Raw genomic sequence first — 57671 nt, 5'->3', positions numbered from 1 at the left:
TCCGCTTCGGTGTCGACGTCGGCGAGAAGCAGTCGGTCATCGACACGGTCACCAAGGGCATCAAAGTGTCGACCGGCAGCGGCAACGGCAACGGCCAGACGGTCTGACACCGCCCCGGAGAGAAGTCGGCCGGGCGGGACTCCCTCCGCTCAAGAGGAGTCCCACCCGGCCGGGGGGTGCGCGCCGCCCCCGTCCCCACGGTGCGGCGCGATCAGGTCACCGTCCAGTCATCCCGTGGACGGCGGCCTGAGTCTCAGGTGAGGCCCAGCGCCGGCAGCACGGCGGCCTCCACGAAACGGACCAGGTATGCGGGGTCGGCGTACTCTCCGTCCACGACGGGCCGGGCGCGCACGACGCCGAACATCTGGGCCGGGATGTACTCCAGCGCCGGATGGTCGCCGGCGATCTCGCCGCGTTCCACCCCGCGCCGCAGGATCTCCTTCAGCGCGACGATCTCCGGCTCCACGAGCGCCTCGCGCAGCGCCTTGGCCAGGTCCGCGTCCTGGGTGACGGCGTGTCCGAGCGCCTGCAGCAGCTTGGTGTCGTTCAGTGACCACCGGCCCACGGCCCGCGCGGCCTCGCGCAGGTCGTCCGCGAGCGACCCGGTGTCGATGTCGCCGAAGCGGGCCTTGCGACGGGAGCGCAGGGCGGCCACGACGAACTGGGGCTTCGTCTTCCACTGCCGGTAGAGGGTCGACTTGCTGCAGCGGGTGCTGGAGGCGATCCCCTCCATCGTGACGGCGTCGTACCCGCACTCCCGGATCTGTTCGAGCACGGCGTCGAAGAACTCCCGCTCACGCTCGGGCGTGATCTTGGAGCGGCGCGAGGCGGCGACCGTCTCCGGTCCGTCCGCGGCCTGCGACGTCATCTGGCTCGTCCCTTCACTCGAGTCCCGCTCTATTCCCTGAATCCAGTGTGTCGTACCTCAATCGATACGCCAGTGTACCGGAACGCCAACGTATCGGTACACTGCCGTATCGGAACGCTTTCGTTTCGGGACGGAGGCGTATCGATGAGTTCCGGCCGCGCCAGAGGTCTCGACTCGTACCGCCACAAGCACCACGTCAGCGAAGGGGCCGGGGGATGAATGCCCGCACCGAGCCTGCAGAGGGAGAGACCGACGCGATAGCGCGGCCTCCGCTCGTCCGTGAGTTCCTGCTCGTCGCAGGGCTCTTCCTCGTCTACAAGTTCGGCCGGCAGCTGGCGACCGGGCACACCGGCGAGGCCCTCCACAACGCCCATCGCGTGTGGGACCTGGAGCGGGCGCTCCACCTGCCGGGCGAGGGCTCGGTGCAGTCCCTCCTCCTGCACAGCGACACGCTGGTGCACATCGCGAACACCTACTACGCGACCGTCCACTTCCCCGCCACCGTGGCCTTCCTGGTCTGGCTGTACCTGCGGCGCCCGGCGCACTACGTGTGGGCCCGCCGGGTCCTGGCCACGGTCACCTCGGCAGCCCTGGTGCTGCCCTTCGTCCTCCCGCTGGCGCCCCCGCGGATGCTGGCCGCCACCGGTCTCGTCGACACCGCGCATGTGTACGGCCCCTCGGTGTACGGCCCGCCGTCCTCGGACCATCTCTCGAACCAGTTCGCGGCGATGCCGTCACTGCATTTCGGATGGGCCCTGATGGTGGCTGTCGGCCTGATCGCCGCAACCCGGTCGCGTCTGCGCTGGCTGTGGCTGCTGCATCCGCTGGTGACGCTGCTGGTCATCGTGGGGACGGCGAACCACTACTGGCTCGACGCGATCGTCGCGACCGCCATGCTCGGTCTCGCGCTCGCGCTGATCCACCGACCGCAACGGACCGTCAGCACCGCCGGCCGCGGCGCCGACACGCTCGTACCGGCCCGGGTCGGCCCGGCCCAAGGCCGCCCGGCCGACGGTCCGGCCGAGGAGAACATCCTGGTCGGAGCGGGCCGATGACCGCCACCCTCGTCGCCGTCGCCCTCTCGATGGTCTCCGCCGTCGCCTACGCGGCCGCGGCGGTCGCCCAGGAACGGCTCGCCGCCCGCAGCGGCGACACCGGCATGCTGCGGCTGCTGGCTTCGGGCGCCTGGTGGGCCTCGGTCGGGCTCAACGCCGGGGCGGCCCTGCTGCACGTCGTGGCCCTCAAGTACGGCCCGCTCACCGTCGTACAGCCGCTGGGTGCGCTCACCCTGGTCGCCGCGGTGCCGATGGGGGCGCGGGCGGCCGGGCGACGGGTCAGCGCGACCGAGTGGCGGGGTACGGCCCTGACGCTTGCCGGGCTGGCCGCACTGCTGGTGACCGCGTCCGGGTCGGCGCCAGGGCAGGTGCTGAGCCTGACCGAGGCGGTGGCGGTCGCGGGGACCACGGCCGCGCTGATCGGGATGCTGGGACGGCCCGGGGCCCGGCCCGGGCTCCGGCACGCCACGGCGTCCGGGTTCGCCTCGGGAGTGGCCTCCGCGCTCACGCAGACCGTGACGGTGTCCGCGACGGACCCTTCGGGGTCCGCACCGAGCCCGCAAGTCGTCCTGGTGGCGGTGCTGGTGGCGGCCTTCGCGGTGGGCGGACTGCTGCTGTCCCAGACGGCCTACCGCGGGGGGCTCGGTGCCCCGCTCGCGGTGGTGACCCTCTCCAACCCGGTGGCGGCCTCGGTCATCGGGCTCACGCTGCTCGGGCAGGGACTGCGCGGCGGCGCCACGGGTGTACTCCTGGCCCTCGCGGGCGCGGCACTCGCCTCGTGGGGTGTCGTCCTGCTGACCCGGGTGGCGCCCGCTGCGGCCCCGGCTCCGGCCGACGAGGAGCACCCGGTGGCCGCGGTGCTGGCCCTGAAGCCGGAAACGGCCACGCCCGAACCGGCGTTGGTGCCCAGGCCGTCCGCCGAGCCGGGACATCTCACACCACTGTGACCCGCCGCACCGGCCTGCCCTAGCCGAGGCCGCGCGAGTCCTGCTTGAGCGCCGTGTCGACGGTCAGAGCGGTGGCGACGACGAGACTCAGCAGCGGCTCGGGCAGCTGGTAGTGGATCTGCAGGACGTAGTTGTCCGCGGTCGTGAACATCGTTCTGGCGAGGCCTTCCCAGGTCTTGGTGATCCGGGCGACCTCGTTGTCCGCGTGGTCGACGATCGCGAAGTTCCAGGCCCGCCAGTTCTCCGCCTTGATCGCGCCGACCTTCTGGCCGTTCGCGTTCATCGCGAAGTTGATCTTCCCGATCATGTTCTGCTGGACGATCTCGCCGACCTGCGAACCGTCAGGACGCGACACGACGACCCTCGACTTGACGATCTTCGCGGGCCGGGTCAGCAGCAGCTGCGGCTGACCGTGGGCGTCACGGATCTCCAGCCGGTGGGTCATGAACTGGTCGAGGCTGGAGAGAAGGCGCGCCGCCTTCTTCAGCGCGCTCTGCCCCACCTCGGTGACCGAGCCGATCTGGTTGCCGTTCTGATCCATGACCGTGTACTCGTTGGTCACCTCGATCAGCTTGGCCTTCTGGTTGACCACCAGGACCGGTTCGGTGAACAGGCTGCCGCCGCCGGGGCCGCCGGCGGCGACCCCGGCCTGCTGCTGCACCTGACGCTGCACCCGCGGATCCGGACCCGCGGCCTGCTGCGGCACGTGATGCGGTGCCTGCTGCTGGGCCTGCTGCTGGGCCTGCTGCTGGGCCTGCTGCTGGGCCTGCTGCTGGGCAGCCTGCGCCTGCTGCTGGTCCGTGTTCGTGTGCTGGGTCCACTGAGCGCCGTCCCAGTAACGGAGGGTCTGAGGCGCTCCGTGCGGATCCGGGTACCAGCCTGCAGGAGTGTTCGAATGCGTGGTCACCGGGGCACATTACCCCGGTCCCACCATCACCTCGCCAGCCCCCGCGAGGCACCATTCTTCAGCTTTTACCCGGCAGTTCACCGCGTGATGATCGCCGGATCACTCACGCCGGGCCGACCGTTCTCGACATGTCCGGCGAATCGCCGCAGGAACGCCGTATCCGCCTCGGAGGTGACCGTCAGGTCGTACCAGCGCCTGCTCGCAGCGAGGTCGACCGTGTGCCTGACGGTGGCACCGGGCCGGACCGTGAAGGTCCGCGGGTGGTACCCGTATCCGCCGGCCAGCTTCAGACGCACCGTGCCGGAGCCCTTGTTGGTGAAGGTCAGCTCGACGTGCTCGCCGCTGTGGCGGGCGGTGACCTCGGGCCCGGCCGTCTTGTTCGGGCCCTTGAAGGCGCGCAGGAAGCCGTTCGGGCCGTGCACGGTCAGGTCGTACGAGCCGCTCGAGTACGCCGAGTTCCAGGCGTCCGAGACGGTCTTGCCGGCCTCGGTGGTGTAGCTCCAGGGACCGTCGGTGCGGTTGCCGGAGGTCACCAGGAAGGCGGCGCCCGCCGTCGCGCCCGAGGCGAAGGTCAGCGTGAACTTCCCGGTGGCGTTGTCCACCGAGCCGTCCACGTGCGGGGCGTACTTGAGGGGACGCGCCGGGCGCAGACCGCGCTCCTGCCTGGGCAGCGCACCCTTGGCCGGCGGGGTCGGCACATAGTCCGGGTGACGGTCCTTGTCCGGCGGCCGGTAGCCGTCGGTGTCGGGCAGGGCGACCGGCTTGGTGTCCTGGTGGGAGAAGTCGAAGGCCGCGGTCAGGTCACCGCAGATGGCGCGCCGCCAGGGCGAGATGTGGGGCTCGTGCACGCCGAAGCGGGTCTCCATGAACCGGATGACGGAGGTGTGGTCGAGGGTCTCGGAGCAGACGTATCCGCCCTTGCTCCAGGGCGAGACGACGATCATCGGCACGCGCTGGCCGAGGCCGTAGGGGCCGGCCGGGTGGGAGCCGCTGCCCTTGAACAGGTCGGGGCCGACGTCGACGGTGGACTTGCCCTGCGCGGCGGAGCCCGGCGGGTACGGCGGGATCTGGTGGTCGAAGAAGCCGTCGTTCTCGTCGTAGGTGATGAACAGGGCCGTCTTCGCCCACACCTTCGGGTCGGAGGTGAGAGCGTCGAGGACCTGGGCGATATACCAGGCGCCGTAGTTCGCGGGCCAGTTGGGGTGCTCGGTGAAGGCCTCGGGGGCGACGATCCACGAGATCTGCGGCAGCTTGCCGCCCTTCACATCGGCCTTGAGCTGGTCGAAGAAACCCTCGCCCCTGCGGGCGTCGGTGCCGGTGCGGGCCTTGTCGTAGAGCGGGTCGCCGGGCTTGGCGTCGCGGTACTGGTTGAAGTAGAGAAGCGAGTTGTCGCCGTAGTTGCCGCGGTAGGCGTCCGGGATCCAGCCCCAGCTGCCGTTCGCGTCGAGGCCGTCACCGACGTCCTGGTAGATCTTCCAGGAGACGCCGGCCTTCTCCAGGCGCTCGGGGTAGGTGGTCCAGCCGTAGCCCGCCTCGTCGTTGCCGAGGACCGGGCCGCCGCCCTGTCCGTCGTTGCCCGTGTACCCGGTCCACATGTAGTAGCGGTTCGGGTCGGTGGAGCCGATGAGCGAGCAGTGGTACGCGTCACAGATGGTGAAGGAGTCGGCGAGCGCGTAGTGGAAGGGGATGTCGTCGCGGTTCAGGTACGCCATCGTCGTGGAGCCCTTGGAGGGGACCCACTTGTCGTACTTGCCCTCGTTGAAGGCGTCATGTCCGTCGTTCCAGCCGTGCGGGAGGTCCTGGATGAAGGCCAGGCCCAGGTCGTCCGCGTCCGGGTGGAAGGGCAGGATCTCCTTGCCGCCGGCGTCCTTCTGGTGCCAGACGGACGTGCCGTTCGGCCAGGTCACCGGGCGAGGGTCGCCGAAGCCGCGGACGCCTCCGAGCGAACCGAAGTAGTGGTCGAAAGAACGGTTCTCCTGCATCAGGACGACGATGTGCTCGACGTCCTTGATCGACCCGGTGCGGTGGTTCGCGGGCAGCGCGGCGGCGCGCTCGATGCTGTTGGACAGGGCCGTGAACGCGGCGGTCGCACCCGCGAGTTGCAGGAATCGGCGCCGATCTACTTCGGACATGGGTGAGTGCCTCTCATCCTGGTGCGGATGGCCGGGACGTGACGGATTGCGCGCGATGCGAGTGTTCCAAGAGCAACAAACGTCAGGGAAGGGTCCGGTGGCGCCCATGTGAAAGTCGTCGGTACGAGAGGTGTGCCACCACGGCCGTGAGGTGTGCCTCCCCGGCCCCGCGGGGAGGGTCGCGATCATGACAGAGACGCAGACGCCCGCCTCGTCGACGAAGCGGTCCGTACGACAGCTCTTCGCCGCCTCGGTGGGCAACGCGGTGGAGTGGTACGACTGGTACGCCTACACGTTCCTGGCCACCTACATCGCCGCCGCGGTCTTCCCCAAGGGAGCGGACAACTCGCTGGTGCCGCTGCTGTCGACGTTCGCGGTGTTCGCGGTGGGCTTCTTCATGCGGCCGGTCGGCGGGCTGCTGATGGGCGCGATCGCGGACCGGCACGGCAGGCGGGCGGCGCTGACGGTCACCATCCTGCTGATGGGCGGCAGCAGTCTGCTGGTCGGCCTGACACCGACGTACGCGGCGGTGGGCGTGCTGGCTCCGGTGGTCCTGGTGCTCGCCCGTCTGCTCCAAGGCCTGTCCGTGGGCGGGGAGTTCGCGGCCTCGACGACCTTTCTGGTCGAGTCGGCGGGACCGGGCCGACGCGGCCTCTTCTCCAGTTTCCAGTACGTCTCCACGACGGCCGGCCAGCTCGTCGCGTCCGGTATCGCGACCCTGCTCGTCGACACCCTGGGCGAGGGCTCCATGAACGGCTGGGGCTGGCGGATTCCGTTCGCCTTCGGGGCCGTACTGAGCCTGGTCGGGTTCTGGATCCGGCAGGGCGCCCAGGAGACCCGCAGCGAGGAGCAGCAACAGGCGCCCCGCCCCGGCCTGCTGGAGGCCCTGCGCCGCCACCCGCGCGAGTCGCTGCTCATCTGCGGGATCACGGCGGGCGGCACGATCGCCTACTACACCTGGACGTCGTATCTGCCGACGTACGCCCAACTCAACGCGGGCGTAGCCGCGTCGGACGCCCTTCTCGCGGGCACGATCTCCCTCGCCTTCTTCGGTCTGCTCCAGCCGCTGGGCGGACTGCTCTCGGACCGCTACGGCCGTCGCCCGCTGCTCCTCTTCTTCGGAGTGGGCTTCGCCCTGTTGAGCGTGCCGCTGCTGCACGCGCTGCGGGACTCGTTCGCGGTGCTGCTGATCGTCCAGTGCGCGGGCATGGTCCTGCTGACCGGCTTCACCTCGATCAGCGCGGCCGTGAACGCGGAGGTGTTCCCGCCGCGGGTGCGCGCGGCCGGCATCGGCTTCCCGTACTCGCTGACGGTCGCGCTGTTCGGCGGTACCGCTCCCTATGTGGGCACGCTGTTCAAGGAGTTGGGGCAGGCGGGCCTGTTCCCCTGGTACGTGGCCGCCCTGTGTGTGCTGTCCTCGCTGGTGTATCTGCGGCTGCCGGAGACCGCCCACACCGAGCTGCGCCGCTGACGGCACGACCCGCCGGCGCGATGCCGGCGGGCCGTGGCCGCACCCTGGTGTCAACCGCAGCCTGGTGTCAGCTGATGAAGGAGCCCGGGGCGCAGGCGCTCGACGTCACCCACGTGTGCGACACGATGTTGTTGTTCATGTTCGCGTTGTTGGTGAACTTGTTGCGGCTGAGGTCGTCCACGTACTTCTCGCCGGGCTTGAGGCAGCCGTACGCGGTGTCGTCGTACTGCGAGTAGTAGTAGAAGGCCACGACGTCCTTGCCGCCGACGAAACCGCTGTTCATGACCGACGAGGCGGTGTTCGCGTCGGAGCCCTGGAAGGGGCCCGCGCTGTCGCTCCAGTTGGGGTCGCTGCCGGGCGTGACGCCGAGGAGCGTCCCGCCGCAGTCGTTGCCGTCCCAGGCGCGGACGTCGCCGTCACGGCCGTGCGAGTTCCAGTTGGCGTTGCAGCCCGGGCCCGCGTGAGCGGCCGCCGGGATGGCGAGGCCGAGGGCCGCGAGGCCCAGGGTGGCGAGGGAGACGGTCAGTTTGCGCATGACGGATTCCTGTTCTGCTTCCGCCTCGTGGGAGGCGTGGGCGTGGTGACGATCCGCGAGCGATGTCGCGGGGAACTGTCCGTGACGCGGGGTCACGGAAATCAGGGGGCGGGCGCCGGCCGGATCAGGCCCGCGCGGGGACGATCCGCTCTGCACGGGCGAGGGCGTGCTGCCGCATCCGCCGGTGGGCGTCGAGGGCGTCGCCGTACTTTCCGGCCAGTTCGCCGACGTAGTGGGCCTCGCGCCGCTCGCCGATCGAGCGGAGGGAGACGGAACGGGCGCAGGTGGCGTCGGCGACCGCGATCCGGGTCTCCTCCGCGAAGGTCCTGGCCTCCTGGGCCCGGGTCTGCTCCGCGCCGTGGTCGCGTGTGGCCTGACGTGCCGCGTCGGGATCGGGGAAGGGGTGGCCGGCCTTGCTCATGCAGCGCGACCAGGCCCCCACCGCGTTCTTGAACTCCTTGTCGCGCAGCAGCTTGCCCACGTACAGCGGCCGCAGGTTGCTGGCGGTCGCGTCGGCCCGGAGCCAGGCCGCCGGGTCGCCGTACAGCGTGTTCTCGGCGGCGCCGGCGCAGCCGCCGGACTGCTTGGTGATGGTGCCGCCGGAAGGTACCCGCGCCTTCAGCACGGCGGCGTCCCGGCCGCCGTCCATCGCGGTGTCGTAGGCGCGCTGCCGCGAGCGGGAGAGGGACTTGCGGTAGGAGATGTTGGGGTTGCGCAGGCGGGCGCGGTCCTCCTTCGCCATGATCCTGCTGCCGTAGCCGTGGGCGCGCGCCCAGTCGACGTCGTCCTGGACGTAGCCGACCGGCCGGCTCTCCTCCAGGCTCAGCGGCCGCTCCGACCAGAAGCGGAAGCCCTGCTTCGTCATGCAGCGCGTGATGAGGCTCTGCTCGGCGTCGGAGATCCGCAGGTCCTGGGCGTAGGTGAGGTCCCGGACGTGTGCGGCTGCCTCCGCCCTCGCGGCCGGCGAGGTGCGCCGGGGCGCGTCGGTGCCCGCCGTGCAAGCGGTCAGGACGAGCGAGGCCAGCGCGGCGATCACGCCCACCGTGGCGGTCGTGCGTCGCATGCTGCGCTGCCTCGGTATCACCGTCCGGCGTGGGTCGTCGGTGCGCTTCATCGGCATGCTCCCGGGGCGTGGTCGAACTGGCGTGGTCGAACTTGCTTGTTCTTTCGAGCCGTTGACGCCTCGGGACGCCCGTCCGTATGCCTCTCGAATCGCAGGTTTTTTTCTCGCGGTCGGGGTCATACGAGGGCGGCGGGCGAACCGTCTTTCCTGTATGCGACCCGGTTTTCCCGGGGGACGGAATCCAGCCAAGTGGCGATGGGGGTGGAGAGCCACCCGAGACCGACCGGTCGGCGGGCAACAGGCATTACCAACACCGATATTGCGGGTGGGCCTCACGAGCACACCGGACCGTCCGGATTCGGACACGACGGCCCGGCTGTCGCCGTGTCGTGGGCATGTTCGCCGATATCTTTCGCCGTGATCCGCGGGGCGGATGGTACGGCGATCGGGGAACGATGTTCGAAGTGCGTCTGCTCGGTCCGGTGGAGGTGTGGGCGAGGGGCAGACGGGCCCCGCTCGGCGGCATCAGACCCCTGGCGGTCCTGTCCGCGCTGGTCGTCCACCTCGGCGAGGTGCTCTCCACCGAGCGGCTCGTGGACTGCGTCTGGGACGAGCAGTCGCCCGCGACCGCCGCCGCGCTGGTCGCCACCCATGTGTCGGCCGTGCGCCGCGCCCTGGCCAGGGTCGGCGAGGCGGAGCTGATCCGGACCCGGCCGCGGGGTTATGTGGCCGACCTCGACCCGTCCCGGGTCGACGCCCGCCGGTTCGAGGAACTGCTCGCGTCGGGCCGGGCCTCGGCCGCGCGGGGCCGCCCCGAGGAGGCCGCCGAGCTGCTGTCCGAGGCGCTGGGGCTGTGGCGTGGCCAGGAGGCCCTGGAGGGGCTCGGGCAGTCGTTCGCCCGCATCGAGGCGGCCCGGCTCGCGGAACTGCGGCTCGTCGGCCAGGAGGAGTCCTTCGCGCTGCAACTGGAACTGGGCCGCGCGGACCGGACGATCGCTCCCCTGCTCGCGCACGTCGCCGCCCATCCCCTCCGGGAGCGGCCGCGCGGCCAGCTGATCACCGCGCTCGCGCGCACCGGCCGGGTCTCCGACGCCCTGCGCACCTACCAGGAGGGCCGCGAGGCGCTGCGCGAGGAGCTGGGCATCGACCCCGGGCCGGAGCTGAGGGCGCTGCACAAGGCGGTGCTGACCAACGACCCGGAGCTGCTGGGCCCCGTCCCCCGGAGCGCGACGGACGGGCCGGCCGGGCATCCCGGGGCGGCGCGGGAGGGCGCGGGCCGGAGCGCCCCGGTCCCGCGTCCACGGCCCGCGCCCTCCCATCTCCCGCCGGACATAGCCGACTTCGTGGGCCGTCGCGAGCAGATCGACTGGGCCGCCTCGCTGCTGGCCGGGGTCGACGACACGGGCCGTACCGCGCCGCCGATCGGGGTGATCTCCGGACGGTCCGGAACGGGCAAGACCGCCCTGGCCGTACACGTCGGCCACCGCACCTGCGAACTCTTCCCGGACGGGCGGCTGTTCGTGGACCTGCGGGCCGCCGACACGACCCCGCTGGAACCCGCCGACGCCCTGGCCCGACTACTGCGCGCCATGGGCGCCGAACCGGAGACGCTGCCGACGTCGGTCGAGGAACTGACGGGGCTGTACCGCACCCACATCGGCCACCGGCGCATCCTGCTGATCCTCGACAACGCTGCCGGCGAGGCCCACGTACGGCCCCTGCTGCCGCCCGGCCCCGGCTCCGCCGTCCTCGTCACCAGCCGCCGCCGGCTGGTCGCGCTGGAGGGCGCAGCCCACCTGGATCTGACCGTGCCGGACCCGGTCGAGGCGCTCGAACTGCTGCGCCGCGTGGCCGGGCGGGACCGCACCGGCGCCGATCCGGAACGGGCCGCCGAGATCGTCTCGCTGTGCGGGCGGCTGCCGCTGGCCGTGCGCATCGCCGGGGCGCGGCTCGCGGCCCGCCCGCACTGGGTGCCCGGCCGGCTCGCCGACCGGCTGCGCGACGAACGGCGCCGGCTCAACGAACTGCGCGCCGGAGACCTGGAGTTGCGCACCAGCCTGGAACTCGGTTACGCCGACCTCGACACACAGGAACGGCGGGCACTGCGCCGGCTGGCCCTGCTCGACCTGCCCGACTTCGCGGCCTGGATCGCCGCCCCGCTGCTCGACATCGGCACGGAGGAGGCCGAGGAGGCCGTGGAGCGGCTGGTGGACTGCCACTTCATCGACGTGATCGGCGTCGACGACACCGGGCGCAGCCGCTATCGCATCCACGATCTGGCCCGCGAGCACGCCCGTGAGCGCTGCCTGTCGGAGGAGAACGCCGAGGAGCGTACGACGGCCGTGCTGCGGCTGGTGGAGTGCTGGCTGGGACTCGCGCAGCAGGCGGCCGCCCGCGGTCCGGGCGGAGCGGCCCGCTACTTCCCGGAACCGGCTGCCGTACGGCCCCTCGACCCTGCCGACCCGCAGGCCGAGGACGAGCTGCTGGAGCGGCCCGCGGCCTGGTTCGCCGCCGAACAGGCCTGTCTGCTGGCCGCGGTGGAGTACTGCGCCGACCACGGGATGGACCGCGCCGCCCGCGACCTGGCCGGGGCGCTGATCGCCAGCTCGGCCGCGCTGTACAACCAGTTCGACGCCTGGTCCCGTTCGCACGCCGCGGCCATGGCGGCGATGCGCCGCAGCGGGGACGGCGAGGGCGAGGCCTGGCTGCTCACGGGCCTCGGCCAACTCCGCTACGAACAGGACCAGTTCGAGGAGTCCTACGCCTACTTCGGTGACGCCCTGCGCCTGTTCGAGGCACGCGGCGACGTGCCGTGGGGCGCGGCGCTGGCGCTCGCCGGGATGGGCACGGCCCGACGCGAACAGGCCCGGTACACCGAGGCGTCCGAGCTGCTGGCCGCGGCGCTGGAGCGGTACGGGGAGTCCGCGGACCGAGGCGCGCGGGCCCGTGTGCTGTACGGCATCGGTTATGTGCACCGCGAACAGGGGCGCGACGCGCAGGCGCTGGACGCCCTGTCGGGGGCGCTGGAGCTGTACCGCGCGGCGGGCGACCGGCACGGCGAGGGACTCACCCTGCGGTCGCTGGCCCTGTGCCACCGGGCCGAGGGCGCCCTGGCGCAGGCGGAGCGACTGCTCCACGAGGCACTGCGGATCTTCACCGGCCTGCACGACACGTTCGGGATCATGTACACCGAACAGTCCCTGGCGAAGACGGAGTTGCGGCAGGGCCGGCCGGACGTGGCGCGGGTACGGCTCGGCCGGTGCCTGGCGGTGGCCCGTGAGCGCCAGGACCGGTTCGGCGAGGCGCTGGTACTGCGCACCCTGGGCGAGTGGCACCTGGCGGCCGGCGATCCCACCGCCGCCCGAGAGCCACTGGAGCAGGCACTGGCCATGTGGGAGGCCCTGCACCTGCCCCTGTGGCACGCCCGCACCCTCCGGGACCTGGCCCATGTCCGGGCAGCCCACGGCGACGAAACCGCCGCGCAGGCAGCCCGCGCCCAAGCGACAGCCGTCTTCCAGGAACTGGACTGCCGCGAAGCACGAGAACCGGGCGCCGCCAACTGACCCGGACCGGCCGCAGAAGTCCCGGAGCAGACACCGACCACGCGAAAGCCCCTGCACCTGCCCCATGGCACACCCACACACTCCCGGACCCGGCCCACGTCCGGGCAGCCCACGGCGACGAAACCGCCGCGCAGGCAGCCCGCGCCCAAGCGACAGCCGTCTTCCAGGAACTGGACTGCCGCGAAGCACGAGAACCGGGCGCCGCCAAGTGACCCGGACCGGCCGCAGAAGTCCCGGAGCAGACACCGACCACGAGAAAGCCCCTGCACCTGCCCCGTGGCACACCCACACACTCCCGGACCCGGCCCACGTCCGGGCAGCCCACAGCGACGAAACCGCCGCGCAGGCAGCCCACGCCGAAGCGACAGCCGTCCTCCAGGAACCGGACTGCCGCGAAGCACGAGAACCGGGCGCCGCCAAGTGACCCGGCCCGGCTGCAGAAGTGCTGGTGGGCCGCTTGCAGGGAACCTGCAGAGCATTTGCAGCGGTCCCCGCCACTCTGATGTGCGTGACGGACATCATCACGCTCTCGGACCCCCGGGTCGCCGCGGTCGCGGCGGCCGAATGCGGTGAACCGCTGGTCGACCTGCGCGACACGGGCCAACTGCGGCTCGACCACCGGCAGGCCGACGACGACGGCAGCTACGCCCGGCTGCGGACCGGCGCGCTGCGCCGGCTCGTCCGGGCGCAGCGCCTGCTGCCGGCCGGCGTCCGGTTCCTGGTGGTGGAGGGGTACCGGCCGCCGGACCTGCAGCGGCGGTACTTCGAGCAGTACGCGCGGACGATGCGCCTGGCCCACCCCGACGCGGCGCCCGAACGGATCCGTGAGCTGGCCAGTGCCTACATCTCCCCGCCGGAGGTGGCGCCGCACGTCAGCGGCGGGGCCGTCGACCTGACGCTGTGCGACCAGGACGGCAAGGAGTTGCCGCTCGGCACCGAGGTCAACGCCACCCCGGAGGAGAGCGACGGTGCCTGCCGCACCGAGGCGCCCGGCATCAGCGCCGAGGCACGTGCGAACCGGGCCGTGATGAGCTGGGCCCTCACCGCGACCGGCTTCGTCAACTACCCGACCGAATGGTGGCACTGGTCCTACGGCGACCGGTACTGGGCCCTGCTGCGCCAGGCCCCGGCCGCCCGCTACGGACCCGCCACCCCACCCGGCACGACGGCCTGACCAGCCGCCGGCCAGGGCACGGCACGACCACACCGTACGACCGAGGGGGAACAGCATTGGAGATCAGCAGCGCAGCCTGCCCGCCACCGCCGCGCACGGACGCCGACCGGATGAGCGCGGGGGACTTCGACGCCTCCTTCACCGCCGACATGCCGCGGCTGCGCCGCCGGCTGCTGGCGCTGACGGGCAACCCGCACGACGCCGACGACCTGCTCCAGGAGACGTATCTACGGCTCTCCCGGCGCGCCCGCGCCCAGAACCTGACGCGGCAGCAGCATCCGTACGCCTACGCCTGCACCGTCGCCCTCAACCTGCTCCGCGACTCCTGGCAGCACCCCTCCCGCCGGGAGCAGACCACCGACCGGCTGCCCGAGGCGGGCTGGGACGGCGGGCTGGCCTCGTACGAGGCGTCCTCGACCACGCTGGCGCTGCTGAGCGTGCTCTCCGAGAAGGAGGCCGCGGCGGTGATCCTCGTGGATCTGGAGGGCCTCAGCCACGACACGGCCGGCGAACGGCTCGGCGCCCACCGCGGCACGGTCCAGCGCAACCGCATGCGCGGCCTGGCCAAGATGCGCGCCGCGCTCGACAACTAGTGCCGCTCCCCCCACGGGGGTGGGGAGCGGCACGCAACGTCTCCCACCGCCGTCGCCGGGCCACCCGGTGACGTCACGTCGACGAAGGAAGACTTCCGTGAAGATCAGCAGTGCGCGCCGCCGGACCAGCGGCGGGCTCCTGGGGGCCTCGGTCCTGGCCCTGACCGCCTTCTTCTCCGCGCCGGCGCACGCCGCCGCCCAGGACACCGCCTGCGGGGTCCTCTCGCCGGGTGCCTCGGCCACCGCGCAGGCCGCCGTGAACGCGGCCTGTTCGCAGATCGGCGTCTGGTACAGCTGGGGCGGCGGCCACGGCGCGACGCCCGGTGCCACCTACGGCTACTACGACGGCTCCGACCCGGACAGCCTGCACGACAACGAACGCAAGGGCTTCGACTGCTCCGGTCTGATGCGCTACGCGTACGGGAAGGCGACCGGCAGGGACCTGCTCAACGGCACGTCCGACGACCAGTTCCACAGCTCGCAGGCCTCCGCCCGTTTCTCCGCCTCGCAGGGCGCGGCCCCACTGCTGCCGGGTGACCTGATGTTCTGGGGCAGCGGCCACATCCACCACGTCGCCATGTACCTGGGCGGCGGACAGATGGTGGAGGCGTACGAGTCGGGCACCCATATCCGGGTCGCGCCCGTGCGCACCGGCGGCGACTACACGGGCGCGATACGGGTCAGCGGGTCCGGCACGCCCACTCCCCCGCCCGCGAACGGCGGTTCGACCTTCGAGACCTGGGGCACGGGGGTGCACACCCACACCACGCCGAGCACGCGCTCCTCCGTCGTGGACACCTTCTCCGGCCCGACCCAGGTGTCGGTCCAGTGCCAGGAGCACGCGGAGACCGTCACCGCCGAGGGCTACACCAACGACATCTGGTCCAAGCTCTCCGACGGCTCGTGGATGACGAACATCTACATCAAGGGCCCGGCCTCACTGCCCGGCATCCCGGACTGCGGCGGCAGCAGCACCCCGCCCCCGAGCGGCGGCAGCAAGGCGTTCCAGACCTGGGGCACCGGGGTGCGCACGCACAGCGAGCCGAACGTCAACGCGGGCGTGGTCGACTACTTCGCGCAGCCGACCACGGTCAACGTGGTGTGCCAGGCCCACGCCCAGCAGGTGACGGCCGAGGGCTACACCAACGACGCCTGGGCGAAGCTGACCGACGGCTCGTGGGTGACGGTCATCTACATCAAGGGCCCCGAGTGGCTGCCGGGCGTGGCCACCTGCTGATCGGGCCCTGACAGGGGCGGCGGCGTCCGGTCGGCGACGGCTTCGCGAAGGCTGAGTCGCGCGTCGGCCGGGCGCCCGCGGTCAGGCGGCGGGGCCTCGTCGTTCTGCGGCGTACGTCCCGTTGCGGGGCTGGATCATCGATATTCATCGATCCCGCTGCCTAGTGTGGGCGCAACGAGCATCGCCCTGGCCACAAGGAACGCCCATGCGCAGCCACCCCGCCCCGGACGACACCCCGGGCACCAGTCGCAGTACCTCGGCCACCATCCCGCCGAACATCCTCCGATACCTCGCGCTGGTCGCGGACGGGTACGGCGTCGATCTCCGGCCCGAGCTGACCCGTGTGGGGCTGGACCGGTCCGTGATGCGCTCCGCTGCGCTGCGGGTCTCCTACCGGCAGGGCAGCGCCGTGATCCGCCGTGCCGTGGAGCTCACCGGCGATCCTCATCTGGGCCTGCGCGTGGGTGCGGCACAGCACCTGACCGCCTGGGGGCTGCTCGGCTTCGCGCAGATGGCCGCCGGGACCCTGCGGGAGGCCATCGAGACGGGCGTGCGCTTCCAGAACCTGTCCGGGGCCATGGTGGTCTGGTCGGCCGGCGTCGAGGAGGCCGGCTATGTGCTGCGCGCCGAGTTGCCCGACCCCGCGCTCGATCCGGCGGTCGCGGTCTTCCTCGCGGAGGAGGCGTTCGCCAGCGTCGTCACACTGACCCGTCTGAGCAGCGGCGCCGAATTCGCCCCGCAGAGCGTCGAGTTCGCCCTTCCGGCGCCGCCCGACACGGATCCGTTCACCGAGCTGTTCCGCTGCCCGGTGCGTTTCGCCAGGACCGGGAACCGCATGGTGTTCCCCATGGTGTGGGCGCGGCGCCCGATGCCGGGCCGGGATCCCGTCACGTACGCCTCCGCCCTTGAGTTGCTGGAGGAGGAGATGACGTCACGCCGCGACCAGCAGGACCTGTTGGAGGTGCTGGAGATCTCGATCGCGCAGAGCCTGCCCGACGTGCCCTCGTTCGTCGAGCAGGCCCGTCGTCACGCCTCCAGCGAGCGCACTCTGCGCCGTCGGCTGGCCGAGTGCGGCACGACGTACGAGGCCGTTGTCGACGGTGTGAGACGTGAGCGGGTCGAACAGCTGCTGCGTCGGCCGGAGTTGACGATGCGTGACATCGCCCGGCAGGCGGGTTTCTCCGACGTGCGGGCGCTCAGGCGGGCGGTGCACCGCTGGCACGGTGTGGCGCCCCGCAGGCTGCGCGTGCGGGAGGGGCACCCCGACGACTGACGCACGGTCAGCGCGTTCGGATCCAGACCGTCTTCTCCCTGGTCCACTGTTCGAAGGCGCTTGTGGACTTCTCCGCGCCGCCGAAGCCTGACTGCTTCCAGCCGCCGAAGGGGGTGGTGATGTCGCCCTCGCTGTAGGCGTTGACCGAGACCACGCCGGCCTCGATGCCCCGGGCCAGGCGGAAGGCCGCGTCGAGGTCGCGGGTCCATACCGAGGCGGCGAGGCCGTACTCGGTGGCGTTCGCCAGACGTATCGCCTCCTCCTGCGAGGTGAAGGTCTGCACGGTGACGACCGGGCCGAACAGCTCCTGTGTGACGGCACGGCCGTCCTCGGGGGCTCCGGTGACGACGGTCGGCGGGTAGTAGGCGCCCTGCGGGTGCAGGCCCGCGGGCAGGACTCCGGTGTGGATCCGCGCGCCGAAGTCGCGGGCCTCCTCCACCGCAGCCGCCACCCGGTTCCTGGCTTCGTGACCGATCAGCGGGCCGATCTGTGTCTCCGGCTCGGCCGGGTCCCCGATGACCAGTGCCCTCGTGGCCGCGGTGAACCGGGAGACGATCTCGTCGGCGATGTCCCGGTGCACCAGGACGCGGGAGCCTGCCGTGCAGTTCTGGCCCATGGTCAAGAACGCGGCCTCGATCATGTTCTCGATCAGCTCGTCGCCGTAGTGGAGCGCGTCCGGCAGCAGGATCTGAGGGCTCTTGCCGCCCATTTCCAGGGAGACCCGCTTGAAGTTGCTCTCGGCGGCGGCGGTCAGGATCCGGCGTCCGGTGGTGGTGGAGCCGGTGAACGACAGCGCGCGTACCAGCGGGTTCCGGGCGAGGGCCGCACCCGTGACGGAGCCGTGGCCGGGCAGCACCGTGAGCACGCCGTCCGGCAGGCCCGCCTCCGCCGCCAGAGCGGCCAGGTGCTGGGTGGATCGCGGGGTCGCCTCGGCCGGCTTGAGCAGCAGGCTGTTGCCCGCGGCGAGTGCGGGGCCGGCCTTCCAGGCGGCCATGGCCAGGGGGTAGTTCCAGGGCAGGATGGCCGCGGCGACCCCGACCGGCTCCCGGCTCACCAGCCCCAGGCTCTCGTGACCGGTGGGGGCGAGGCGGCCGAAGACCTTGTCCGCCGCTTCCGCGAACCAGCTGATGGACTCGATCGCCCCGGGCACGTCGCCGGTGCGGCACTCGGTGATCGGTTTCCCGGCGTCCTCGCTGTCCATACGCGCCAGGACTTCGGCGTCGCGCTCCATGAGGCCGGCCAGGCGCAGCAGCACGGCGGCCCGCTCCCGAGGGGACCTGCCGGACCAGACACCGCTGTCGAAGACCTTGTGTGCTCGCTCTGCCGCCGCCGCGACACCGTCAGCGCTCACTACGGGAACGGCCGTGATCAGCTCGCCTGTCGCCGGGTTGACGACAGGGAGCGTCTCCTCCATGCCACTGTTCGTGCCGCTGTTCGTGCCGCTCACGCTTCCTCCACCAGTTCCCAGCGGCCGCCGGTCCGGCGGGCCAGTCCTCTGCGACGCAGGTCGTCCAGATAGCGGGCCATGCCCCGCTCACCCCGCTTGCGGAACAGCGGGAAGAGCTTCGGCAGAAGGTTCGGTGCCAGCATCGCGAACCGCACCAGGCGGGACTCACCGGGCCGGACGTACGCCTCCAGCCGCGGCCTGTCCAGGAGGCTCACGACCGCCCGGACGACGTCCGCCGGCTGCTGTGGCTGCTCCTGGAACTGCAGGGAGTTCCCACCGTCCACGGCCTCCTGCCGGAGCATCGGGGTGTCGGTGGCCGACGGCAGTACGGAACCGGCACGGATGCCCTTGCTCCTGAGATCCAGCCCGATGGCGAGCATCGCGCCGCGCAGCCCGAACTTCGACGCGGTGTAGATCGGGGTCTCGCCGAGCGGGAAGATCCCGCCCAGGGACACCGTGGTGACGACGCGCGGGTCGCCGGCCGCCCGCAGCAGCGGGATGGCGATCCGCGTGGTCACCAGAGGGGAGAGCAGGTTGAGGTCGATCTCCCGCTCGATGCTCTCGACGCTGCGCACGTCGAACCGTTCGGCGCTGGTCATGCCGACGTTGTTGACCAGCACATCGATACGGCCGTGGGTCACGGCGACGGAATCCAGCGTCCGCTCCACCGCGGCGCGGTCCAGCAGGTCGCAGCCCAGTCCGGCATGCCCGCTGCCCGGCAGGCCGGCCGCCGTCCGCTCGGCCCGCGCCTCGTCGATGTCGACCACGACCAGTCGGGCCCCACCGGAGGCGAAACGGTGGCACATCGCGCTGCCGATGCCTCCGGCGCCGCCCGTCACCAGGATGACCTTGTCTCGGAAGTCGTACGTCATGACGCCACCGCCTCGCGCCGCACCGACGTCACCCGAGGCGGCAGGCCGGCCGTGCGCCAGCCCATCGCGGAAGCGACCTTGGCGAGGTGATGCACGATGGCCTCGCTGTGGACGTAGCCGGTGTGGCGCGGCGATTCGACGAACGTCAGCCCACCGGTCAGGTCGGGCCGGTCGCTGCGGACGAGGCGGGCGAACCGCTCGGCCGTGGGGAGGCCGCCCCGGGCGTCCAGGATGAAGGAAGCGATCAACTGTGCCTGGGTGTCGAAGAGTTGGTAGGCACCTGAGTTCGTCTCCACGAAGCCGACACCGAACAGCCCCTCGTGTTCGCGGGAGAACGACGACAGGTAGAGGTCGGGATGCTGCTCGGTCCCGAAGTACTCCTGTGCGGCCGGGACTTTGTGCACGTATCCGGTGGCGAGCAGTATCAGGTCGAAGTCGTCACTGCTGCCGTCGGTGAAGTGCACCGTCCTGCCCTCGGTACGGGCGATCCCGGGCTTGGCCGTGACGTCGCCGTGCTGGAGGTGATGGAGCAGCATCGAGTTGATGGCCGGGTGCGTCTCGAACAGCTTGTGGTCGGGCTTCTGCAGGCCGAGGCGGCGCGGATCGCCGTTGATGATCCGCAGCAGCGCACCGAAGAGCTTCTGCTGGAGCCACATCGGCAGGTGCGGGCCGCCGGCCGCGATGGTGTCCACGGGGCGCCCGAACAGGTGCTTGGGGATGAACCAGTAGCCGCGCCGCATGCTGATCACCGCATGGTCCGCCGCACGGGCCGCGTCGCAGGCGATGTCGAGCCCGGAGTTCCCCGCGCCGACCACCAGCACGCGCTTGCCGCGCAGTTCGTCGGGGCTGCGGTAGGTGACGGTGTGCCGGATCTCGCCGGTGAAGTCGCCCGGCAGTTCGGGAATGCTGGGGTGCCATTGCGAGCCGGTGCACATCACGACCTGCTGGTGCACGCTCTCCCGCCCGTCGGCCCGGGTCACCGTCCAGGTGCCGTCCGTGTTCTTCGCCACGCTGCGAACCTCGGTGCCGAACTCGATCCGTTCCCTCAGCCCGTACGCGTCGGCGAACGACGTCAGGTAGGACAGGATCTGGTGGTGCGGCGGATAGTCCGCGAAGTGGTCCGGCATGGGGTAGCCGCCGAAGCCGGACAGGGTCCTGCTGGAGATGAAGTGGGCCGACTCGTACATCGGGCCGCCCGGGTTGTCTATGTCCCACAGCCCACCCGGCCCGGTGTGCCGCTCGATGTGGGTGTACGGCAGGTCGCGCTCCGCCAGCGCCCTCGCGACCGCCAGCCCCGCGGGCCCGGCCCCGATGACACATGTGTCGTACCGGTTCTCGTTCACGGTCCGCCTCCGTTCCTTGCCCGCGTCGCAGGCGTTGCCGGGAACCTACGCAACCGCAGACCGGCGGGGACTGACCTGCGCGGCCACAGAGGGGACCTCAGCGGCCAGGCGACTGCCGCCGGCGTCACCCTCGCGAGGTGCGACCGACCGAGATGTGACAAACGACTTGATCGTTCGACTCATTCGGTGGACTTAGTCGGTATAATGGGTGCATGGCTCACGTGACCGCGGCCGAACGCCGCCCCCAGCTGATCAGAGCGGCGATCGACCTCATGACGAGGGAGGGCGTCGCCGCCGGCAGCACGCGCGCCATCGCTGCCGAGCTGGGCGTCGCACAGGCCACGGTCCACTACACCTTCGGCACGAAAGAGGAGCTGTACCGCGCGGTCATGGAGCAGCTCACCGAGGGCCTGATCGCGCAGGTCGAGCGCGCAGCGCCGGACGACGCCGGTTTCGAGGAGGCGGTCGCCGCACTCGCCGGCGCCCTGTGGCGCACCGTGCGCGAGCAGGCGAGCAGCTACCAACTGCTCACGGAGCTGACGATGTTCGCCCTCCGCACACCTCGCCTGACCGAGGCTCTCCAGGGCCACTACCACGGGGTGAGCGAGGTGACGGCGAAGCTGGTGACCGAGGCCGCGGAGCGTACCGGGTACCGGCTCGCCCAGCCGGCGGAGACGATCGCGCGGTTCTTCCTCGCCGGCTTCGACGGGCTGACGATGCAGCACCTCTCCCTGCCGGACGAGGCGTCCGAACACATCGGTCTGCAGTCCCTGGTCTCCGCGACCGTGGCCCTGGCCGGGGGACAACTGCGCCTGGCGGAAGTGCCCTCGGACTGACCGGTACGCGGGTGCGGATCGCGAGCACAGTCCGCGCCACGCACCCGCCGCTGCACGGCCGACACCGACCTGCACCACGGCGAACACCGTTGCCTCGCCCTCGCCATCCGGCTGGGAGGCAGAGACTGTACGCCCGTGGAAGCACACATTGCCCGGAATCCATGAGAGCAAGGATTCCGGGCATCCCGGGAGCATTGAACGTTGCGCGGTACGGCCGCAGACGACTGGCGTGGCGGGGGCCTGTTGAGTCGGCACGGAGCGCGGTGCCAGTGTCGCCACTGGTCCGTTTCTCCGTGCCGGTTCAACAGGCCCCCGCCACACGCGTGTTGGCCGGGCCTGGACGGTCAGGTCGCCGACACGGACGCCGGCTCTTCGTGGGCGGAGTCCTTCACGCCGGCCACCGTCATCCTGAGCAGCGGCAGCGAGGCGACGAACGTGCCGATCGCCAGGACGATGCTGAGGACACCGGCTCCCGCACCGTCGAGGATCGCGCCGATGGCCAGCGGTCCGATGCCGGTGCCCAGCGCACCCGCCCCGCTCAGGGAGGCGACAAGGCGCCCGGTCGGGTCGATGAGCGCGGCGGCGGCGAGGGTCTGCACCAGGACGGCCAGCTGACAGGTCTGCCAGGCGACGGCGGCGACGATGAAGAGCACCGGGTCATGAGTGGAGATCAAGAGGGCCATCGCGAGGGCCTGCGCCGTGACGAAGGCGGCCATGGACCTCATGCGGCCGAAACGGTGTGCGGCGACCGGGCCGACCACGGCACCGACGAGGGCCACGACGCTGGAGATCGCGAGGACGGCCGAGACGGCGGAGTGCGACATGCCGGTGTGCTGGCGTCCGAGGACCGAGGCGTAGGACCACGCGCCCTGAGTGACCGCCCACAGCAGCGCGGTCCCGGCCAGCAGGACCACCGAGGGCTTGGCCATGGACGCCCCGGCGGACCGGTGGCCGGCAGGTGAGGTGCCCGGCGTGGCGGGCCCGTCCGGCAGCCGCCTCACCAGTGGCCAGGCGACGAGGCAGCACAGCGCCATCAGGAGGAAGCCGGTGCCCTCGCCCAGGCTGTGGTTGGCCTCGGGAACAGCCATGATCAGCAGTGCTGTCACGACGACCACGCCGGCGATGGTGACGGCGGACGCCCTGTCGGCGTCGTCGGTGGCGGCGAGCGCGGCGGTGGCCGCCGCGTAGACCGCGCCCAACCCGGCTCCCAGGACCAGGTTGGCCAGGATCAGGGTCACCGGTTCGGGCGCGACCGTCGCTGCGAGGAAGCCGACCGCCGCGACGGCCAGACCGAGGCGGGTCATCCTCACCCTCCCCGGCCGGGCGGCCCGCTTGGCCAGCAGCAGCGTCACGACCGCGGTCGCCATCAGCTGTGTCGCGGCCACGAGCCCGGCGCCGGAGTCCGAGATCCTGAAGCGCGACGCGAAGTCGTCGACGAACACGGGCATCACGTTCGCTCCGCCGTTGCCAAGGGTCACTCCGGCGACCAGCGCCACAGCCACACCGAAGGTCAGGGCGGATGCCTTCGGCGTCTTCACCGGCACCCCCGCTGCGAGAAGTGCTGCGAGAAGTGCGGGGTGCCTGCAGAACCCCGGCGGACCGCCGAGTGTGCAACAACCATCAGAACCTCACCGGTAGGAGGGCGTAAGAGAAGGGGGTTCGTAAGAAAGGAGGGGCAGTGAAAAGGGGTTTCGCGCCCCGACGGCCCCGGGCACGTCCGTCGCCCGGGGCCGTCGGGGTATGAGCGGCCGAGGCGGCTGCCGTCAGCCGGCCCAGACGTCCTCGACGTAGTAGCCGGACTCGGTGAGGGCTGCCAGCCAGGCGGCGGACTCCTCCTCGTCCGCGCCTGTGTTCTTGGCGTAGAGCGCCCTGAGCGCCTCCCGCACCGCGGGGGCCATCCGGCGGCCGTCCCCGCAGATGTAGACCCGGCCTCCGGCCTCCAGCACGGCCCACACCTCGTCGCTCTCACGCGCGATGCGGTCCTGCACGAAGCGGGCGCCGTCCTCCGGCGCGCAGCTGAAGGTGGGGCGCATGCTGACGGCTCCGGCCGCTTCGGCGGCCTCGAACTCCTCGCGGTGCAGGTAGTCGACGTCGGGGTGGTCGCAGCCGAAGTAGCACAGCAGCGTCCCCGTCGACCCGGTGTGGTGGCGGTCGAGGACGGCACCGCGGAACGGCGCCAGCCCGGTGCCCGCACTGACCAGGATGACCGGTACGGAGGGGTCCTCGGGGAGGCGGAAGTCCTCGCTGCACGGGAGCACCCGGGCCTGGACGGTGTCGCCCGCCTTCACGGTCTGGATGTAGTGCGAGGCAATGCCGTGGAAGGTGCCCTCGCCGCCGCGGTGCGGTGCGGCGAGCAGCGACACCATCAGGTCCACCTCGCCGGGCTGCGCCGCGGCGGACGAGGAGATCGAGTAGTGGCGCGGGCGCAGGACCGGCAGCAGCTCCAGGAAACGTTCGAACGGCAACTCGCAGGCGCGGTGGCGCTCCAGCAGGTCCAGGACGCCGTGACCGGCGGCCGTCACCCGGTCGCGGAAGGTCTCGGTGTCGGCCGCGGCGAGTTCGGCCAGGGGACGCTTCTCGGGCGGGCAGGCGGTGTGCTCGGCGAGCACCGCCACCTGTTCCTGGGTGGCGGGGTCCTGCAGTTCGACGAAGTCGGTGAGCAGCCGACGCAGGGTCAGCGGGCGATCGACGGGCAGGGCGTTGCGGGTGCGGCGGCGGGTCTGCAGGCGGACGGTGCGGTCCAGGTCCAGGCCGAAGCGGTCGGCGACCCGCTGGACGAGCGCGTCCGGGTTGCTCGGGAGGACCGCCAGGTGGTCGCCGGTGCGGTAGGTGACGCCTTCGGGCAGCCGCAGCCTGAGGAAGCGCTTGGAGCGGCCGAGCCCATGCTCCATGTCGACGAGCTCGTACGCGTCGAGCACCTCCATCGGGTGGACGCCGTGTCGGGCCGCGAGGCCGCCGGTGACCGAGTCGGTGGCGTCCTGGAGTTCGTACAGGCCCTGGTCCTCCTCCGGTTCGGCGGGCGCCACGGCCCCCGCCGCCGAGTCGCCGTACCGCTCCAGCAGGGCGTTCCACAGGTCGCCCGTCCACCGGTCCACCGTGCCCGCGAAGTCCCCGGAGGCGTCGGCGGCGCCGCGCTCCAGCAGTGGCGTGGCGCCGGCCGCCGCAAGGCGCTCGTCGATGAGCGTGGGGACGCGCTGGTAGGTGGCCGCCCAGTTGCGGTCGCCGACACCGAGTACGGCGTACTGGACACCATCGAGCGAGCCGGGCTCCAGTCCCTCCAGCCATGTCACGAACTTCGCGGCGTCGTCGGTGGGCCTGCCGTTGTACGAGGCGGCCACGATCACCACCGGTCCGGCATCGGCGGTGAGCCGGCCGACGGCGTCGTCGAGAGGAGCGACGGACGGGGCGAAGCCGTGCTCGTCGCCGTCCGCCGCCAGATCGCGGGCGATGCCCGCACAGGTGCCGAGGTTGGAGCCGTGCAGGAGGGTCAGCGCGGTGCCGGTGGCCCGTCGGACCACGGGCCTGTCCTGGCCGGCGATGGCGCCGCTCGCGGCGACGGCGGGGATACGGCGTTCACCACTGGTGCGCCGGGCGAGCATGAGGGTGAACTCGTCGGGCTTGATGGTCAGCGACTGCTTGATCTTCAGCTCGTAGTTGCTGTGGTCGACCAGCCGATAGCGGTGCACCAGCAGGCCGAGCAGCAGCGTGGCCTCGTGCAGCGCGAACTGGCGGCCGATGCAGGCGCGTTCGCCGTTGCCGAACGGCTTGAACAGGTGGACCGGACGCGCCTCCTCCTGCTCGGGCGTGAAGCGGTCCGGGTCGAACAGCTCGACGTTCTCGCCCCAGGCGGGGTCGCGGTGCAGGGCCGGGGTGAGCACCATCAGCGTCTCGCCCTCGCGCACGGTGTACTTGCCGCCGATGACGGTGTCCTCGATCGGCTCCACGGCGAAGGCAGGTGCCGTCGGCCACAGCCGCAGGCTCTCACTGAGTACCTGACGGATGTAGGTCAGCTTGCCGATGTCCCCGTAGTCGGGGTCGGGCGTGCCCGTGTCGCCCCACAGGGCGTCCACCTCGGCCTGGGCGCGGGCCAGGACCTCGGGGTGCTTGGTCAGGTAGTGAAGGGCGAACGACAGGGCACCGCTGGTGGTCTCGTGTCCTGCGATGAGGAACGTGATGACCTGGTGGCGGATGTTCACGTCGTCCAGCGGCTCGCCGGTCACCGGGTCCGGGGTGTGCAGCATCCGGCCCAGCAGATCATCGGTGCTCGGGTCGCCGGAGGCCCTGCGCCGACGGATCACCTCGTCGACCAGGTTCGTCATCAACTCGGCGTCCTCGCGGAACCGTTCGGCCTGCTTCCACTTGAACAGCGCCGTGCCCGGGATGGACTCCCCCTTGGCCTGGGTGAAGGCCAGCGCCCGTGACATCGCCTCGACAAAGGGGTGCGCCTCGTCCTGGCGGAACGACTCGAAGTCGTAGTCGAACCCGCACAGCCCGATGGTGTCGAAGGTCAGGCGCGTCATGTCCGCGGGCACGTCCACCGGCTCCTCCCCGGCGGCACGGTCCCACTTGGCGATCAGGGAGCGGGCGACCCGGAGCATCGTCGCGTGGTAGCCGCGCATCGCGCCGAGCGAGAACGCCGGCATCAGGATGTCGTGCGCCTTGCGCCAGTTCGTCTCGGTGTCGAAGGCGGTGAACAGGCCGTCCCCGGCGATCTGGCGGATCTCGACCAGGTCCGGGTGCACGTTCTTGCGGAACCGGGTCCCGTCCGACAGTTCGGTCACCAGGTCCAGGCCGCCGATGACCACGGTCTCGGTCCCGAAGATCCGGACCTTGAACACCGGGCCCAGATCCTTGACCTCCTTCATCAGGTGAACGAGACCGTCGGCGCCCCTCGGGATGTCGAGAGCGTGACCGATCAGGGGCAGCGCGGGGCGCTCGGGAATCGCCTGGGCCGTGTCAACGGACGCGTGAGTCATGAGCGTGCCTTTCGTTCCGTACAAGCAGTCGCTTGCGGACCAATGTACGGCCGACATTGTCACCTGACAATGTCGGCCGACTGTGTTGCAAGACACAGTCGAATGACAGAACCAAACGCAAGCCCAGAACATCGCCACGGAATGACTTGACATGGCACCCGATCAAACGACATGGTTGCGCGACAGGGCTAGGCGACGTGGTCAGTCGACAAAATCAGTTTCGGAATGTCGCATCCGCGAACCCTCGGGTGAGGCGAAGGCCGACGTGGAGGACGCCGCCGTCATCGCGGACGCCGCCCGGACGACGCCAAGGGCAACTCGACCAGATCAAAGCCCTCTGAGATCAAGCGCCTCGACGATGGCGCCGTCCAGATGGCCGTTCCGCCTCACGAAGGCTGCGCCGGCGGGCTCTGAAGTGCGTTTTCTGCAACGGGCTGCATGCGAAGCGCTTCGACAATAATCGGGTGCCCCGAGGTCGGTCGCGTCCGGCAGCCTCGGGGCGCGGTCTCTCTGGCACCGCCGGGTTCGCCCGTTCTACGCGATCCCGCGCCGTCGACGAGCGCGTGACCGGGGTCTACCGGAGTCGGTCCGAGGGGTGGGCGGACACACCCTCGCTCTCGGCATCAGCCTGGGACGGCAGCGGCAACGACCAGGTGTAGACGTCCGGGTTGAAGGCGTGCAGGCGCTTGACGAGCCTGGCGGTCGACCAGGGCCAGCAGAAGGTGTTGATGCCCGGGAGGCCGAAGTAGTAACCGGTGCCGCCGGCGGCGTTGTAGACGGTGTTGCGCAGCGCCTCGCGCAGAGACCGCTGGTGGGCTGCTTCGGCCTCGGGCTTGACCTCCAGAGCAGAAGCCCCGCCGGCGCGCAGGTGGTTGAGGGCAGCGGTGATGTAGCGGAGTTGGGCTTCGAGGACGGTGGGGACGGCCGTGGTGCCGGTGAGGAGATTCGGGCCGATGAGCAGGAAGAGGTTGGGGTATCCGCTGACGCTGGTGCCCAGGTAGGCACGGCGGTTGTCGGCCCAGGCCTGAGCCAGTGTGCCGTCGGTGCCGTGCAGATGGGGGGCCAGCGGGATGTCGCCGACGTGGTACCCGGTCGCGAGGACGATGATGTCGGCGCGGGCGCGGGTGCCGTCGGCGCCGATGACGTCGGAGCCCTCCACAGCGGTCGCGCGGGTGGGGTGCAGCCGTACGTTGGGCCGGGTGAGGGCGGCGTAGTAGGTGCCTGAGGTGGTCAGACGGCGCCCGCCGAGGGGGTAGTCAGGAGTAAGGGCCCGGCGTAGAGCGCGGTCCCGTACCGAGGCACGCAGGTACAGGCGGGCCAGGGCCTCCAAGGGCGGCAGCAGGCGGGGGTGGCGCAGGGGGACTCCGATGGCTTCCTGGGTCCAGTGGTGCAGGCCGCGTAGTGCGCGGCGCGCTGCCGGATGGTGTTCGAAGTACCGGTGGAGCCCCGGAGGGAGGGGGTAGTCGGGTTTCGGAAGTACCCACTGCGGTGTGCTCTGGAAGACGTCGACATGCGCCGCCTGCGGCTGGATCTCGGGCAGGAACTGGACGGTGGACGCACCGGTGCCCACCACGGCCACGCGCCGTCCGCTCAGGTCGACTTCGTGGTTCCAGCGGGCGGAGTGGAAGGCGGTGCCCGGGAAGGTGTCGAGGCCGGGGATGTCGGGATGGCGGGGCCGGTGCCAGGGGCCGGTGGCGACGATCACGGCGCGGGCGGTGTACGTGCCCGAGGTGGTCTGCAGGTTCCAGCGGTGCGCTTCCGGCTCCCAGCGGGTACTCAGCACCTCGGTGTCGTAGCGGATCGCCTTGTCCGCGCCGTGTGTTGCCGCGGTGGTGTCGAGGTAGTCGAGGATCTCCGACCGGTCGGCGAAGCCCCGGCCCCACGCGTGGGGTGCGAAGGAGTACTCGTACAGCACCGCCGGTACGTCGCAGCCGCATCCGGGGTAGGTGTTGTCGCGCCAAGTCCCGCCGAGGCGGCCGGACTTCTCCAACACGACAACGTCTTCGAAGCCGGCCCGGCGCAGCTCGATCACGGCGGCCACGCCGGAGAGGCCGGCCCCGATGACGACGACTTCCGCTTCATGATGGTTGTCGATGCTGTCGTCGGCCACCGGCGCACGCCCCCCTGTCTGCGTCGTGAGCATCCCGGCGCTGATGCCGAACCGCCCCCGACCGCTTCCTCAGAGCGACCGATCGTAGGGTTACCTGCGATCACTCGTAGTGATATGACCGACAGGTACCTCATAATGGGGATCTTGCCGGGTGAGCTGAATACAGTGCGTTTTCCTGTGCCTGGCTGCCGAGACCTCGCAGTCCCCACGCCGCCGCCGACGAGCCCGGGCGGCATCTGCCCTACTCCAGTGGCTGGTTGTGCCACTGGAGGGGCGCGTGGGACTCGCACCCACGGCCGACGGATGACGAGTCCTCCTGAGGATTTCGGCGGGCCTTGCCGATCAACGCCGGTGCGTGACGACGCTTCAGCAGGACCGCCGTCTCAATCCTTCACGTCTCAATCCTTCAGCGGCAGGCCCGGTATGGCGTCGTGGGCCCATGGGGCGAGGTTCGTGGGCAGCCTGGCGATGAGCGCGGTGAGCCGCTCGATCGCATCGACGGCGTCGAGGTCGAAGTCGGCCGGCTGATCCCCTGTTCCGTCGTCCTGTGTGTCGGCCGGCTGGTCCCTGAGCACGGTGAGGACGTCCCGTCCCTGGATCGACCACTCCATCGTTTTCGTGGCCAGCATCGCCTCGATGGTCTCCTCGGTGACCAGTGCCTCGGCGAAGTCCGGCCGCAGGGTTTCGACTTCGAGGGTGTATCGAGCGCGCGGGCCGGGCCTGCCGCTCAGCGCTACCCGGATGGACGGGAAGGCGGTGTCCAAGTGCACGGCACAGACGGTCACATGATGCTGCTGCCACGCCCGGAAGGGCGCGAACGGCACGGGCTCGAAGGCGTCCGCGACGGTGAATCTCGCACCTCCATGAGTGCCGGACATCACAGCGAAATGGTCGCGGAGTACGGCCTGGGGCGGCCTGTTCAGGACCTCGGCCGGGGTGGTGGACAGCCGCGGCAGGGGACCGGTCTTCCAGCGCCCGGCGAGAGCCGGCAGGCGGTCTCGGAAAGCCCAGCCACGAGCACGCGCGAACGCGCCGCGCTCGGCGACGGTGACGGCTTTGGCCGGGCGCCGCCGGAGCGCCGGCACGGCGTAGTAGACGGCGGTCAGAGCGCCGTACTCGGCCACGGCGACCATCCAGTACACCCATTGGATTGTCCAGCCGGCGAAGAAGAGACCGGCCGCCGCCAAGAAGCTCGGCGAGAAGCACTGCAGAGGTGTTCCGCCTGCTCGATGCCGGGCGGTCCATACGGTGTCATCACCTTCCGGCAACTGGCCCGGAGCCGGTGCGCGGTTGAGGGACTCGGCCGCCACCAGGTTGACCAGACCGAGCACCAGGGCGATCGGAATCGCGACGAGGCAGGCGGTCGCCCAGTCACCCCCTCGCGCGTCGATGATGCGGAACCAGATGAACAACAGGGCGCCCTGCAGCACCAGGGGCAGACACCCCAGACGCGAGTACGCAAGCATCGTCTTCCCCCTTCAGGCCGGATGTGCGGGACACCGGCGTGGTGATCGACCGGAATCGACCGCCCGTTTCTCCGCCGCGGCCGCGAATGTCGCTGCCTCCGCCGTGCCGGATCCGATGGGGTGGCACGGTACCCCGCCACCGTCCCGTCTCTCTGCGCGCAGGCTCTCCGCCAGGTGGCATCGGGCCAGGTCGGACCGGGCGGGAGAGCGGTACGGGAAGTCCCCGGACCGGGCCGGACCGGGGTCACACAACTCGGCCCCGTAATCGGGGCGTTCCGCCTAGAGTTCCTGAAATGGAAGAGCAGGAGCCCCCGGAGCCGCCCAGAGCGGCGTTCGTTGCTGCGCTGACGCGGCTTCGGCGCCAGGTGCCGGATCTGTCGGACGAGGTGCTGGCCCGGCGAGCGAGCCGTACGACGCTGCCCTCGGGGCGCCGCGTCAGCGTCAACGCCCGCCGCCTCGGTGAGTGGCTGAGCGGCCGGTCGGTGCCCCGTGACGTCCATGCCGTGGTCGCCGTCGTGCGCGCCGTCGAGTCGCTGACGGGCACCGCTGATCCTCAGTTCTCGATCGCCGGTTGGGAGCAGTTGTGGCGGGCGGCGTACGAGGACCGGGCTCCTGCGGTGCCGGCGCCGCGTATCGACGCCGACCGGGCCGGAGGCACCGCGGACGAGGTGGTCATCGGTCGACCGCCGAGCGACGCGGCCTCGTTGCGGGAGCGGGCGGCCCTGTCGAGTGCGATCGACGTGGCGCTGCGGGACGACGCGGTCCGGGAGGTCGTCCTCACCGGGGCGGGCGGAGTGGGCAAGTCGCAACTCGCCGCAGCCGCCTTCCACCGGTTCCGGCAGCCCGGCGGGGTACGGGTGTGGGTGCCCGCCTCGTCCCGCCAGTCCGTGTTCACGGCGTACGCGCGCGCGTGGCGGGTGGTCGCGGGCGGGGAAGGCGGAAGCGGGTGGGACGACGAGACCCAGGCCGACCTCTTCGTGGCCTGGCTGCGGACGACGACGCGGCCCTGGCTGGTAGTGCTGGACGACGTCGACGAACCGGTGGACCTTCGGGGCATCCGGCCGGTCGGAGAACACGGCAGAAGCATGGTGACGACCCGTCGGCGGGACGCGGCGGTGATCCGTTCGTCCTCCCGGATCGTGCAGGTCGGAACCTTCGCGCCCAAGGAGGCCGTCGACTACCTCCGCTCACGGCTCGGGACCGGCGAAGGCGGGGACGGCGAAGGCGAGTTGCACGCGCTGGCGGACACGCTCGGCCACTTCCCGCTCGCGCTGTCCCAGGCGGCGGCGTTCCTCATCGACACCGGCATGCCGCTGGCCACGTACCGTCAACTCCTGGAGGACCAACGGCAGACGCTCTCCGATCTGCTGCCGGCCACCTCCCCGGCCGACGAACACGGCGAGACCGTGGCCACCGCCTGGCAGCTCGCCCTTGACCGGGCGGAGACTCTCGCGCCCGCCAAAAGCGCCAGGGCCACCCTGGAACTTCTGTCGATGCTCGCGCCGGACGGCATCATGGAGGCGGTGCTGCACACGCCGGCGGCCCGCCGGTGGATCGTGCAAGGAGCGGACGACCGCGGCGACACCGGCCGCGGCCCGGCACAGCCCGGCGAACGGACCGTGCTCCTCTCGCTGCGCGCCCTGCACCGGCTCAGCCTGGTGACGCACGACCCGTCCCGCACGCCTGCCTCGGTCGACGTACACGCCCTCGTGCAGCGCGCGGCGCGCGAGAGCGTGCCGGAGCAGGACCGGCCGCGCCTCGCCGTGGCAGCCGCCGACGCGGTCGAGGAGCTCTGGTCGTCCACGAGGGAGTGCGCCTACGAGCCTGAGACGGAGGCGGCCCTGTACCGAAGCGTCGAAGTCCTGCGCCGGACGACGGGCGGTGACCTGCTGTGGGACGGGCGCATGCACCCTGTCCTGCGCCGGATCGGCCCCTATCTGGCCGGACTCGGCCGCGACGCGGCGGCACGGGACGCCTGCCAGGAGCTGCTGGAGCCGGCGCGGGCCCGCCTCGGGGACGAGCACCGCGACGTCCTGTATCTGCGCTGCCAGGTCGCCCTGGCCGCCGGCGAACTGGGGGACGCGGCGTCGACCCGCGCATCGCTGGAGCAGATCCGGGGGGAAGCCGAGCGGATCCTGGGCCCGAGGGACCCGGACACTCTGACGGTACGGCTGCACGAGGCCCGCTTCCGGATGGAAGAGGGTGCGGTGGCCGCCGCCCTGAAGGACTTCACCGAACTCGCCGACCAGGCAGCCGAGGGACTCGGCACGGGCCATGCCCTGGTGATCGACGCATGGAGCCACATTGCTCTCTGTCGTGGCCTTGCCGGCGACGCCGTCGGCGCGCGGGACGCCAGCGCGGCCCTTGTCGAGGTGCTGGAACAGCGGCACGGCCCCGGGCATCTGCTCGCGCTGAGCGCTCTCACCGGTCTGGGCAGGTGGACCGGAGAGGCGGGCGACATGCATGCGGCGGTCGACATCTACCTGCGGGCGGTGGAAGGGCTGGACTCCGCCGTCGGCCGCCTCCACCGGGAAACCCTCATCGCCCGGCACAACCTCGCCTACTGGCGGGGCCTCGCGGGCGAACGAGAGCTCGCGGTCGAGGAGTTCACTGCCGCGGCCGAGGACGCCGAGCGCGCGCTCGGCGCCGACCATCCGACCACTCTCACCTACCGCGTCAACCTGAGCTTCTGGCGCGGTCTCGCCGGCGAACCGGCCGTGGCGCTCGCCGAGTTGGCCGAACTGCAGCCCAGCGTCGACAGCGTGCTCGGCGCCGACCACCCACGTGCGCTGCGGACCCGCCAGCAACGCGCCGAGCTTCTGGAACGCTCGGGCGACAGCGCCGGGGCCGCCGCCCTGCTCACCTCGCTGCTGGCCGACATGATCCGGGTCCAGGGCAGCGACCACCCACGGACACGCGAGGCAGCGGAGGCACTGGCCCGCTGCGGCGAGCCGGAGGCCCGCTGAGGTTCGTCGCTCTCCGCCAAGTCCTCGTATCCGCCTCGCCGAGGCAGAGGAACGGCGCGCGGGGTCGCCGGCAGGAGAGTCCGAGACCACTCACGATCGCTTCCGAGACAGTTCAGTCAACGGCGTCGTGCAGCAGATCCCGCAGTTCCAGCGCCGCCGGCAGCGGGGCGACAGGCAGCGCCACATGGACGGTCCGGCGCAGGGCCGAGTCGGTGAGGCGGCACAGGACGAGTTCGTCGGGGACCGCCCGTGCGGCCAGCGAGGGCACCAGTGCCACTCCCAACCCGGCGGCCGCGTAACCGAACTTCGCGGTCCACTCCGCGATCCGGATGATCTTCCTCGGCGTGAAGCCCGCCCGCGCGCAGGCGTCGGCGAGCATCGTGGGACGGTCGCCGTACGCGCTGTGCAGCCATGCCTCGTCGTGCAGTTCACGCAGGTCGACTGCCCCGGCTCCGGCCAGGCGGTGCCCGCGTGGAAGTGCCACGAACAGCTCGTCCTCGCACAGCACGGTCGTCGTGACGCCGTCGGCCGAGGGCAGACCTGACGGGTAGTCGCTGACGACGGCCAGGTCCAGCGCCCCGTCCGCAAGGCGCTCCATCAGCGTGTCGGTCCAGCCCTCGACCGCGACGACCTCGACATCCGGCCTGGCGTCCCACAGCGCCCGCAGGGCAGTGGGCACCAGCGAGATGTTGGCGGTGGCGAACGCGCCGACGTGCAGCAGTCCGCCGCGGCCCGCGTGGAGCACGGCCAGCTCTCTCTCCGCCCGCGACAGCCGGTCGAGCACTTCCATGGCGTGCCGGTGCAGCGTCCGGCCGGCGGGATTGAGCCGTACGCCCCGAGGGAGGCGTTCGAACAGCGGTCCACCGGCCTGCCGTTCCAGCGCGGCGATCCGCCGGGACACCGCGGACTGGGTGTAGCTGAGCCGGACCGCCGCCTTCGTGAACGACCCTGTCTCGGCCACGGTCACCAGCAGCCGCAGCGCGTCGATCTCGAACACGTTCCCCCCTCCGGGATCCGCCTCCCTGCAGCGCCATCCTCCCACGACACATTCCTTCGGCGCATGGATCCCATGCAATTCCGTCGCTGGTGGAATGCCGTGGCCGGCCCTAACGTCGTTCACGCGGCGGGGCTCCACAGGGGGATGCGCAGGCGCCCCGCCGCACCCATGGCCCACGAAACCCGAGGGGGAAATGTGTCGCTGCGACGGGACGTCCGGACGGAGCGGGACCGGTGACCCGGGGGGCCGCGCTCTCCTTGCCGACGATGCTGGCCGATCTGGAGAAACTCGTGCTCTGCGAGTCCTTCTCAGCCGACCACGCGGCGGTGGCGCGCAGCGCCGAGGTGGTCGGCGCCCTCGGGACGAGGCTCCTGGGAGCCGGGCCGGAGACGATCGTGATCGACGGCGTCACCCATCTGCGGTGGACCTTCGGCACCCCGCGGGTCCTCCTGATGGGACACCACGACACGGTGTGGCCCATGGGCTCGCTCCAGGACCACCCCTGGTCGGTGGCCGACGGAATCGCCCGTGGGCCCGGGGTCCTGGACATGAAGGCGGGCCTGGTGCAGATGTTCCACGCGCTGGCCTCCCTGCCCTCCCCGGACGGGGTGTGCGTACTGGTCAACGGGGACGAGGAGGTCGGCTCCGCGACCTCCCGGGAGCTGATCGAGGAAGCCGCGCGGGGATGCAGGGCCGCTTTCGTACTGGAGGCGTCCGCGGACGAGGAGGGTGCGCTCAAGACCGCCCGCAAGGGCACTTCGCGGTACGAGGTCGTGGTGCACGGTCGCGCCGCACACGCGGGTCAGGAACCACACAAGGGGGTCAACGCGGCGGTCGAGGCCGCTCATCAGGTGCTGTCCATCGCCAGTCTCGGAGCCTCGCTGCCCGGGACCTCGTCGGGTGGCGACGGCGGCGCCCACGCCGGTCTCGGCCTCCCGACCGTCACGCCCACCCTGCTGTCGGCCGGCAGTGCCCGCAACACGGTGCCCGCGCTGGCTCGGGTGTCGGTGGACGTGCGGGTGCCGACTACGGCGGCGCAGGACCGGGTCGACGAGCTCATGCGGGGGCTCACGGCCCGGACGCCCGGAGCCTCGCTGGAGGTGCTGGGCGGCAGGCAACGGCCGCCCATGACACCGGAGTCGTCCGCCGAACTGTTCGCCCTCGCCTCCCGGCTCGCCACGGAGTCGGACCGGGAACCGCTGCGGGGGATCGCCGTCGGCGGCGCCTCGGACGGCAACTACACCGCGGCGGTGGGCTGTCCGACGCTGGACGGCCTGGGTGCCGTGGGCGCAGGCGCGCACGCGGACAGCGAGTACGTCGAGGTTGCGCGGATGGTCCCCCGCGCCCGTCTGCTCGCTCGGCTCATCGAGCACACGGCCAACTGAACACACGGCCAATGGAACACGCGACCGACTGAAGCAGCCTCGACGAGGTCGCTCCGATACGAAACCGAGGGCCCCTGTATGAGCGTGCCGGCTTCCCCGTCCCCTGAAGTCGCCGGACTGGCTTCCCGTGAAGACTTCGGCCTACTCGAACACACCTTCCTGCCGAGGAGGGAGCTCCACGTGCCGGAGAAGTACCGGGCACTGTTCATCGCCGGTTCCCTGGCCGCCATCGCCTGCCTGGCGACCGGGGGCATCCTGCTGGTGGTCTACGTGCACTGGGGGTTCGCGTTGTACCCCCTTCTCGGGGTCCTACTGGGCAGCGGCGCCCTGTTCAACAGCCCGAACTTCCGGAAGAGACTGGGCAGCCGGCGCCTGCACCTCTTCGAAAGGGGGCTCCTCGTGGACCTGGGCGCCGGGCACCTGTTCGCGGTCCCGTGGGACCAGGCGGTCCACTACCAGCACACCATCATGGAAGTGGCCACTTACAGCGGCACGTCACATGCAACGGGAAGGAGCGCACACACCTCCACCTTGGTGACGCCCAGCGGTGCCAAGGTCGAGATCTCGGACTTCTTCGCCGACTTCAAGACCTGGGTGCCTTTGATCACCGAGGCCATCGGCCGCGCCCAGGCCCCGAAGGTGTGGGAGGCAGTGCGAGAGGGACGGATGGCGAGCTTCGGCCCGTTCGGACTGGACGCCACCGGCATCACCACCAGGCGCAGAGGAACCCTGCCCTGGCAGATGGTCGAGATGATCCATGTCGACAGGGGCTTCGTGATCGTCCGAGAGTACGGACGTCGCAAGGCCTGGTCGCATGCCAAGGTCAGAAAGGTGCCGAACCTCCTGGTCTTCCTGACCGTCGCCTCGAAACTCCTCGGGGGGTGACCTCATATGTCGCTCCCGGCTCCAAACCCCGCTCTGAACAGGTCATTCACCATGGCTCTTCCGTGAGGCGGAAGCCGCATTGCGCCCCCGCGACACTCTCCCGGACCATGCGACCACCACCACAGACGGGAGCCGCAACGATGCCGCACACCACCGCCTTCGCCAGGAACCAGTGGTACGTCGCCGCCTACAGCCACGAGGTCGGGCGCGAGGAACTGCTGGGCCGCACGGTTCTCGACGAGCCCCTCGTCTTCTACCGGACCGAGGAGGACGGGACGCCCGTCGCACTCGCCGACCGCTGTGTGCACCGCCGGTTCCCGTTGCACGAGAAGCCCAGCAGGCTCGACGGAGACCGCCTCGTGTGCGGATATCACGGGTTCACCTACGACACCACGGGTACCTGCGTGTACGTGCCCGGTCAGAAGCGCGTGCCGCGCACCGCCCGTGTCGCCTCCTATCCGGTGGTCGAGCAGGACTCGCTGGTGTGGGTGTGGATCGGCGACCCGGCGCTCGCGGATGCGCAGACCATCCCGCGGGCGCGGCACCTCGACTCCCCGGGCTGGACGACCGTCCGCGGCATGGAACCCATAGCCGCCGACTACGGGCTGCTCGTCGACAACCTCCTCGACCTGTCGCACGAGACCTATCTGCACGGCGGTTACATCGGCACCCCCGAGGTCGCCGAGACGCCGATCACCACCGAGGTCGACGAGGGCGCGGGCATCGTGCGGGTCAGCCGGCACATGGCCGACGCCGAATGCCCGCCGTTCTACGCCAAGTCCACCGGTATCGAGGGCCGGATCACGCGCTGGCAGGACATCGAGTACCACGCGCCCTGCCTGTATCTGCTGCACAGCCGCATCGCGCCGGTGGGTGTGGTGCCGGAGGCGGACGGCAGCGACCCGAACGGCTTCCACACTGAGATCACGTATGCCATCACGCCGTCCACCGACGGCCATGTGTACGACTTCTGGATGGTCTCGCGCGACTGGGCGATCGACGACACCGAGGTCACCGAGTTCCTGCGGGGCAACAACCACACCGTGGTCATGCAGGACGTCGACGCGCTCAACCTGCTGCAGAGGACGCTCGGCACGGAGCGCACCGGGTACCAGGAGCTGAGCATCAACATCGACACCGGCGGCCTGGCCGCGCGCCGTATCCTCGCCCGCCTGGTCGAGGAGGGCGACAAGCCCGTGGAGAAGGTCCTGTGAGCACGCCCACCGGCGAGATCTACCGCATCGACTGGCTGCCGGGCACCGACACCCTGCACGGCACCTGTCACTGCGGCGCCCAGCACACCGCCCAGGACCCCGTTGAGATGTGGGAGTGGATGCTCGGGCATCCCGAAGGACACGACCAGCCCGAAGGGCCCCGGCCGCAAGGAATCAGCTCATGAGCACGTACGAAGCCGAACTCGTCGTCGACGGCCGGGAGCCGGCCGCCGACGGCGTACTCGCCCTCACCCTCCGTCACCCTCTCGGCAAGGAGCTGCCGGCCTGGGAGCCGGGCGCCCATGTCGACGTCGTACTCGGGCCGGAGCTGGAACGGCAGTACTCGCTGTGCGGTGATCCCGCGGACCGTTCGGTGTGGCGGATCGCCGTGCTGCGGGAGCCGGACGGGCGCGGTGGATCCGCCCATGTGCACGAGCAGTTGGGGCAGGGCCACAAGGTGCGGGTGCGCGGTCCGCGCAATCACTTCCGGCTGGAGCCGGCACCTCGGTACCGGTTCGTCGCGGGTGGCATCGGCATCACCCCGATCCTGCCGATGCTGGCCGCGGCGGAGGCGGCGGGAGCGGAGTGGACGCTGCTGTACGGCGGCCGGACGCGCAACTCCATTGCCTTCACCGAGGAGTTGGGGCGCTACGGGGACCGGGTGACCGTCTCCCCGCAGGACGAGACCGGGCTGCTGGACCTCGCCTCCGCGCTGGACGACCTCCCCGAGGGCACGCTCGTCTACTGCTGCGGCCCCGGGCCGCTGCTGGACGCGGTCGAGGAGCGGTGCCCGGCGGAGCGGCTGCGCGTCGAGCGGTTCTCACCGAAGGCCCAAGTGGGGGGTGAGAACAGCGAGTTCGAGGTGGAACTGGCGCAGAGCGGTCGTACGGTCACGGTCGCCGCGGACGTCTCCGTACTGGACGCCGTCCGTGCCGCCGGTGTCGAGGTGCTGTTCTCCTGCACCGAGGGCACCTGCGGCACCTGCGAGACCGACGTGCTCGAGGGCACGCCGGACCACCGGGACTCGGTGCTCACCGACGCCGAACGGGAGAGCGGGGAGACGATGATGGTCTGTGTTTCCCGCTGTCGTGGGAAGCGCCTCGTACTGGACCTGTGATCCCGGGGTCGGCGCCTGAGCACCCGGGCCGCGCCTCGCCGGGCTGCGGCCCCCCGTCCTGCTCGAAGAACCCACGGTCGGCCTTGGCGCTCCTGGGCGGCCCGCAGTTGACCACGATGCGTGTCCTGCCGCTCGCCGCGGTGAGGGCGAGATCGGGTTCTGCAGCTCGGGCGGCACGAGGCCCACGAGCCGGGCGCTCGCCGCGCAGCTGCGTGGGCCGTTCGCAGCCGAGGACGTCCAGAGCGCTGAGCGCCGCCTGCCCGGTGGCCGCCTTGACCCCGGGCTTGCCGTTCAACACCCGGCTGACCGTGGCCTCGCTGACCCCGACCTTCTTCGCCACCTCAGCAAGTCGTCGCGTCATGCGCGCGAGAACCGCGCAGGAAGCGCGAACGGCTTGCGTAACGGCGTCCGCGGCCGTCTCTCAGTGGGCGGCCCACAGACCCCGGACATGCCCGAGGTGCCGGGTCATCACCTCGCGCACGGCCTCGGTGTCCTGGGCGAGCAGAGCGTCGAGGAGTTCGAGGTGCTCCTCCGCGGAGGCCCGCAGCCGCCCCGCCTCGACCAGCGCGGTCAGCCCGTACAACCGCGAACGGCGCCGCAAGTCCCGTACGACCTCCACGAGATGGCCGTTGCCCGCGAGGGACAGCAGCCCCAGATGGAAACTCAGGTCGGCCTCGACGTACTCGATGAGGTCGCCCTTCGCCGCCGAGGTGACGATCTCCATCGCGATCGGGCGCAGCGCCCTGAGGTCGTCGGGGTCGGCGGTGGCCGCGAGGCCGACGACCGTCGGGATCTCGATCAGGGACCGGACGTGGGTGTACTCGTCGAGCTGCCTGTCGGAGACGGCGGTGACCCGGAAGCCCTTGTTCGGAACGATCTCGACCATGCCCTCCTTCACCAGCTCCAGCATCGCCTCGCGCACCGGCGTCGCGGAGACGCCGAGACGGGGTGCGAGGGCCGGCGCCGAGTACACCTGGCCGGGGCGCAGTTCACCCGCGACCAGCGCGGCCCGCAGCACGTCGACGACCTTTTCCCGGAAGTTGGGCTTCCTGCCGCCGAGCGAGGGGAGGGCGGGGCGGTGCTGCTGGGCCATGGTGATCGTCCTCCTTGGGTCACCGGACACTATCGGGTCGCCTACAGCACGAATCCCGCGGGGAACGGGTCTTCCGGGTCCAGCAGGTACTGGGCGGTACCGGTGATCCACGCCCGGCCGGTGAAGCTGGGCAGGACGGCGGGACGGCCGGCGACCTCGGTGGTGCCGAGGAGGCGGCCGGTGAACCGTGTCCCGATGAAGGACTCGTTCACGAACTCGGTATTCAGGGGGAGTTCGCCGCGCGCATGCAGCTGGGCCATGCGCGCGCTGGTGCCGGTACCGCAGGGCGAGCGGTCGAACCATCCGGGGTGGATCGCCATCGCGTGCCGGGAGTGACGGGCGGTGGAGCCGGGCGCGAGCAGGTGGACGTGATGGCAGCCGCGGATGGAGGGGTCCTCCGGGTGGACGGGCTCCTCCTGGGAGTTGATGACGTCCATCAGGGCCAGGCCGGCGGCGAGGATGTCGTCCTTGCGGGTGCGGTCGAAGGGGAGGCCGAACTGGTCCAGCGGGAGGATGGCGTAGAAGTTTCCGCCGTATGCCATGTCATACGTCACTGACCGACCGTCAGGAAGCGTCGCCTTGCGGTCGAGTGCCACCGCGAAGGACGGCACGTTCCTCAGCGTCACCGCCTTGGCCGCGCCGCCCTCCACCGCCACCTCGGCGACCACCGGTCCGGCCGGGGTGTCGAGGCGGATCGTGGTGACCGGTTCGACGACCTCCACCATGCCGGTCTCGACGAGCACGGTCGCGACGCCGATCGTGCCGTGCCCGCACATCGGCAGATAGCCGGACACCTCGATGTACACGACGCCCCAGTCGCAGTCGTCGCGGGTCGGCGGCTGAAGGACGGCGCCGCTCATCGCGGAGTGTCCGCGCGGCTCGTTCATCAGCAACTGCTTGATGTCGTCGCGGTGTTCGCGGAAGTACAGCCGCCGCTCGTTCATCGTCGCGCCGGGGATGGTCCCGATCCCGCCGGTGATCACGCGGGTGGGCATGCCCTCGGTGTGCGAGTCGACGGCGTGCAGGACGAGTGTGCTGCGCATGTCCGGCCCTCCGTCACACGAGTCCGGCCGCGACGGCCTTCTCGGTGGCGGCGCGTACGGCCGCCTCCTGTTCGGGCAGCAGCGGCACGCGGGGCGGTCGCACCGGGCCGCCGTACCGCCCCACCACGTCCATCGACAGCTTGATCGCCTGCACGAACTCCACCCGGGAGTCCCAGCGCAGCAGCGGATGCAACTGCTCGTACAGCTTCTTCGCGGTGGCCAGATCGCCGTCGACGGCCGCGTGGTACAGCTCGACGCTCGCGGTGGGCAAAGCGTTCGGGTATCCGGCCACCCAGCCCTTCGCACCCGCGATCGCGAGCTCCAGCAGGACGTCGTCGGCCCCGATCAGCAGGTCCAGTTCCGGGGCGAGTTCGGCGATCCGGTAGGCGCGGCGGACATCCCCGGAGAACTCCTTGACGGCACGGATGTGCCCCTCCCCGTGCAGCTTCGCGAGGAGTTCCGGTACGAGGTCGACCTTGGTGTCGATCGGGTTGTTGTACGCCACGACCGGCACACCCGCCTTCGCCACCTCGGCAAAGTGGGCGAGGACCGAACGCTCGTCCGCCCGATAGGCGTTGGGCGGCAGCAGCATCACCGCGTGACAGCCTGCGTCGCGGGCCTGCTCGGCCCAGCGGCGGGACTCGGCGGACCCGTACGCGGCGACACCGGGCATGACCCGCTGCCCGCCGATCGCGTCGACGGCCGTCTCGACGACCCTGGCCCGTTCCTCGGGGGTGAGCACCTGGTACTCCCCCAGCGAGCCGTTGGGGACGACACCGTCGCAGCCGTTCTCGACGAGCCAGGCGCAGTGCTCGGCATACCTGTCGTGGTTCACGGAGAGGTCGTCGTTCAGCGGCAGCGCGGTCGCGACGAGGACGCCGCGCCAGGGGCGGTGGTCGGTCATGAGGGCCCTCCATCGATAGGGTGTTCGTCCTCGCGGGCGAGGACTCCGAGCGGTACGGGGCACGCGAACGGCCGCCGGGACGGGGTGAGTTCGCATCCGGCGAGCCCTGCGACCGCGGGTGCGCACATCCGGCCCTGGCACCAGCCCATGCCGGCCCGGGTCAGCAGCTTCACCGTGCGCAGATCGCCGGCGCCCAGCTCCGCCACGGCCGCCCGGATCGTGCCGCCGGTGACCTCCTCGCAGCGGCACACGACGGTCTCGTCGGTGACCTGCGCGGTCCAGTGGGCGGGCGGGGCGTACACGGAGTCGAGCGCGGCGGAGAACTCCCGCAGTCGCGTACGGGACTTCACGGCCGCGGCCCACTCGCGCGGGTCGGGTGCGGCCCCGCCGAGGCGAGCGGCGGCGGAGCGTCCGGCGATGTGGCCCTCGGCCAGCGCGAGGGCCGAGCCGCCGATGCCGGTGGCCTCTCCCGCGGCCCACACACCGGGTACGTCGGTGCGCTGTTCGTCGTCGACGTGCACGCCCATGCCGTCGAGGCGGCAGCCGAGGGCCTCGGCGAGGTCGGTGTGCGGGAGCATGCCGTGGCCGACGGCCAGGGTGTCGCAGGGGATACGGCGCTCGGTGCCGGGCCGCACCCTCCCCTCGCCGTCGAGCGCGGCGACGGTCACCGCCTCCAGCCGGTCGGCGCCGTGCGCCTCGACGACGGTGTGCCGGGCGAAGGTGCGCACCCGGTGCCGCAGCAACCGGGCGGCGTACCCGGCCCCTTCGGCGACCTTGCCCGGTTGTGCCGCCAGCGCCCGGGTCCGCCGTACGAACGCCCCGGCAGCGGCGGATTCGACGAGGGCGGCGACCTCCACTCCGGCCGCGGCGAGGCCCGCCGCCACGGGCAGCAGCAGCGGTCCTGTCCCGGCGACCACGACGATACGTCCGGACACCGCGAGGGTGCCCTTCAGCATGGCCTGGGCCCCGCCCGCGGTGACGACACCGGGGAGGGTCCAGCCGGGAAAGGGCAGTACCCTCTCGTACCCTCCGGTGGCCAGGAGCACGGCGTCGGCGCGCACGGTCACCGGGCTCTCCTGCTCGGAGCCGAGCAGGGCGTGCACGATGAACCGGCCGGAGTGCCGTTCGACGAACCAGACATGATGGCCCGTCAAGTGCCGTGCTGTGTCGGCTCTTACGTGCGACTCCAGCCCGTCGCGCAGTCGCTCCCAGGTCCGCCAGTCGTGGTGCAGCGCCTGCGGCCGGCGGGCGCGCAGTTCGGCGGCGGGCTGCCGGTAGAACTGACCGCCTGCCTGCCCGGCCGAGTCGATCAGGGTGACCGCGACGCCGTGCGCCGCGGCGGCCACGGTCGCGGCGAGCCCCGCCGGGCCCGCGCCGATCACGGCGAGGTGCGGTCGCTCAGTCATCGTGACCGGTCCCTTCCTGCGTGCGGATCGCATCGCCCGGCTGCACGGAGACCAGGCAAGCCCGTTGGCCCGGACGGCCGTTGACGGTCACCAGGCAGTCGAAGCAGACGCCGATCCCGCAGAAGACACCACGCGGACGTCCGGCACCGCGGGTGGTGCGCCAGGACGCGATCCCCGCCGCCCAGAGCGTGGCGGCGACCGTCTGGCCGGGCAGTGCCTCGATCTCGCGGCCGTCCAGCGTGACCGTGAACGGCGGGCGCGGGTGGGCCCCGGCCAGCTCCCATGGGGAGTTCACACGGCCTCCTCGGGAAAACGGTCGGGGCGCAACGGCGCCAGGTCGAGGTCGGGCGTCTTCGCGGTCAGCACCTGCGCGATCAGGTGGCCGGTGCCGGTGGCGAGCCCGATGCCCGCGCCCTCGTGCCCGCAGGCGTGGAAGAGGCCGGGCACCCGTGGGTCGGCGCCGACGGCGGGCAGGTGGTCGGGCATGTACGGGCGGAAGCCGGCGTAGGAGCGGATGACGCGGACGTCGGACAGGAAGGGGAACAGCCGGGTCGCGCCCGCCGCGAGGGCCCGCACGGCGGGCAGCGAGAACGTCCGGTCGAAGCCGACCCGTTCGCGGCTCGCGCCGATCAGGATCGGTCCCGCTGCCGTGCCCTCCACGACCGGCGAGGTCTGCAGCGCGGCCGAGTCGCTGGCCACGTCGGCCACGTAGTCCGCGGCGTACACCTTGTGGTGGACCATGCGCGGGAGCGGTTCGGTGACGAGGACGAAGCCGCGCCGCGGGAGAACGGGCAGGAAGGTGCCCGCGAGCGCGGCGAGTTCGGCACCCCAGGTGCCGGCCGCGTTGACCAATGCCGGGGCGTGGATGTCGCCCGTGTCGGTGCGAACTCCGAGCACCGTACGGTCCGTTGTGCGCAGCACGCCGGTCACCGTCCGGCCGGTGAGCAGGCGGGCGCCCGAGGCCCGCAGGAGGTGGGCGGCGGCCAGGGCGGGCATCACCTGGGCGTCCTGCGGGTAGTGCACGGCGCCGGGAAGACCCGGGGCGAGCCGGGGTTCGAGGCCGTACAGCGTATCGCCCGCGACGGTTTCGGCGACGACTCCGGCCGCACGCTGCCCGGCCGCGAAACGCTCCAGCGCGGTGAGAGCGCCGGGTGAGGTGGCGACCACGACGCCACCCTTGGGCTCGTACTCGACGGCCTCGCCGAACTCCTGCGCCAGCTCGGCCCACAGGCGGTTCGAGAGGAGCGCGAGGTCGAGTTCGGGGCCGGGCTCCTTGTCGGACACGAGGAGGTTGCCCTCCCCCGCGCCGGTGGTGCCGCCGGCCACGGGGCCACGGTCCACGACGACGACGTCCAGGCCTGCGCGGGAGGCGTACAGGGCGCAGGCGGCGCCCACCATACCGGCGCCGACGACCACGACATCGCAGGTCAGAGGCCGACTCACGTCAGTACCATGTCACATAGCGCTGACTTCACATCAGTACTATGTCACATACCGCCGGCCCTGAGAATGGCGTTGAACGGCCCGGAACGGCGCTCACACCCGGCTCCCCGTGGCCGTGTCCGCCGAAAGCCGCTGAGCCACGTAGATCGGGACGACGGACAGCAGCACGAGCACGGCCGCGACCCCGTTCACCACCGGCGCCTGCTGCGGGCGGACCATGTTGTTGAAGATCCAGATCGGCAGGGTCTCGATGCCCGGACCCGCCGTGAACGTCGTCACCACGATCTCGTCGAAGGAGAGCGCGAAGGAGAGCAGTCCTCCCGCGAACAGTGCCGAGCGCATCAGCGGCAACGTGACGTCGGCGAAGGCGCGGAAGGTGTCGGCGCCCAGGTCCATCGCCGCCTCCTCGTACGAGCCGGCGGTGCGGCGCAGCCGGGCCACGACGTTGTTGAAGACGACGACGCAGAAGGTGGCGTGCCGACGACGACGGTGATCAGGCCGAGGCCCACCCCGAGCGGTGCGAGTACCGCGCCGAAGGCCGAGTTGACTGCGGCTCACGGCTGGTCCCCTGCCGGGACATCCCGCTCGTCCTGATGATCGCCCCGCACTGATGGCCCTGGTGGTGGTCAGGACCCGGGGGCCGGCACGACCCTCAGGTGCGCCGCCACGGGGCGCGGCTTGCGGGCCTTGGCCCGGTCGCGGCGGGTCTCCCGCAGGACCAGCGTCATCCGCGTGTACCCCATGCCCTGCAGCGTCCTGGGCGTCTCGTCCACGACACGGCAGTCGGTGGCGCCCCAGCGGGGATCGGGGTGCAGCAGGGGGCGTACGGCTCCGTCGTGCGCCACGGCCTGTTCACCGACCGCGCGGATCCAGTGCGGCAGCCCCTGCCGGTAGGCGGCCTCCATGATCGGGTCCTGGGCGATGTCGCGGCGGATGGACTGCAGTCCGTGGTCGTGGCCGTACTGCTCGACGGCGGCGGCGAAGTGCGCCAGCATCGGCAGGAACCAGCTCGACTCGTGCTCCCCGAGAACCGTGGCCGCGTCCGGGTGGAAGAGGACGAATCTGAGGAAGTTCTCACCCGGCATGGCAGTCGGGTGCGGGCCCACCTCGCGGAAAAGTGACGCGAAAGCATTGTTGGAGAGAACAACGTCCCAGCGGTGGTCGAGGACGACGGACGGGAAAGGAACGGCCTCCAGGAGGACGGCGTAATCCTGCAGATACGCCTGGGCGTCGAGACTCTCGGGGACGGGCCGCGGTACGGACCACTGCCCTCCTGCCTGATGTGCCATCGGGAGGTCACCCCTCTTGCCTCTGCGGCCTTCACGCGGCGCCTTGATCCTGCGGCCCCGACGCGAGTCGTGTCAACTATCGTGGCATTTCATGCTGGTTGACGGCTGAAATTGGCCACAGTTGTGGCGACACCTGGATGCGAGTTCGAACTACCCGGTAATCTCCGTCGAGTTCACGGCAACCGCTTGTGAGAAGCCTGTGAGAAACGTAGGAGATCTGTCGGTGACGGATGGCTTCGAGGGTCCGGGCACCACGGCGACGACCGCAGCGCTGCCGGCCGTCGTCGCTCGCGTCACCGCGCTCGCCGACCGGCTCGCCGTGCCGCATGCGGAGGTCTTCGACACCGGCCGGCTGTCCGCCGCCTCCGGCGTCCCCGAACCGGTGGTCAGGGCCTTGCTGAGCGGACGTCCGGCGGGCGAGCCCGATGTGCAGGCACGCTTCCTGCAGCGACTGGACCTGCTGCGCCGCACCCGGCTCAAGCCCAACGGGCGCAAGTACACCCAGCAGGAGATCGCCGACGGCGCGGGCATGTCCCGCCAGCAGGCGGGCGCACTCATCAACGGCGACCGGCGTCCCACCATGGAGCACTGCGACGCCGTCCAGCGGTTCTTCCGGGTGCACGCCGGATTCCTCACGGCCGAGGATCCCGAGGCCCTCACGGGCGCCCTGCAGAGCACCGAGCAGGAACTCCTGCACAAGCTCGCCGAGCGGGAGGCGGCCGCGGCCGTCGACGACCCGCTGGAGCGGCTGCTGCAGGACCACGGCGTCCGCGGGATCGCCTGGCGGGCCGCACAACTGCCCACTGACCAGCACCGCGACAAGGTCGCCGAGTGGCTGGACATGCTCCTGGAGAGCGTCAAGCGGCCCGAGTCGTGAGCCTGGGGAGAGGTGTGGGCATCGGCAGGGACATGCGCCGCCTGTGCGCGGAGCTGATCGCCGAGCTCACCCTTGCCGCACCGGCCCGGCCCGCGGACCTGTACGGCGCGCTGTGCGACGGGATGAGCAGACGCCGCGGCCGGCCCGTCCACTTCCGTACGGCCGCCTTCCCGACCGGCACCGCGAGCGGGCTGTGGCTCGACATGACCGACCAGGATCTCGTCGTGATCGAGGAACGGACCGCGCCGGACCACCAGTTGGTGATCCTCGGGCACGAGCTGTGGCACATCAAGGCCGGGCACGGCGGCCATCACGTCGAGGGCGCCAAGGTCGCGGCACGGCTGCTCAGCGACGACGCCGACCTGAGGGCCGCCGTCCGCAAGGTGGCCGCCCGCAGTCGCTTCGACCTGGCCGACGAGCAGGAGGCCGAGACCTTCGGCCTGCTCCTCGCCAGCAAGTGCCGTACATGGCTTGCGGGTTCACAGTTGCGCGGGCCGGTGCAGCGCGATCATCTGGCAGGGCGGATCGAGGCGTCGTTGGGGTATGTGGGGCCGCAGGGCTGAGCGGTCGCCGGTCGGGCACGCAGTGGAACGTCACATGCCACTGAGAGGGGTGCGCGACACGCGACCACGAGTGCCATGTCAGGTGGCGCTGCGTTCACTCGCCTCCCTCAGTTCGCGTTCCACCTCCCGGTTGCGGGCCGTGTCCGGCCGCCCGGCACCGGGGGCCGGCCGGCCCTCGACGAGCAGCTTCCGCCAGTGTTCTCGGCTCCAGTGGGCGGGTGTCGTGCTCGCCGTGAAGTCCTCGATCAGCGAGACGAAGCGCGTGGGGTCGCTGTGGAACGGGAAGTGGCCGGCATCCTCGAATATCTCCAGGCGGCTGCCCGGCATCGCCTCGTGTGCCCCGAACGCGTGTCGCACCGGCACCACGCTGTCGCGGTCGCCCCACATCAGCATGGTCGGCATGCCCTCGGTGAGATAGCACCGGTCGAGCATGGTGACGACCTGGCCGCGCCAGTCGACGACCGCGCGCAGGGTGCGGATGAAGGCGTTGCGGGAGGTCTCGTCGGGCAGGGCGTCGACGAGGGTGAGGAGTTCGGGGGCGTCCTGGCCCAGGTCGGTGTCCAGGAGCCTCATCAGACGTGCCACGAGCCCCACTTGGAGTCGCATGCCGGGCAGTCGCAGCGTGGACAGCATCAGGTGGGCTCCCGGCAGGGAGACCAGCCGCAGAACGGGGTTGACCTCGCGGCCGACGCCGCCCGCGCTGACCAGGACGAGCCGCTCGGTGCGCTCGGGGAACTGGTAGGCGAACTGCATGGCGACGCCTCCGCCCAGCGAATGCCCGACCAGCGTCGCCGACTCGATGCCGAGGGTGGTCAGCAGGTCCCGTACGCCGTTCGCGTAGGCGGCCACCGAGTAGTCGGCGCGCGGTTTGTCCGACGCGCCGTGACCGAGCAGGTCGGGGGCGATCACGGTGTGCGTGCGGGCGAGGTCGGGGATCAACTCGGCCCAGGTCGCCGAGGAGTCCCCGATGCCGTGGACGAGGACGAGCGCCGGGCCCTCGCCGGCCATGCGGAAGGCTCGCCGGTAGCCGTGCACCACGCGGTACTGCAACTCGAGTTCCCCGTCGCCCACCGGTCGCAGCCGTACGGCGCGCACCGGGCGCCGGGGCGGGACGTCGACCACGCACTCGCCTCCCGTTCGATGGTGGCCGCACAAGCGGCCGAGAGCCCTGCCATCCAATGTAGAGCGGCTGTCCCACGTGGGATTTCGGGGAGGTTTCGCCTCCGCTAAGCGGGCGAAGGGACGCGTTCGGGAACCCGATTGTCAGTGGCGGGCGGCAAGCTGGAGTTGCGCCCCCCTGTGCGGGGCGTGCGCGCCGACGGGCGCGCGGGACGACGACGCCGACACGGGGAGAGCCGACACATGCCCACAGCCGTACTGACCGACCAGGAACGCACCGCCGTACAGGCTTATCTCCGGCTGCTGCACACCGTTCGAGCCGCCTTCGACGGTCCCCCTGGCTCCGGCCGACCACCCGTCGTGCCGCCCGGCGTGCTCGCCGAGGCGGAGCAGGCGCTGGCGGCCGCGGGGCTGAGGGGGAACGAGGAGGAGTTCTTCCGGCTGCTGCAGAGCTGGTGCCCCGAGCCGTGACATGTGCCGGGCGGGGGCTCAGGTGCTGTGCGACACCGTGATCGCCGTTGCCACCAGCCCCCGCTGGACGGTCCACCGGCCTTCGAAGTGGCCGAGGCGCCGGCCGCCGACCAACGGGCCGGGGACGAGGAGTTGGGCGCGGAAGCGGCCGTGCCGCGGCTCGCCGGGGCCGACGGACATCTCGATGTCGGCTTCCGTGAACTCCAGCCACTGCCGGGTGAGGGGGAACCACGCCTTGTAGACGGATTCCTTCGCGCTGAACAGCAGCCGGTCCCAGTGGATCCCGGGATGCTGCCCGGCCAGCCGGCGCAGCCTGGCGACTTCGGCGGGCAGGGAGACGGCCTCCAGGACGCCCTCCGGGAGCGGCTGGTGGGGTTCGGCGTCGATGCCGAGGGAGGCGAGGTCGGTGGCGCGGACCAGGGCGGCGGCGGCGTAGCCGTCGCAGTGGGTCATGCTGCCGGCCAGGCCGTGCGGCCAGTGCGGCGCCCCGCGTTCGCCGGGCAGGACGGGCTGCGGCGGTACGCCGAGCTTGTCCATGGCACGGCGTGCGCAGGCACGTACGAGGGCGAACTCGCGGCGACGTTTGTCGACCGCCTGCGCGACGACCTCGGCCTCCTCGGGGTACAGCGGCGCGGCCTCGCTCCCGTCGTCGCCGTGCACCTCCACGGCCACCACCTCGTCCGGCAGCAGCTCCTCGATCACCCGACCCCGACCTCCTTCGGCAGTACCCGGCGCAGTCTCCCCGGTGGCTCCGCCCGCTTGCGCCACTCCCGGGGGTAGCCGACGGAGACCTCCTCGAAGCGGACTCCCTCGTGCCAGGTGGTCCGCGGGATGTGGAGGTGTCCGTAGACCATCGTCTCGACCCTGAAGCGCCGGTGCCAGTCCGCGGTCAGGTCCGTGCCGCACCACATGGCGAATTCGGGGTACCACAGGACGTCACAGGGGTGCCGGTCCAGTGGGTAGTGGTTGACGAGGACGGTGGGCAGGTCGGCGGGGAGTGCGGCAAGCCTGCGTTCGGTCTCGGCGACGCGGGCCCGGCACCAGGCCTCGCGGCTGGGGTAGGGGTCGGGGTGGAGCAGGTACTCGTCGTTGCACACGATGCCGGTCCCGTGCGCGTACTCCAGTCCCTGCTCCTTGGTGACGCACCCGTCGGGCAGGAACGAGTAGTCGTAGAGGAGGAAGAGCGGTGCCACGGCCACGGGGCCGTCGGGGCTCTGCCACACGGGGTAGGGGTCCTCGGGTGTCGTGACGCCCAGCTCGCGGCACATGGCGACGAGGTGTTCGTAGCGGGCGACGCCGCGCAGGGTGACGGGGTCGTTCGGGTGGGTCCACAGTTCGTGGTTGCCCGGTGCCCAGATGACCTTGCGGAAGCGGCTCGCGAGGGTTTCCAGGGTCCAGCGGATGTCGGACACGCTCTCGGAGACGTCGCCGGCCACGAGCAGCCAGTCCTCGTCCGACTCGGGGCGCATGGCCTCGACCAGAGCGCGGTTCTCGGCGTATCCGATGTGCAGGTCGCTGATGGCCAGCAGTTGTCCGGCACCACCGGCCGTCGACGTCACGTCCCGCCTCCTCCGTACACCCTGCGCACGCATGAACGGGACCACGAGAACACATGTCGCCGGTGCCGGACAAGGTGGCATGATCGGAGGACCCGCGAGGGGAATCCGTAACACGCACGTTGCACGCGCGGCCTCCGCGAAGCCGTATGATCGCCGCGACACCTCCACCACAAAACCCCTCGGACAGGGGCGGTTTGGTGACCCTCCAACTCCCTTGCCCGGGCACGGGCTGCTCCGCCGTGCCCGCGAACCGTGAAAGGACGGCCCTGCATGGTCTCTCGCGTACGCGTCTGGCTCAACCGCACGTACGCGGAGAACGTGTTCTTTATGGATCAGCTGCGCCGAAATCCCAGCGATCGGGCGGTGGAGATCCATGCCACGCACGGGGACGCGGACTCTCCCGTGCTGGCCGCCGCCGACACCGCCGACCTGGAGCCGGAGGGTCTGTCTCCCGCCGGGTACGTGGAGTTCGCGCTGGCCCAGTGCCGGCGTCGCGGGATCGACGTGTTCGTGCCACGGCTGCACCAGTCGGCGATCGTGGCGCACCGCGCCGATTTCGAGGCGGCCGGTACGGCGCTGCTCGCGCCGCCTCCGGAGGCCGTGGCCGTCTTCGAGGACAAGGTGATCGCCTACGAGGCCATGGAGGCGATCGGGGCGCCGGTGCCGCCGTGGTGGCGGGTGCGGTCGGCGGATGAACTCGTCGCTGCTGTCGAGGAGTTGGAGGCGGGCGGGCACAAGGCGTGCTTCAAGCCGGCGTCCGGTGCGGGCGGGGTGGGCTTCCGTGTGATCACGCGCGCTCCGTTCTCGATGGCGCAGCTGAACGGCTTCCCGAGCCCGTATGTGCCGATGGACCTCGTCACGGAGGCGCTGCGGCAGGCCGAGGAGCCCGTCGACTGGCTGGTGATGCCGCGTCTGGAGCAGCCGGAGGTGTCGGTGGACTGCCTCACCGGGCCCGACGACCGGGTGCGGCTGGCGATCGGGCGCACCAAGAACGGCCGGCGACGCGGGTTCACACTGCACGAGCAGTGGCTGGAGCCGGCGCGGCTGATCGCGGAGAGCTTCGGTCTGCACTACTTGTCCAACATCCAGTTCCGGATGTACGGCGACCGGCCGGTGCTGATGGATGTGAACACGCGGCCGGCCGGCGGCCTGCACCAGCTGTCGCTGTGCGGGGTCAACGCCCCTTGGGCGGCAGTGCAGTTGGCTCTCGGGGACGATCCGGGAGAGATGGCTCCGCCGTTCCTGGGGCAGGACTACACGGTGGTTTCCGGGCCGCGGCCCGTGCGTGCGGTTTCGCTGCCGCAGCAGAGGGTCGAGGAGACGACGGAGGCGTTGCTGCCGGCCGTGCCGGCGCCGGCACCGGTCGATTCCGTCGAGGCGGCGGCGACGGTACTGCCGCTCTAGGTCGTCGGCCCGGCGCGGGTTCGTCGCGGTTGATCGCACAGTTCCCCGCGCCCCTGAAAGACGCGCGGTTCCCCGGGCACCTCGGAAGGGGCGGCTCGTCCACCGGTATGGACCAATTCGGCGTCAGACCTTGACACCGAGATTGGTCCATACCAACTTGTGTTGCGCACCTCTCTGCACTCCCGGACACCCCATTCCTTCAGGGAGATCGCGTGCGCAACTCACTCGGACGTCACAGACGTCGGCTCCTCGCACTGCTCGGCTCCGCCGCACTCGCGCTCGCCGGAGCCATCGCTCTTCCCGGTACGGCCCAAGCGGCCAACATCCTGACCAATTCCGGCTTCGAGTCGGGCAGCCTCTCCCCGTGGAGCTGCACCGGCAACCTCGGCTCAGTCGTCTCCTCCCCCGTGCACGGGGGCGCCAAAGCCCTTCAGGGCGCGGCGAGTTCGAGCGACAACGCGCAGTGCAGCCAGACGGTCGCGGTCCAGCCGAACACCACGTACTCGCTCAGCGGCTGGGTGCGCGGCTCGTACGTCTACCTCGGTGTGAACGGCGGCGCCTCCACGTGGACGACGTCCCCGTCCGCGTACAGCCGGCTGTCCGTCTCCTTCACGACCGGCGCCTCGCAGACCAGCGCGACGATCTACGTCCACGGCTGGTACGCCCAGGGCACCTACTACGCCGACGACATCAGCCTGGACGGGCCCGGCGGCGGTGGCGGCTCGGACAACCAGGCGCCGAGCACGCCGACCGGGCTAGCCTCCACCGGCAAGACGTCGTCGAGCGTGTCGCTGAAGTGGAACGCCTCGACGGACAACGTGGGCGTCACGGCGTACGACATCTACAGCGGCTCGAACAACGTCCTCACCGTCTCCGGCACGTCCGCCACGGTCGGCGGGCTGTCGCCCAGCACCGGATACACCTTCACCGTCAAGGCGCGGGACGCGGCCGGGAACACCTCCGGGGCCTCCAACGCCGTGAGCGTGACGACGGACGCGGGCGGCGGTGGCGGGAACGGGTTCAAGCAGGCGGCGCCGTATCTGTACGAGGGCTGGGGCGATCCACCGGGCCCGAGCACGGTGATGAGCGCGACCGGCGTCAAGTGGTTCACGATGGCCTTCGTGCTCGACTCGGGTGGCTGCACCCCGGCCTGGGACGGCAGCCGGGCGCTGACCGGTGGCGTCGACCAGACCGCCATCAACCAGATCCGGTCCGCCGGTGGTGACATCGTGCCGTCGTTCGGCGGCTGGCAGGGCAGCAAGCTCGGCGCCAACTGCTCCTCCGCGAGCGCGCTCGCCGGGGCCCTGCAGAAGGTGATCGACGCCTACTCGCTCAAGGCGATCGACATGGACATCGAGAACTCGGACGAGTTCGAGAACGAGGCCGTGCAGGCGAAGATCCTGACCGCCCTGAAGACGGTCAAGGCCAACAACCCCGGCCTGAAGACCATCGTCACCTTCGGCACGTCGACCACCGGCCCGACGTACTACGGCAACCGGCTCATCGAGCAGGCGCAGTCGCTCGGCGCGGGCATCGACGTCTTCACGATCATGCCGTTCGACTTCGGCGGCGGCTCCGACATGTACGGCAACACCGTGAACGCGGCGGAGGGTCTGAAGGCCAAGCTGAGGTCGGCCTTCGGCTGGGACGACGCCACCGCCTACTCCCACATCGGCATCTCGGGCATGAACGGCCTGTCCGACCAGCAGGAGACGACCACTCCGGCGATCTGGACCCAGATCAAGGACTGGTCGAACTCCCACCACATCGCACGGCTCGCCTTCTGGTCGGTCAACCGCGACCGGCCGTGCCCGGGCGGGGGCGTGGTGAGCAACTGCTCCGGCATCAGCCAGAACAACTGGCAGTTCACCTCGATCACGGCCGGCTTCACCGGCTGAGGATCAACTGAGGAGGCTGGAAGAAGGGCTGGCGCCCGGGCTCCCGCGGCGGGAAGAATCTTGAACCGACCCGCCGCGGGGGCATTCCCGTGGCTCGACGGCACGGGATTCGGGGGCGGCTCATGACCGAGGCGGCGCAGGAGTGAGGACCAGGATCACCACTGCCGGCCGGTGTCGGTCGTTTCTCCTCGCTCTCGGCCTCGTCGCGCTCCTCGCCTCCTGTGGCGTGCCCGACGGCGCGAACAAGGGGCCCGAGGACGTGGAACAGCGGCCCGGGCAGGCGGACTTACTGGCCTCCATCGTCAACGACCGCAAGCACCTCTTCGACGGATCCCTCGCGTACGACCCCGCCGTCTCCGTGCCCGTCGGCGAGAGCCTGACCTACGACGTACGGCTCATCGCACGGGGAGAGAAGTCGTCGGGCAGGGCGGCGCAGGCCGCGCTGGTGACCCGGGCGTTCCAGGTGGGCGGAGAGGAGGGTGCCACGCTGACCTCCGGGAGCAGGGAGATGCGGATCGTGCTGCTGGGCGACGGGGCCGAACAGCCCATCGTGCAGCCCGGCGAGGACGCGGCGTGGCAGTGGAGCGTCTCCGCCGACGAGCCCGGCGACTACGAACTCGCGCTCACCGTCACGACGTACCAGGGCGAGTCGAACCGTGCTCTGGACACGTTGCACCCCCCGATCAAGATCCATCTGACCGTGCACAACACGTGGTCGCATCGCATCGAGGCGATGAACGACTGGCTCATCACGGCGAGCGGTATCGCTACCGCACTGGTCGCCGTCTACGCGCTACGGGCTCCCCTCAGCGAGTTCGTGCGAACCCGCGGGGAAGCCCGTCGGCGGCGCAACCAGAGCCGGGACGGCTATATGTGAGTGGTCGTCAGAACCGGCCCGACCCCCGGTACAGCTCCAGCTCCCCCTCCAACTCGACGGCGAGAACGGTGGCGTACGGGTCCAGGTCCGCCTCCGCCGGCGGATCGATCCACACCACACCCACCGCGTCGTGCAGCCCGCCGACCACGCGGTGGCCGAGTTCGGTACCCGTGCCGAGCACGGTGACCTTGCGGACCGCCGTCGCCAGGCCCCGGACGCCGATCTCGGCGCGCGGGATGTCGAACAGGGTGAGGTACAGGGTGCGGCGGTCGGCGGACAGGGTGCTGGGACCGTAGTGGTGCCCGGGCGGCAGCCCGCGCTGCGTCCCGTACACCGCCTCCGCGTGCTTGCGGATCCACTCCCCCAGGCCTTCCAGACGTTCGACCTGCGGCTGCGGGATGGTGCCGTCCTCCCTCGGGCCGACGTCGAGGAGCAGGTTGCCGCCCCCGCCGATGGTCTCGGTGAAGTAGCGGATCAGCTGGGCGAGCGGCTTGTGGTTGTGGTCGTGGTGCTGGTAGCCCCATGAGTCGTTGATCGTCAGGCACAGTTCCCAGGGGCCGTCCGGCGGCACGATGGGGGCGCCCTGCTCGGGGGTGGCGTAGTCGCCCTCGCTGAGCATCCGGGCGTTGAAGACGACATCCGGGGAGTACGAGCGGATGAGCGCGGCGAGTTCGGGGATGCGCCACTGTTCCTCGCTGCGGTCCCACTCACCGTCGAACCACATCAGGTCGGGCCGGTGGCGGGACGCCAACTCCCGGACCTGGCCGTCCCGGTAGGCGATGAACCGCTCCCAGGCGTCCAGGTCCTCGTGTTCGGCCGCCACCTCGGAGTAGCGGTTGTCCTCCTGCTCCGGCGGTCGGCCCGGCTTGCGGGTGGAGGCGTAGTCGGGGTGGCTCCAGTCGGAGTGGGAGTAGTAGAAGCCGACCTTGAGGCCCTTCTCGCGCAAAGCCTCCGCGTAGCCGGTGAGGTAGTCCCGGCCGAGGCTGAGGTCGCCGTACTGCGTGTCCCACAGCGCCACGCCGTCGTGGTGACGGCTCGTCAGCACGGCGTACTTCGCGCCCGCCCGGGCGAACAGGTCCGCCCAGGCCCTCGGGTCGTACTTGGCGCCGGTGAAGCGGTCGAGCTGGGACATGTACTGGTCGTGCGGCACGATGTCGTCGTAGAACGACCAGGATTCCTGGACGCCGTCGACCGCGTAGATGCCCCAGTGGACGAAGATCCCCAACTTGGCGTCGGTGAACCACGGTTGTACGGGCACGGTCAGCCCCTCCGCAGTCGGAGGGTCAGGATCTGGAAGGGCCGCAGCGCGAGGGGGACGCCGCCGTCGACCACGTCCGCGTCCTCCAGTCGCCGTTCCAGCAGGTCGGTCACCTGGGCGCCGGCGAGCGGGAAGCCGGTGCGCAGCACGCCCTGGGCGCGGCCGCCGCGGGACTCGTAGAGCCGTACGACGACATCGCCCGAGGCGTCGTCGGCGAGCTTGACCGCCTCGACGGTCACGCCCTCGCCGTCCACGGAGACCACCGGCTCCGGGGCGCCGGCCGCATCCGCCACCCGCAGGGGGAGGTTGAGGGCGTACCCCTCGGCGACCGCGTCGTCGATGCTCGCGCCGGGCAGCAGGGAGTAGGTGAAGCGGTGCTTGCCCTGGTCAGCCTCGGGGTCGGGCACGCGCGGGGCGCGGACCAGGCTGAGGCTGACCCGGGTCGTCGTGCCGCCGTCCTCACGGACGGTGCGGGTCACGTCGTGGCCGTAGGTCGAGTCGTTGATGACCGCGACGCCGTAGCCGGGCTCGGCGACGTGCACCCAGCGGTGGCCGGAGACCTCGAAACGGGCCGCCTCCCAGCTGGTGTTGGTGTGCGTGGGCCGCTGGACGTGGCCGAACTGGATCTCCGCGGAGGAGTGCGGGGCCCGGATGTCCACCGGGAAGCCCGCCTTGAGGATCTTCTCGGCCTCGTGCCAGTCGATGTCGGTCTCGAAGTCGATACGGGCACTGCCGGCCCGGAGCGTGACCGTCTGGGTGATCTTGGAGCCCTTGCCGAAGGAGCGCTCGATGCGGATGGCGCCGACCAGCGGGTCCGCCTCGACCAGGGTGACCGACTCGGGCTCCAGCAGGTCCGTGTAGCGGTTCCTGTAGTGCTTGTCGATGTCCCAGGCGTCCCAGTAGTTGGGCAGGTCGGTGTGCAGGCGGAGCAGGTTGCCCTGTTCGGCGAGGACTTCGCGGTTGGCCCGCAGGTCGAACACGGACGACAGGGTTCCGTCCTGAGCGACCTCGACACGGACCAGGCCGTTGTCGAGGACGCGGCCTTCGGCCTTCACCGGCTGTGCGGGCTCGGCGGCGACGAGGGGCGCGCTGCCGCTCGCGGGCACCCGCACATACGCGGGCAGGCCCTCGGGCGTACGGACCACTTCGGCGCGGTCGCAGGGGCTGGTGTTGAAGACCCGGCTCTCGCCACCGCCCAGCGCGGCCACGGCCTGAGCCGTCAGCTCCTCCAGCTCCTCTGCCACCCGGGCGTACTCGGCCTCCGCCTCGCGGTGCACCCAGGCGATCGACGACCCCGGCAGGATGTCGTGGAACTGGTGCAGCAGCACCGTCTTCCACAGCCGGTCCAGCTTCTCGTACGGGTAGGCGTAGCCCGGCGCGTGCAGTGCGGCCGTCGTCGCCCACAACTCGGCCTCGCGGAGCTTGTGTTCGGAGCGGCGGTTGCCCTGCTTGGTGCGGGCCTGGGAGGTGTACGTGGCGCGGTGCAGCTCCAGGTAGAGCTCGCCGTTCCAGACCGGGGCGTCGGGGTACTCCTCGCGGGCCTTGGCGAAGAAGGCGTCGGGGTGCTCGACGACGACCTTGGGCGAGCCCTCCAGGTCGGCGAGCCTGCGCGCCCGTTCCATGATCTCGCGGGTGGGGCCGCCACCGCCGTCGCCCCAGCCGAACGGGGCGAGGGAGCGCGTACCGCCGCCCTTCTCCTGGTAGTTGCGCACCGCGCGGTCCATCTCCTCGCCGCTGAAGCGCGCGTTGTAGGTGTCGACCGGCGGGAAGTGGGTGAAGATGCGGGTGCCGTCGATGCCCTCCCACCAGAACGTGTGGTGGGGGAACTTGTTGGTCTGGTTCCAGGAGATCTTCTGGGTGAGGAACCACTCGTTGCCGGCGAGCTTGGCGAGCTGCGGGTAGGCGGCGTTGTAGCCGAAGGAGTCCGGCAGCCAGACGCCCTTGGTCTCGATGCCGAAGTGCTCGATGAAGAACCGCTTGCCGTGGATGAACTGGCGGGCGACGGCCTCGCCGCCGGGCAGGTTGCCGTCGGACT

Annotated in this window: 47 protein-coding genes and 2 pseudogenes (2 of these 49 cut by a window edge); 22 read left to right on the top strand and 27 right to left on the bottom strand. The window is 71.1% G+C overall.

Annotated elements, in window-relative coordinates; translation table 11 throughout:
• On the top strand, positions 1 to 107 hold the 3' portion of the coding sequence (locus tag ACYUED_RS40115; protein WP_491289323.1) for a DUF2510 domain-containing protein. The gene continues 919 nt to the left of window position 1, outside the view; the window shows 107 of its 1026 coding nt (coding positions 920-1026); the start codon falls outside the window, past its left edge; the stop codon is at positions 105 to 107.
• Between the two features lie 146 nt (positions 108 to 253).
• Here the strand turns inward: ACYUED_RS40115 and ACYUED_RS40110 are convergent, their stop codons facing one another.
• A complete protein-coding gene (locus tag ACYUED_RS40110; RefSeq protein ID WP_491289322.1) occupies positions 254 to 868 on the bottom strand; it encodes a TetR/AcrR family transcriptional regulator in 615 nt (204 codons plus the stop codon).
• A 215-nt stretch (positions 869 to 1083) separates the two neighbouring features.
• Here ACYUED_RS40110 and ACYUED_RS40105 point away from each other — a divergent pair, with 215 nt between their 5' ends.
• Together ACYUED_RS40105 and ACYUED_RS40100 are read left to right on the top strand one after the other, a co-directional pair.
• Positions 1084 to 1923 carry a phosphatase PAP2 family protein gene (locus ACYUED_RS40105; protein ID WP_491289321.1) on the top strand — a complete coding sequence of 280 codons (840 nt, stop codon included), beginning with the start codon at positions 1084 to 1086 and terminating at the stop codon, positions 1921 to 1923.
• Entirely contained in the window at positions 1920 to 2870 is a 951-nt protein-coding gene (locus ACYUED_RS40100; protein WP_491289320.1) for a DMT family protein, read from the top strand. Before ACYUED_RS40105 ends, ACYUED_RS40100 begins: the two co-directional genes overlap by 4 nt.
• 19 nt (positions 2871 to 2889) lie before the next feature.
• On the opposite strand, the gene ACYUED_RS40095 is transcribed toward ACYUED_RS40100, so the two are convergent.
• Both ACYUED_RS40095 and ACYUED_RS40090 read right to left on the bottom strand, forming a co-directional pair.
• Positions 2890 to 3777 (bottom strand): LURP-one-related family protein, encoded by an 888-nt coding sequence (locus ACYUED_RS40095; RefSeq protein WP_491289319.1) that lies wholly within the window; start codon positions 3775 to 3777, stop codon positions 2890 to 2892.
• Positions 3778 to 3854: 77 nt separating this feature from the next.
• Positions 3855 to 5909 (bottom strand): phosphocholine-specific phospholipase C, encoded by a 2055-nt coding sequence (locus ACYUED_RS40090; protein WP_491289318.1) that lies wholly within the window; start codon positions 5907 to 5909, stop codon positions 3855 to 3857.
• 187 nt (positions 5910 to 6096) lie between these two features.
• Between ACYUED_RS40090 and ACYUED_RS40085 the strand changes: the two genes are divergently transcribed.
• Positions 6097 to 7380: an MFS transporter gene (locus ACYUED_RS40085; RefSeq protein WP_491289317.1), complete on the top strand. Its 1284-nt coding sequence runs from the start codon at positions 6097 to 6099 to the stop codon at positions 7378 to 7380.
• A 67-nt stretch (positions 7381 to 7447) separates the two neighbouring features.
• On the opposite strand, the gene ACYUED_RS40080 is transcribed toward ACYUED_RS40085, so the two are convergent.
• Both ACYUED_RS40080 and ACYUED_RS40075 read right to left on the bottom strand, forming a co-directional pair.
• A complete protein-coding gene (locus tag ACYUED_RS40080) occupies positions 7448 to 7915 on the bottom strand; it encodes a hypothetical protein (protein ID WP_491289316.1) in 468 nt (155 codons plus the stop codon).
• Positions 7916 to 8039: 124 nt separating this feature from the next.
• Positions 8040 to 8978: a hypothetical protein gene (locus ACYUED_RS40075; protein ID WP_491289315.1), complete on the bottom strand. Its 939-nt coding sequence runs from the start codon at positions 8976 to 8978 to the stop codon at positions 8040 to 8042.
• 455 nt (positions 8979 to 9433) lie between these two features.
• Between ACYUED_RS40075 and ACYUED_RS40070 the strand changes: the two genes are divergently transcribed.
• From ACYUED_RS40070 to ACYUED_RS40050, 5 genes are all read left to right on the top strand, one after another.
• Positions 9434 to 12541 carry an AfsR/SARP family transcriptional regulator gene (locus ACYUED_RS40070; RefSeq protein ID WP_491289314.1) on the top strand — a complete coding sequence of 1036 codons (3108 nt, stop codon included), beginning with the start codon at positions 9434 to 9436 and terminating at the stop codon, positions 12539 to 12541.
• A 508-nt stretch (positions 12542 to 13049) separates the two neighbouring features.
• Positions 13050 to 13715: a M15 family metallopeptidase gene (locus ACYUED_RS40065; RefSeq protein ID WP_491289313.1), complete on the top strand. Its 666-nt coding sequence runs from the start codon at positions 13050 to 13052 to the stop codon at positions 13713 to 13715.
• 110 nt (positions 13716 to 13825) lie between these two features.
• On the top strand, positions 13826 to 14308 hold the full coding sequence (locus ACYUED_RS40060; protein WP_266525914.1) for an RNA polymerase sigma factor: 483 nt from the start codon (positions 13826 to 13828) through the stop codon (positions 14306 to 14308).
• A gap of 97 nt (positions 14309 to 14405) precedes the next feature.
• Positions 14406 to 15545, top strand: coding sequence for a C40 family peptidase (locus ACYUED_RS40055; RefSeq protein WP_491289312.1), 1140 nt, complete (start codon positions 14406 to 14408; stop codon positions 15543 to 15545).
• Between the two features lie 205 nt (positions 15546 to 15750).
• Positions 15751 to 16818, top strand: a complete 1068-nt coding sequence (locus ACYUED_RS40050) for an AraC family transcriptional regulator (RefSeq protein ID WP_491289311.1) — start codon at positions 15751 to 15753, stop codon at positions 16816 to 16818.
• 7 nt (positions 16819 to 16825) lie between these two features.
• Here ACYUED_RS40050 and ACYUED_RS40045 read toward each other — a convergent pair whose 3' ends face one another.
• The 3 genes from ACYUED_RS40045 to ACYUED_RS40035 are packed head-to-tail and all read right to left on the bottom strand — an operon-like array spanning position 16826 to position 20480.
• On the bottom strand, positions 16826 to 18232 hold the full coding sequence (locus ACYUED_RS40045; protein WP_491294649.1) for an aldehyde dehydrogenase family protein: 1407 nt from the start codon (positions 18230 to 18232) through the stop codon (positions 16826 to 16828).
• Between the two features lie 29 nt (positions 18233 to 18261).
• Positions 18262 to 19137: an SDR family NAD(P)-dependent oxidoreductase gene (locus tag ACYUED_RS40040; RefSeq protein ID WP_491289310.1), complete on the bottom strand. Its 876-nt coding sequence runs from the start codon at positions 19135 to 19137 to the stop codon at positions 18262 to 18264.
• On the bottom strand, positions 19134 to 20480 hold the full coding sequence (locus ACYUED_RS40035; protein ID WP_491289309.1) for a flavin-containing monooxygenase: 1347 nt from the start codon (positions 20478 to 20480) through the stop codon (positions 19134 to 19136). Before ACYUED_RS40035 ends, ACYUED_RS40040 begins: the two co-directional genes overlap by 4 nt.
• A 212-nt stretch (positions 20481 to 20692) precedes the next feature.
• On the opposite strand from ACYUED_RS40035, the gene ACYUED_RS40030 reads away from it, so the two are divergent.
• Entirely contained in the window at positions 20693 to 21316 is a 624-nt protein-coding gene (locus ACYUED_RS40030; RefSeq protein ID WP_491289308.1) for a TetR/AcrR family transcriptional regulator, read from the top strand.
• 344 nt (positions 21317 to 21660) lie between these two features.
• Here the strand turns inward: ACYUED_RS40030 and ACYUED_RS40025 are convergent, their stop codons facing one another.
• The 4 genes from ACYUED_RS40025 to ACYUED_RS40010 form a co-directional block, all read right to left on the bottom strand.
• Positions 21661 to 22854: an MFS transporter gene (locus ACYUED_RS40025; protein WP_491289307.1), complete on the bottom strand. Its 1194-nt coding sequence runs from the start codon at positions 22852 to 22854 to the stop codon at positions 21661 to 21663.
• Positions 22855 to 23079: 225 nt separating this feature from the next.
• Positions 23080 to 26292, bottom strand: a complete 3213-nt coding sequence (locus tag ACYUED_RS40020) for a bifunctional cytochrome P450/NADPH--P450 reductase (RefSeq protein ID WP_491289306.1) — start codon at positions 26290 to 26292, stop codon at positions 23080 to 23082.
• A gap of 574 nt (positions 26293 to 26866) precedes the next feature.
• Positions 26867 to 28402, bottom strand: a complete 1536-nt coding sequence (locus ACYUED_RS40015; protein ID WP_491289305.1) for a flavin-containing monooxygenase — start codon at positions 28400 to 28402, stop codon at positions 26867 to 26869.
• A 398-nt stretch (positions 28403 to 28800) separates the two neighbouring features.
• Positions 28801 to 29868 (bottom strand): hypothetical protein, encoded by a 1068-nt coding sequence (locus tag ACYUED_RS40010; RefSeq protein WP_491289304.1) that lies wholly within the window; start codon positions 29866 to 29868, stop codon positions 28801 to 28803.
• Positions 29869 to 30161: 293 nt separating this feature from the next.
• Between ACYUED_RS40010 and ACYUED_RS40005 the strand changes: the two genes are divergently transcribed.
• Positions 30162 to 32834: a tetratricopeptide repeat protein gene (locus tag ACYUED_RS40005; RefSeq protein ID WP_491289303.1), complete on the top strand. Its 2673-nt coding sequence runs from the start codon at positions 30162 to 30164 to the stop codon at positions 32832 to 32834.
• A gap of 112 nt (positions 32835 to 32946) precedes the next feature.
• Here ACYUED_RS40005 and ACYUED_RS40000 read toward each other — a convergent pair whose 3' ends face one another.
• Entirely contained in the window at positions 32947 to 33831 is an 885-nt protein-coding gene (locus ACYUED_RS40000; RefSeq protein ID WP_491289302.1) for a LysR family transcriptional regulator, read from the bottom strand.
• A gap of 266 nt (positions 33832 to 34097) precedes the next feature.
• On the opposite strand from ACYUED_RS40000, the gene ACYUED_RS39995 reads away from it, so the two are divergent.
• The 5 genes from ACYUED_RS39995 (at position 34098) to ACYUED_RS39975 (ending at position 38432) form a co-directional block, all read left to right on the top strand.
• A complete protein-coding gene (locus ACYUED_RS39995; protein ID WP_491294648.1) occupies positions 34098 to 35216 on the top strand; it encodes a M20 family metallopeptidase in 1119 nt (372 codons plus the stop codon).
• 180 nt (positions 35217 to 35396) lie between these two features.
• The gene (locus tag ACYUED_RS39990; RefSeq protein ID WP_491289301.1) at positions 35397 to 36101 is read left to right on the top strand and encodes a DUF6585 family protein; all 705 of its coding nucleotides are present in this window, start codon (positions 35397 to 35399) and stop codon (positions 36099 to 36101) included.
• Between the two features lie 140 nt (positions 36102 to 36241).
• Positions 36242 to 37315: a Rieske 2Fe-2S domain-containing protein gene (locus ACYUED_RS39985; RefSeq protein WP_491289300.1), complete on the top strand. Its 1074-nt coding sequence runs from the start codon at positions 36242 to 36244 to the stop codon at positions 37313 to 37315.
• Positions 37312 to 37500 (top strand): hypothetical protein, encoded by a 189-nt coding sequence (locus ACYUED_RS39980; RefSeq protein ID WP_491289299.1) that lies wholly within the window; start codon positions 37312 to 37314, stop codon positions 37498 to 37500. The genes ACYUED_RS39985 and ACYUED_RS39980 overlap by 4 nt, the downstream gene beginning before the upstream one ends.
• Positions 37497 to 38432: a PDR/VanB family oxidoreductase gene (locus ACYUED_RS39975; protein WP_491289298.1), complete on the top strand. Its 936-nt coding sequence runs from the start codon at positions 37497 to 37499 to the stop codon at positions 38430 to 38432. Before ACYUED_RS39980 ends, ACYUED_RS39975 begins: the two co-directional genes overlap by 4 nt.
• A gap of 117 nt (positions 38433 to 38549) precedes the next feature.
• Here the strand turns inward: ACYUED_RS39975 and ACYUED_RS39970 are convergent.
• The 9 genes and pseudogenes from ACYUED_RS39970 to ACYUED_RS39930 form a co-directional block, all read right to left on the bottom strand.
• A pseudogene (locus ACYUED_RS39970) lies at positions 38550 to 38793 on the bottom strand (LacI family DNA-binding transcriptional regulator); the annotation flags it as partial.
• A 60-nt stretch (positions 38794 to 38853) separates the two neighbouring features.
• On the bottom strand, positions 38854 to 39525 hold the full coding sequence (locus tag ACYUED_RS39965; RefSeq protein ID WP_491289297.1) for a GntR family transcriptional regulator: 672 nt from the start codon (positions 39523 to 39525) through the stop codon (positions 38854 to 38856).
• Between the two features lie 41 nt (positions 39526 to 39566).
• Positions 39567 to 40568, bottom strand: a complete 1002-nt coding sequence (locus ACYUED_RS39960) for a proline racemase family protein (protein WP_491289296.1) — start codon at positions 40566 to 40568, stop codon at positions 39567 to 39569.
• Between the two features lie 13 nt (positions 40569 to 40581).
• A complete protein-coding gene (locus ACYUED_RS39955) occupies positions 40582 to 41472 on the bottom strand; it encodes a dihydrodipicolinate synthase family protein (protein ID WP_491289295.1) in 891 nt (296 codons plus the stop codon).
• Positions 41469 to 42878 (bottom strand): FAD-dependent oxidoreductase, encoded by a 1410-nt coding sequence (locus ACYUED_RS39950; protein WP_491289294.1) that lies wholly within the window; start codon positions 42876 to 42878, stop codon positions 41469 to 41471. Before ACYUED_RS39950 ends, ACYUED_RS39955 begins: the two co-directional genes overlap by 4 nt.
• Complete coding sequence (locus tag ACYUED_RS39945; RefSeq protein ID WP_491289293.1) at positions 42871 to 43173, bottom strand: (2Fe-2S)-binding protein; 303 nt, start codon at positions 43171 to 43173, stop codon at positions 42871 to 42873. The genes ACYUED_RS39950 and ACYUED_RS39945 overlap by 8 nt, the downstream gene beginning before the upstream one ends.
• Positions 43170 to 44321 (bottom strand): NAD(P)/FAD-dependent oxidoreductase, encoded by a 1152-nt coding sequence (locus ACYUED_RS39940; RefSeq protein ID WP_491289292.1) that lies wholly within the window; start codon positions 44319 to 44321, stop codon positions 43170 to 43172. The genes ACYUED_RS39945 and ACYUED_RS39940 overlap by 4 nt, the downstream gene beginning before the upstream one ends.
• 93 nt (positions 44322 to 44414) lie before the next feature.
• Positions 44415 to 44872 (bottom strand): annotated as a pseudogene (locus tag ACYUED_RS39935) (ABC transporter permease); the annotation flags it as partial.
• 75 nt (positions 44873 to 44947) lie between these two features.
• Positions 44948 to 45610 carry an MmyB family transcriptional regulator gene (locus ACYUED_RS39930; protein ID WP_491289291.1) on the bottom strand — a complete coding sequence of 221 codons (663 nt, stop codon included), beginning with the start codon at positions 45608 to 45610 and terminating at the stop codon, positions 44948 to 44950.
• A gap of 223 nt (positions 45611 to 45833) precedes the next feature.
• Here ACYUED_RS39930 and ACYUED_RS39925 point away from each other — a divergent pair, with 223 nt between their 5' ends.
• Together ACYUED_RS39925 and ACYUED_RS39920 are read left to right on the top strand one after the other, a co-directional pair.
• Complete coding sequence (locus ACYUED_RS39925) at positions 45834 to 46487, top strand: helix-turn-helix domain-containing protein (RefSeq protein WP_491289290.1); 654 nt, start codon at positions 45834 to 45836, stop codon at positions 46485 to 46487.
• Positions 46488 to 46519: 32 nt separating this feature from the next.
• On the top strand, positions 46520 to 47050 hold the full coding sequence (locus ACYUED_RS39920; protein ID WP_491294647.1) for a toxin-antitoxin system, toxin component: 531 nt from the start codon (positions 46520 to 46522) through the stop codon (positions 47048 to 47050).
• Between the two features lie 78 nt (positions 47051 to 47128).
• Here ACYUED_RS39920 and ACYUED_RS39915 read toward each other — a convergent pair whose 3' ends face one another.
• Positions 47129 to 48172 (bottom strand): alpha/beta fold hydrolase, encoded by a 1044-nt coding sequence (locus ACYUED_RS39915; RefSeq protein ID WP_491289289.1) that lies wholly within the window; start codon positions 48170 to 48172, stop codon positions 47129 to 47131.
• Between the two features lie 240 nt (positions 48173 to 48412).
• Here ACYUED_RS39915 and ACYUED_RS39910 point away from each other — a divergent pair, with 240 nt between their 5' ends.
• A complete protein-coding gene (locus tag ACYUED_RS39910) occupies positions 48413 to 48640 on the top strand; it encodes a hypothetical protein (protein ID WP_266686448.1) in 228 nt (75 codons plus the stop codon).
• Positions 48641 to 48658: 18 nt separating this feature from the next.
• Here the strand turns inward: ACYUED_RS39910 and ACYUED_RS39905 are convergent, their stop codons facing one another.
• Complete coding sequence (locus ACYUED_RS39905) at positions 48659 to 49342, bottom strand: 4'-phosphopantetheinyl transferase family protein (protein WP_491289288.1); 684 nt, start codon at positions 49340 to 49342, stop codon at positions 48659 to 48661.
• Complete coding sequence (locus tag ACYUED_RS39900) at positions 49339 to 50199, bottom strand: metallophosphoesterase family protein (RefSeq protein WP_491289287.1); 861 nt, start codon at positions 50197 to 50199, stop codon at positions 49339 to 49341. The genes ACYUED_RS39905 and ACYUED_RS39900 overlap by 4 nt, the downstream gene beginning before the upstream one ends.
• A gap of 270 nt (positions 50200 to 50469) precedes the next feature.
• Here ACYUED_RS39900 and ACYUED_RS39895 point away from each other — a divergent pair, with 270 nt between their 5' ends.
• The 3 genes from ACYUED_RS39895 (at position 50470) to ACYUED_RS39885 (ending at position 54378) form a co-directional block, all read left to right on the top strand.
• Positions 50470 to 51603 carry an ATP-grasp domain-containing protein gene (locus ACYUED_RS39895; protein WP_491289286.1) on the top strand — a complete coding sequence of 378 codons (1134 nt, stop codon included), beginning with the start codon at positions 50470 to 50472 and terminating at the stop codon, positions 51601 to 51603.
• A 212-nt stretch (positions 51604 to 51815) separates the two neighbouring features.
• Entirely contained in the window at positions 51816 to 53501 is a 1686-nt protein-coding gene (locus ACYUED_RS39890) for a carbohydrate binding domain-containing protein (protein ID WP_491289285.1), read from the top strand.
• A gap of 226 nt (positions 53502 to 53727) precedes the next feature.
• Entirely contained in the window at positions 53728 to 54378 is a 651-nt protein-coding gene (locus ACYUED_RS39885) for a hypothetical protein (RefSeq protein WP_491289284.1), read from the top strand.
• Between the two features lie 7 nt (positions 54379 to 54385).
• Here ACYUED_RS39885 and ACYUED_RS39880 read toward each other — a convergent pair whose 3' ends face one another.
• Positions 54386 to 55636, bottom strand: coding sequence for an alpha-L-fucosidase (locus tag ACYUED_RS39880; RefSeq protein WP_491289283.1), 1251 nt, complete (start codon positions 55634 to 55636; stop codon positions 54386 to 54388).
• Positions 55637 to 55638: 2 nt separating this feature from the next.
• Positions 55639 to 57671: the 3' portion of an alpha-mannosidase gene (locus tag ACYUED_RS39875; protein WP_491289282.1), read on the bottom strand. It continues 1009 nt past the right edge of the window; only the last 2033 of its 3042 coding nucleotides appear in the window; the start codon falls outside the window, past its right edge; it ends in the stop codon at positions 55639 to 55641.

Source organism: Streptomyces sp. DF42 (genome assembly GCF_058267695.1).
This window is presented reverse-complemented; position numbering and strand designations above follow the sequence as displayed.

What these genes read in the sequence shown, in the direction of transcription:
- ACYUED_RS40110 (WP_491289322.1), bottom strand. Translation starts at nt 868, where the DNA reads ATGACGTCGCAGGCCGCGGACGGACCGGAGACGGTCGCCGCCTCGCGC.
- ACYUED_RS40105 (WP_491289321.1), top strand. Translation starts at nt 1,084, where the DNA reads ATGAATGCCCGCACCGAGCCTGCAGAGGGAGAGACCGACGCGATAGCG.
- ACYUED_RS40100 (WP_491289320.1), top strand. Translation starts at nt 1,920, where the DNA reads ATGACCGCCACCCTCGTCGCCGTCGCCCTCTCGATGGTCTCCGCCGTC.
- ACYUED_RS40090 (WP_491289318.1), bottom strand. Translation starts at nt 5,909, where the DNA reads ATGTCCGAAGTAGATCGGCGCCGATTCCTGCAACTCGCGGGTGCGACC.
- ACYUED_RS40085 (WP_491289317.1), top strand. Translation starts at nt 6,097, where the DNA reads ATGACAGAGACGCAGACGCCCGCCTCGTCGACGAAGCGGTCCGTACGA.
- ACYUED_RS40080 (WP_491289316.1), bottom strand. Translation starts at nt 7,915, where the DNA reads ATGCGCAAACTGACCGTCTCCCTCGCCACCCTGGGCCTCGCGGCCCTC.
- ACYUED_RS40075 (WP_491289315.1), bottom strand. Translation starts at nt 8,978, where the DNA reads ATGCGACGCACGACCGCCACGGTGGGCGTGATCGCCGCGCTGGCCTCG.
- ACYUED_RS40070 (WP_491289314.1), top strand. Translation starts at nt 9,434, where the DNA reads ATGTTCGAAGTGCGTCTGCTCGGTCCGGTGGAGGTGTGGGCGAGGGGC.
- ACYUED_RS40060 (WP_266525914.1), top strand. Translation starts at nt 13,826, where the DNA reads ATGAGCGCGGGGGACTTCGACGCCTCCTTCACCGCCGACATGCCGCGG.
- ACYUED_RS40050 (WP_491289311.1), top strand. Translation starts at nt 15,751, where the DNA reads ATGCGCAGCCACCCCGCCCCGGACGACACCCCGGGCACCAGTCGCAGT.
- ACYUED_RS40045 (WP_491294649.1), bottom strand. Translation starts at nt 18,232, where the DNA reads ATGGAGGAGACGCTCCCTGTCGTCAACCCGGCGACAGGCGAGCTGATC.
- ACYUED_RS40040 (WP_491289310.1), bottom strand. Translation starts at nt 19,137, where the DNA reads ATGACGTACGACTTCCGAGACAAGGTCATCCTGGTGACGGGCGGCGCC.
- ACYUED_RS40030 (WP_491289308.1), top strand. Translation starts at nt 20,693, where the DNA reads ATGGCTCACGTGACCGCGGCCGAACGCCGCCCCCAGCTGATCAGAGCG.
- ACYUED_RS40020 (WP_491289306.1), bottom strand. Translation starts at nt 26,292, where the DNA reads ATGACTCACGCGTCCGTTGACACGGCCCAGGCGATTCCCGAGCGCCCC.
- ACYUED_RS40010 (WP_491289304.1), bottom strand. Translation starts at nt 29,868, where the DNA reads ATGCTTGCGTACTCGCGTCTGGGGTGTCTGCCCCTGGTGCTGCAGGGC.
- ACYUED_RS40005 (WP_491289303.1), top strand. Translation starts at nt 30,162, where the DNA reads ATGGAAGAGCAGGAGCCCCCGGAGCCGCCCAGAGCGGCGTTCGTTGCT.
- ACYUED_RS39995 (WP_491294648.1), top strand. Translation starts at nt 34,098, where the DNA reads ATGCTGGCCGATCTGGAGAAACTCGTGCTCTGCGAGTCCTTCTCAGCC.
- ACYUED_RS39985 (WP_491289300.1), top strand. Translation starts at nt 36,242, where the DNA reads ATGCCGCACACCACCGCCTTCGCCAGGAACCAGTGGTACGTCGCCGCC.
- ACYUED_RS39975 (WP_491289298.1), top strand. Translation starts at nt 37,497, where the DNA reads ATGAGCACGTACGAAGCCGAACTCGTCGTCGACGGCCGGGAGCCGGCC.
- ACYUED_RS39965 (WP_491289297.1), bottom strand. Translation starts at nt 39,525, where the DNA reads ATGGCCCAGCAGCACCGCCCCGCCCTCCCCTCGCTCGGCGGCAGGAAG.
- ACYUED_RS39960 (WP_491289296.1), bottom strand. Translation starts at nt 40,568, where the DNA reads ATGCGCAGCACACTCGTCCTGCACGCCGTCGACTCGCACACCGAGGGC.
- ACYUED_RS39955 (WP_491289295.1), bottom strand. Translation starts at nt 41,472, where the DNA reads ATGACCGACCACCGCCCCTGGCGCGGCGTCCTCGTCGCGACCGCGCTG.
- ACYUED_RS39950 (WP_491289294.1), bottom strand. Translation starts at nt 42,878, where the DNA reads ATGACTGAGCGACCGCACCTCGCCGTGATCGGCGCGGGCCCGGCGGGG.
- ACYUED_RS39930 (WP_491289291.1), bottom strand. Translation starts at nt 45,610, where the DNA reads ATGGCACATCAGGCAGGAGGGCAGTGGTCCGTACCGCGGCCCGTCCCC.
- ACYUED_RS39920 (WP_491294647.1), top strand. Translation starts at nt 46,520, where the DNA reads ATGCGCCGCCTGTGCGCGGAGCTGATCGCCGAGCTCACCCTTGCCGCA.
- ACYUED_RS39910 (WP_266686448.1), top strand. Translation starts at nt 48,413, where the DNA reads ATGCCCACAGCCGTACTGACCGACCAGGAACGCACCGCCGTACAGGCT.
- ACYUED_RS39895 (WP_491289286.1), top strand. Translation starts at nt 50,470, where the DNA reads ATGGTCTCTCGCGTACGCGTCTGGCTCAACCGCACGTACGCGGAGAAC.